Annotated in this window: 51 protein-coding genes; 30 read left to right on the top strand and 21 right to left on the bottom strand. The window is 63.6% G+C overall.

Annotated features, from left to right (window positions below):
* Positions 1-169 precede the first annotated feature (169 nt).
* The 3 genes from BMW90_RS23230 to BMW90_RS23220 are packed head-to-tail and all read left to right on the top strand — an operon-like array spanning position 170 to position 3,718.
* Complete coding sequence (locus BMW90_RS23230) at positions 170-1,804, top strand: Mu transposase C-terminal domain-containing protein (protein ID WP_054540545.1); 1,635 nt, start codon at positions 170-172, stop codon at positions 1,802-1,804.
* A gap of 1 nt (position 1,805) precedes the next feature.
* Positions 1,806-2,687 (top strand): TniB family NTP-binding protein, encoded by an 882-nt coding sequence (locus tag BMW90_RS23225; RefSeq protein ID WP_074837539.1) that lies wholly within the window; start codon positions 1,806-1,808, stop codon positions 2,685-2,687.
* Positions 2,684-3,718 carry a TniQ family protein gene (locus tag BMW90_RS23220; protein ID WP_074837538.1) on the top strand — a complete coding sequence of 345 codons (1,035 nt, stop codon included), beginning with the start codon at positions 2,684-2,686 and terminating at the stop codon, positions 3,716-3,718. The genes BMW90_RS23225 and BMW90_RS23220 overlap by 4 nt, the downstream gene beginning before the upstream one ends.
* On the opposite strand, the gene scpB is transcribed toward BMW90_RS23220, so the two are convergent.
* Positions 3,702-4,301, bottom strand: a complete 600-nt coding sequence (gene scpB / locus BMW90_RS23215; RefSeq protein WP_074837537.1) for an SMC-Scp complex subunit ScpB — start codon at positions 4,299-4,301, stop codon at positions 3,702-3,704. The two genes, BMW90_RS23220 and scpB, sit on opposite strands and share 17 nt — an antisense overlap.
* 2 nt (positions 4,302-4,303) lie before the next feature.
* A complete protein-coding gene (locus BMW90_RS23210; protein WP_074837536.1) occupies positions 4,304-5,194 on the bottom strand; it encodes a DUF1403 family protein in 891 nt (296 codons plus the stop codon).
* A 224-nt stretch (positions 5,195-5,418) separates the two neighbouring features.
* Here BMW90_RS23210 and BMW90_RS23205 point away from each other — a divergent pair, with 224 nt between their 5' ends.
* The 3 genes from BMW90_RS23205 to BMW90_RS23195 all read left to right on the top strand — a co-directional run bounded on the left by BMW90_RS23205 (position 5,419) and on the right by BMW90_RS23195 (position 8,983).
* Positions 5,419-6,291 carry a tyrosine-type recombinase/integrase gene (locus BMW90_RS23205; RefSeq protein WP_074837535.1) on the top strand — a complete coding sequence of 291 codons (873 nt, stop codon included), beginning with the start codon at positions 5,419-5,421 and terminating at the stop codon, positions 6,289-6,291.
* Positions 6,292-6,304: 13 nt separating this feature from the next.
* On the top strand, positions 6,305-7,507 hold the full coding sequence (locus BMW90_RS23200) for an IS91 family transposase (RefSeq protein WP_074837534.1): 1,203 nt from the start codon (positions 6,305-6,307) through the stop codon (positions 7,505-7,507).
* A 336-nt stretch (positions 7,508-7,843) separates the two neighbouring features.
* Positions 7,844-8,983: a tyrosine-type recombinase/integrase gene (locus BMW90_RS23195; RefSeq protein ID WP_054540615.1), complete on the top strand. Its 1,140-nt coding sequence runs from the start codon at positions 7,844-7,846 to the stop codon at positions 8,981-8,983.
* Positions 8,984-8,986: 3 nt separating this feature from the next.
* Here BMW90_RS23195 and BMW90_RS26900 read toward each other — a convergent pair whose 3' ends face one another.
* Positions 8,987-9,166: a hypothetical protein gene (locus tag BMW90_RS26900; RefSeq protein ID WP_211569021.1), complete on the bottom strand. Its 180-nt coding sequence runs from the start codon at positions 9,164-9,166 to the stop codon at positions 8,987-8,989.
* 112 nt (positions 9,167-9,278) lie between these two features.
* Between BMW90_RS26900 and BMW90_RS27105 the strand changes: the two genes are divergently transcribed.
* The 4 genes from BMW90_RS27105 to repC all read left to right on the top strand — a co-directional run bounded on the left by BMW90_RS27105 (position 9,279) and on the right by repC (position 13,271).
* Positions 9,279-9,407 (top strand): hypothetical protein, encoded by a 129-nt coding sequence (locus BMW90_RS27105; RefSeq protein ID WP_409359788.1) that lies wholly within the window; start codon positions 9,279-9,281, stop codon positions 9,405-9,407.
* Between the two features lie 385 nt (positions 9,408-9,792).
* Positions 9,793-10,995: a plasmid partitioning protein RepA gene (repA, locus tag BMW90_RS23190; protein WP_048534232.1), complete on the top strand. Its 1,203-nt coding sequence runs from the start codon at positions 9,793-9,795 to the stop codon at positions 10,993-10,995.
* Complete coding sequence (gene repB / locus BMW90_RS23185) at positions 10,995-11,960, top strand: plasmid partitioning protein RepB (protein WP_074839759.1); 966 nt, start codon at positions 10,995-10,997, stop codon at positions 11,958-11,960. The genes repA and repB overlap by 1 nt, the downstream gene beginning before the upstream one ends.
* Before the next feature lie 231 nt (positions 11,961-12,191).
* Positions 12,192-13,271, top strand: coding sequence for a plasmid replication protein RepC (gene repC, locus BMW90_RS23180; protein WP_074839757.1), 1,080 nt, complete (start codon positions 12,192-12,194; stop codon positions 13,269-13,271).
* 938 nt (positions 13,272-14,209) lie between these two features.
* Here repC and BMW90_RS23170 read toward each other — a convergent pair.
* From BMW90_RS23170 to BMW90_RS23155, 4 genes are read right to left on the bottom strand one after another with little or no spacing between them, the layout of a single operon-like run.
* Positions 14,210-15,637 carry a sulfatase family protein gene (locus BMW90_RS23170; RefSeq protein ID WP_074839747.1) on the bottom strand — a complete coding sequence of 476 codons (1,428 nt, stop codon included), beginning with the start codon at positions 15,635-15,637 and terminating at the stop codon, positions 14,210-14,212.
* The gene (locus tag BMW90_RS23165) at positions 15,634-16,503 is read right to left on the bottom strand and encodes a DMT family transporter (RefSeq protein ID WP_083416177.1); all 870 of its coding nucleotides are present in this window, start codon (positions 16,501-16,503) and stop codon (positions 15,634-15,636) included. The genes BMW90_RS23170 and BMW90_RS23165 overlap by 4 nt, the downstream gene beginning before the upstream one ends.
* The gene (locus BMW90_RS23160) at positions 16,500-16,871 is read right to left on the bottom strand and encodes a VOC family protein (RefSeq protein WP_074839741.1); all 372 of its coding nucleotides are present in this window, start codon (positions 16,869-16,871) and stop codon (positions 16,500-16,502) included. Before BMW90_RS23160 ends, BMW90_RS23165 begins: the two co-directional genes overlap by 4 nt.
* A complete protein-coding gene (locus tag BMW90_RS23155) occupies positions 16,868-17,776 on the bottom strand; it encodes a 2-dehydro-3-deoxygalactonokinase (protein ID WP_074839738.1) in 909 nt (302 codons plus the stop codon). Before BMW90_RS23155 ends, BMW90_RS23160 begins: the two co-directional genes overlap by 4 nt.
* Before the next feature lie 101 nt (positions 17,777-17,877).
* On the opposite strand from BMW90_RS23155, the gene BMW90_RS23150 reads away from it, so the two are divergent.
* The 9 genes from BMW90_RS23150 (at position 17,878) to BMW90_RS23110 (ending at position 27,780) form a co-directional block, all read left to right on the top strand.
* The gene (locus tag BMW90_RS23150) at positions 17,878-18,783 is read left to right on the top strand and encodes a dihydrodipicolinate synthase family protein (protein WP_074839736.1); all 906 of its coding nucleotides are present in this window, start codon (positions 17,878-17,880) and stop codon (positions 18,781-18,783) included.
* On the top strand, positions 18,776-19,948 hold the full coding sequence (locus BMW90_RS23145; protein ID WP_074839733.1) for a mandelate racemase/muconate lactonizing enzyme family protein: 1,173 nt from the start codon (positions 18,776-18,778) through the stop codon (positions 19,946-19,948). The genes BMW90_RS23150 and BMW90_RS23145 overlap by 8 nt, the downstream gene beginning before the upstream one ends.
* Before the next feature lie 27 nt (positions 19,949-19,975).
* Positions 19,976-21,238, top strand: a complete 1,263-nt coding sequence (locus BMW90_RS23140) for an ABC transporter substrate-binding protein (RefSeq protein WP_074839729.1) — start codon at positions 19,976-19,978, stop codon at positions 21,236-21,238.
* A gap of 60 nt (positions 21,239-21,298) precedes the next feature.
* The gene (locus tag BMW90_RS23135; RefSeq protein WP_244526597.1) at positions 21,299-22,246 is read left to right on the top strand and encodes a carbohydrate ABC transporter permease; all 948 of its coding nucleotides are present in this window, start codon (positions 21,299-21,301) and stop codon (positions 22,244-22,246) included.
* 10 nt (positions 22,247-22,256) lie between these two features.
* Complete coding sequence (locus BMW90_RS23130) at positions 22,257-23,090, top strand: carbohydrate ABC transporter permease (protein WP_048534253.1); 834 nt, start codon at positions 22,257-22,259, stop codon at positions 23,088-23,090.
* 13 nt (positions 23,091-23,103) lie between these two features.
* Positions 23,104-24,228 carry an ABC transporter ATP-binding protein gene (locus BMW90_RS23125; protein ID WP_074839726.1) on the top strand — a complete coding sequence of 375 codons (1,125 nt, stop codon included), beginning with the start codon at positions 23,104-23,106 and terminating at the stop codon, positions 24,226-24,228.
* A 4-nt stretch (positions 24,229-24,232) separates the two neighbouring features.
* A complete protein-coding gene (locus BMW90_RS23120; protein WP_158499055.1) occupies positions 24,233-25,906 on the top strand; it encodes an SMP-30/gluconolactonase/LRE family protein in 1,674 nt (557 codons plus the stop codon).
* The gene (locus BMW90_RS23115; RefSeq protein ID WP_074839724.1) at positions 25,903-26,646 is read left to right on the top strand and encodes an SDR family NAD(P)-dependent oxidoreductase; all 744 of its coding nucleotides are present in this window, start codon (positions 25,903-25,905) and stop codon (positions 26,644-26,646) included. The genes BMW90_RS23120 and BMW90_RS23115 overlap by 4 nt, the downstream gene beginning before the upstream one ends.
* 189 nt (positions 26,647-26,835) lie before the next feature.
* A complete protein-coding gene (locus BMW90_RS23110; protein ID WP_074839720.1) occupies positions 26,836-27,780 on the top strand; it encodes a formylglycine-generating enzyme family protein in 945 nt (314 codons plus the stop codon).
* A 48-nt stretch (positions 27,781-27,828) separates the two neighbouring features.
* Here the strand turns inward: BMW90_RS23110 and BMW90_RS23105 are convergent, their stop codons facing one another.
* From BMW90_RS23105 to BMW90_RS23080, 6 genes are all read right to left on the bottom strand, one after another.
* Positions 27,829-28,515, bottom strand: coding sequence for a D-lyxose/D-mannose family sugar isomerase (locus BMW90_RS23105; RefSeq protein WP_074839717.1), 687 nt, complete (start codon positions 28,513-28,515; stop codon positions 27,829-27,831).
* Positions 28,512-29,792, bottom strand: coding sequence for an amylo-alpha-1,6-glucosidase (locus tag BMW90_RS23100; RefSeq protein WP_074839714.1), 1,281 nt, complete (start codon positions 29,790-29,792; stop codon positions 28,512-28,514). The genes BMW90_RS23105 and BMW90_RS23100 overlap by 4 nt, the downstream gene beginning before the upstream one ends.
* 9 nt (positions 29,793-29,801) lie before the next feature.
* Positions 29,802-30,845 (bottom strand): ABC transporter ATP-binding protein, encoded by a 1,044-nt coding sequence (locus tag BMW90_RS23095; RefSeq protein WP_048534264.1) that lies wholly within the window; start codon positions 30,843-30,845, stop codon positions 29,802-29,804.
* Between the two features lie 26 nt (positions 30,846-30,871).
* Positions 30,872-31,717: a carbohydrate ABC transporter permease gene (locus tag BMW90_RS23090; RefSeq protein ID WP_048534265.1), complete on the bottom strand. Its 846-nt coding sequence runs from the start codon at positions 31,715-31,717 to the stop codon at positions 30,872-30,874.
* Positions 31,714-32,559, bottom strand: a complete 846-nt coding sequence (locus BMW90_RS23085) for a carbohydrate ABC transporter permease (protein ID WP_048534266.1) — start codon at positions 32,557-32,559, stop codon at positions 31,714-31,716. The genes BMW90_RS23090 and BMW90_RS23085 overlap by 4 nt, the downstream gene beginning before the upstream one ends.
* Before the next feature lie 112 nt (positions 32,560-32,671).
* On the bottom strand, positions 32,672-33,940 hold the full coding sequence (locus BMW90_RS23080) for an ABC transporter substrate-binding protein (protein ID WP_074839711.1): 1,269 nt from the start codon (positions 33,938-33,940) through the stop codon (positions 32,672-32,674).
* 294 nt (positions 33,941-34,234) lie between these two features.
* Here BMW90_RS23080 and BMW90_RS23075 point away from each other — a divergent pair, with 294 nt between their 5' ends.
* The 3 genes from BMW90_RS23075 to BMW90_RS23065 all read left to right on the top strand — a co-directional run bounded on the left by BMW90_RS23075 (position 34,235) and on the right by BMW90_RS23065 (position 37,329).
* A complete protein-coding gene (locus BMW90_RS23075) occupies positions 34,235-35,275 on the top strand; it encodes a LacI family DNA-binding transcriptional regulator (RefSeq protein WP_074839709.1) in 1,041 nt (346 codons plus the stop codon).
* Positions 35,276-35,390: 115 nt separating this feature from the next.
* Positions 35,391-36,395 (top strand): zinc-binding alcohol dehydrogenase family protein, encoded by a 1,005-nt coding sequence (locus BMW90_RS23070; RefSeq protein WP_074839706.1) that lies wholly within the window; start codon positions 35,391-35,393, stop codon positions 36,393-36,395.
* Between the two features lie 127 nt (positions 36,396-36,522).
* Entirely contained in the window at positions 36,523-37,329 is an 807-nt protein-coding gene (locus tag BMW90_RS23065) for an SDR family NAD(P)-dependent oxidoreductase (protein WP_074839703.1), read from the top strand.
* A gap of 19 nt (positions 37,330-37,348) precedes the next feature.
* Here BMW90_RS23065 and BMW90_RS23060 read toward each other — a convergent pair whose 3' ends face one another.
* Positions 37,349-37,870 carry a CBS domain-containing protein gene (locus BMW90_RS23060; RefSeq protein ID WP_048534273.1) on the bottom strand — a complete coding sequence of 174 codons (522 nt, stop codon included), beginning with the start codon at positions 37,868-37,870 and terminating at the stop codon, positions 37,349-37,351.
* 86 nt (positions 37,871-37,956) lie between these two features.
* Here BMW90_RS23060 and BMW90_RS23055 point away from each other — a divergent pair, with 86 nt between their 5' ends.
* Positions 37,957-38,136 carry a hypothetical protein gene (locus tag BMW90_RS23055; RefSeq protein ID WP_074839701.1) on the top strand — a complete coding sequence of 60 codons (180 nt, stop codon included), beginning with the start codon at positions 37,957-37,959 and terminating at the stop codon, positions 38,134-38,136.
* Positions 38,137-38,144: 8 nt separating this feature from the next.
* On the opposite strand, the gene nqrM is transcribed toward BMW90_RS23055, so the two are convergent.
* A complete protein-coding gene (gene nqrM / locus BMW90_RS23050; RefSeq protein ID WP_074839698.1) occupies positions 38,145-38,393 on the bottom strand; it encodes a (Na+)-NQR maturation NqrM in 249 nt (82 codons plus the stop codon).
* A gap of 9 nt (positions 38,394-38,402) precedes the next feature.
* Positions 38,403-39,422, bottom strand: coding sequence for an FAD:protein FMN transferase (locus tag BMW90_RS23045; protein ID WP_074839695.1), 1,020 nt, complete (start codon positions 39,420-39,422; stop codon positions 38,403-38,405).
* 165 nt (positions 39,423-39,587) lie between these two features.
* Between BMW90_RS23045 and BMW90_RS23040 the strand changes: the two genes are divergently transcribed.
* Genes BMW90_RS23040 through nqrF form a run of 6 tightly spaced genes read left to right on the top strand, consistent with a single transcriptional unit; the run spans position 39,588 to position 45,454 of the window.
* Entirely contained in the window at positions 39,588-40,931 is a 1,344-nt protein-coding gene (locus BMW90_RS23040; protein ID WP_074839693.1) for a Na(+)-translocating NADH-quinone reductase subunit A, read from the top strand.
* A 3-nt stretch (positions 40,932-40,934) separates the two neighbouring features.
* Entirely contained in the window at positions 40,935-42,134 is a 1,200-nt protein-coding gene (locus tag BMW90_RS23035) for an NADH:ubiquinone reductase (Na(+)-transporting) subunit B (protein WP_074839691.1), read from the top strand.
* Positions 42,135-42,141: 7 nt separating this feature from the next.
* The gene (locus tag BMW90_RS23030) at positions 42,142-42,954 is read left to right on the top strand and encodes a Na(+)-translocating NADH-quinone reductase subunit C (RefSeq protein ID WP_048534534.1); all 813 of its coding nucleotides are present in this window, start codon (positions 42,142-42,144) and stop codon (positions 42,952-42,954) included.
* On the top strand, positions 42,954-43,607 hold the full coding sequence (locus BMW90_RS23025) for an NADH:ubiquinone reductase (Na(+)-transporting) subunit D (RefSeq protein WP_048534282.1): 654 nt from the start codon (positions 42,954-42,956) through the stop codon (positions 43,605-43,607). Before BMW90_RS23030 ends, BMW90_RS23025 begins: the two co-directional genes overlap by 1 nt.
* Complete coding sequence (gene nqrE, locus BMW90_RS23020; RefSeq protein WP_074839689.1) at positions 43,607-44,215, top strand: NADH:ubiquinone reductase (Na(+)-transporting) subunit E; 609 nt, start codon at positions 43,607-43,609, stop codon at positions 44,213-44,215. The genes BMW90_RS23025 and nqrE overlap by 1 nt, the downstream gene beginning before the upstream one ends.
* 15 nt (positions 44,216-44,230) lie before the next feature.
* Positions 44,231-45,454 (top strand): NADH:ubiquinone reductase (Na(+)-transporting) subunit F, encoded by a 1,224-nt coding sequence (gene nqrF, locus BMW90_RS23015; protein WP_074839686.1) that lies wholly within the window; start codon positions 44,231-44,233, stop codon positions 45,452-45,454.
* 135 nt (positions 45,455-45,589) lie between these two features.
* On the opposite strand, the gene BMW90_RS23010 is transcribed toward nqrF, so the two are convergent.
* The 5 genes from BMW90_RS23010 to BMW90_RS22990 all read right to left on the bottom strand — a co-directional run bounded on the left by BMW90_RS23010 (position 45,590) and on the right by BMW90_RS22990 (position 52,688).
* Positions 45,590-47,920 carry a DUF4962 domain-containing protein gene (locus tag BMW90_RS23010; protein ID WP_074836623.1) on the bottom strand — a complete coding sequence of 777 codons (2,331 nt, stop codon included), beginning with the start codon at positions 47,918-47,920 and terminating at the stop codon, positions 45,590-45,592.
* A gap of 85 nt (positions 47,921-48,005) precedes the next feature.
* Complete coding sequence (locus tag BMW90_RS23005; protein ID WP_244526490.1) at positions 48,006-49,577, bottom strand: extracellular solute-binding protein; 1,572 nt, start codon at positions 49,575-49,577, stop codon at positions 48,006-48,008.
* A gap of 111 nt (positions 49,578-49,688) precedes the next feature.
* Positions 49,689-50,570 carry a carbohydrate ABC transporter permease gene (locus tag BMW90_RS23000; RefSeq protein ID WP_048532123.1) on the bottom strand — a complete coding sequence of 294 codons (882 nt, stop codon included), beginning with the start codon at positions 50,568-50,570 and terminating at the stop codon, positions 49,689-49,691.
* Positions 50,571-50,583: 13 nt separating this feature from the next.
* Positions 50,584-51,588, bottom strand: coding sequence for an ABC transporter permease (locus BMW90_RS22995; RefSeq protein ID WP_082154489.1), 1,005 nt, complete (start codon positions 51,586-51,588; stop codon positions 50,584-50,586).
* A complete protein-coding gene (locus BMW90_RS22990) occupies positions 51,585-52,688 on the bottom strand; it encodes an ABC transporter ATP-binding protein (RefSeq protein ID WP_048532124.1) in 1,104 nt (367 codons plus the stop codon). The genes BMW90_RS22995 and BMW90_RS22990 overlap by 4 nt, the downstream gene beginning before the upstream one ends.
* 251 nt (positions 52,689-52,939) lie before the next feature.
* On the opposite strand from BMW90_RS22990, the gene BMW90_RS22985 reads away from it, so the two are divergent.
* A complete protein-coding gene (locus BMW90_RS22985; protein ID WP_074836622.1) occupies positions 52,940-53,635 on the top strand; it encodes a GntR family transcriptional regulator in 696 nt (231 codons plus the stop codon).
* Positions 53,636-53,640 lie beyond the last annotated feature (5 nt).

The following is a 53,640-nucleotide window of genomic DNA, read 5'->3' as shown; positions in this document are numbered from 1 at the left end:
TGTCGCAATTGCTTTGCCGTTTCATCAAAAAGTTCTTACAGGATTCCAGTAGGATGAAGCGTAATCCGACGTGGTATTTTACGTTTCGATTTCAATTTTTAGCTCGCGTTTCAACAAGCGAGAACATGGGGCAGAAGATGGGGTTTAGAAACCGTGGAGCGGCGGGTTCATGACGCTGCGCGAAAACGAAGCGTCTGACGAGGCTTGGGCCAAGGCAACGCGTATCGCGCGAGAGCTGGATCGCATTTTGGACGGGCAAGAGCCTATGCGCACCGCAGTTTCTCGGGCCGCATCCGAATTGCGTCTCTCGACGCGCCAAGTCTACAACCACCTGCGCCGATATCGTACCGAACATCGGGTGTCTTCGCTGTTGCCAAAGACAGGTGGAGCTAGGCGCGCGAGGATCAGCCCGGCTGTTGAGGAAATCATTTTGGCAACCCTTCGGGAGATGTGGCTTCAGCCCGAGCAACCGGACCTTGCGCCGATTGTCGATGAAATCCGCACCCGTTGTGACAGCGAGGGTCTTGATCCGCCTGCCTATGTCACCGTTTCCAAGCGTATCCCACGACTGTTCACGCCCGAGGAGATTGCACGACGGCGACATTCAGGAGGAAAAAACCTACGGCGCCTGAAACCCCGCCCAGGTTATATCCGGGCCAACCACGCACTCGATGTCGTCCAGATAGACCATACCCCCGCCGACATCCAGTTTGTGGAAGTCATCGATGGTCAGGGCATCTATGTTGGACGCCCCTATCTCACCATCGCAGCTGATGTTGCAACAAGCGCGATTATCGGCTTCTGCCTGACCCTTGAGCAGCCCTCACGCTTGTCGGTCGCCCTCTGTCTGGCGCAGGCGATGTGCCGCAAGGAGGACTGGCTGGCAGCGCGCGACATCAATCATTCCTGGCCGATGTTTGGCCGCCCGAAGATGGTCGTCGTGGATTCCGCCATGGAATTCAGAAGCACCAGTTTCATCCTGGGTTGTGCCGAGTACGGGATTGCAATTCAAAGCCGGAACAAGGGGACCGTCCATCGTGGCGGGGTTGTCGAACGACTTCTAGGCAAGGTGAATACGGTGCTGCGCTCCCTGCCTGGCAAGACCGGGCGTTCCATCGCGGATCGGGGTGAGTATCTGTCCGAAGACCGTGCGAGGCTCAACTTTGCAGACCTCGAACGCTGTATCGCGCTGGCGATTATCGATCACAATCTTAGCCAGAATGAACGCAAGCTGACAGTCCCGACCAATGAATGGGAACGAAAATGCCGTCAGCCGGACGGCCCGGAAGACAACCCTTTCGACGTTCTGCTCAGCTTTCTCCCGAACAAGACACGCAGGATTTCACCTCAAGGTGTCAGCCTGTTTGCCAACGACTATTTCGATCCATGGTTGGGCCCGTTGGTCGCCCGCCGTGATCGATTGGGTGCTCTCGATGTTCGTTATGATCCTCGGGACATTAGTCACATCTACATCAAGGATCCCGATACAGGAGCCTGGCGCCCTGTGGAGCGGCGGGATGGACTGCTTGAGGCGGTCACCCTCTGGCAGCACAGGGCCGAGAGAAGCCGAGCGCGCGAAACCGGCCGACGCCCGATCGAGGAGAAGACCGCGATCCGCCGCGAAATCGCGGCGACGGTAGATGCCTCGGCATCGAAGAAGCAAAGGCTGAAGGAAGTCGCACGGGCCAGGCATGCGGCTCATGCGCCGAAACCCTACCAGAGCCTCACTTCTTCCCCGACACCAATCCGCGAAACACCTGACCCTGAGCGCCCGCGCCGCGTCTTTCCGGTTGAGGATTGGTGAAATGATTGATCACCTCCTAGACTCCGCCGCATCACTTCTCGATGCTGGTGACGCGTGCCGCATCGCCCATATCCGGTCGGCCCGTTGGATCAGCCATCCGGTTGCAAGTCGCGCCCATAACGCCATGAGTCTGCTGCTTGATCGGCCAGTAACCTTGCGTCCCAGAGGGCTCTTGCTGACAGGCCCCTATCACAATGGCAAGACGATGATCGCCGAACGCTTTGCGATTGAACATTTGCGGCAGTCAGAACGTCAAAGGATCTGGGTGATCCAGACCCGAGAAGGTGCCGGACTGTCTCACTTCTATGCCAGCATTCTTGCCGGGTTGCGCGCGCCTCAGGCATCTGGTTGGCGGAGCCTGTCGCGCGCGGGCGAGCAGGTGGATCATTTGCTGGACAGCTTGAAACCCCGCCTGCTCATCTTCGATGAGTTTCACAGCGCCCTTCGAGGGCGCCGACAGGACGTGAAATCTATCTTTTCGTTCCTGCGCCGTATCGCACGTGTCCACGACATTTCGCCCGTACTGGTTGGCGAGGTTGCGGTCTATGACGCGGTACACGACACCGAGGAAATGGGATCGCGGTTCGATACGATCCCTATTCCCAGATGGGCGTATGACGAGGATTTCGCGACGCTCCTCGATAGTCTTGAAACCAGCATCCCTCTCGCCCGCGCCTCGAACCTGTCGCGACCGTCACTGGCTGAGATCATCCATGAATTGTCAGAGGGCTTGATCGGAGAGGTCGTCGATATCGTGAGCAGCGCGGCCATCAAGGCGATAAGGAACGGCGAGGAACACATTTCTGAGGCGACCATTACCTCGCTTGGTTACACGCCCCTGTCGAAACGCCGAAATGCGCCTTTGCGCCGCGAAATGATGTGAACCAGTCTGCGTCCGAGATCACGGTCACACCTGCGCGCGACTACGGCAACGAGGTGGGGCAAGGCTGGCCCGTCGTTGTTGCACCGGTACCCGGAGAGCTGCTGTCGAGCTGGTTGCATCGGCTGGCCATGGCCAATGGAATTCCACCTCAATATTTTGGGCGGGTTCTGGATGTCGCAGTTGGAGATTGGTCTGCGAAGCTTGACCGAGACCTTCCCGGGCGAATCCTCAATTTGCTGGTCGAGCGAACGCGGTTACCTACCGAGGATATTGATGGCTTGGCTTTGAACCGCGACCCGCTAGCCCGGTTGCGTTTGCGGCACAACAGTGGATCTGGAGATCCTGGCACATCGACCGCTCAGTTCAATCGCCTGCAATACTGTCCAGTGTGCCTGAAAGAGGATCTCGCACCGTACTTCCGACGCGGCTGGACTTTGGCAACGCGCGTTTCCTGCTTTCGGCATGGATGCCGCTTGCGCGACCACTGCCCTACCTGCCGTGGCGGCATCGCGCCTGTTCGACAAAACCGGCTTCTGCCGCAACATTTCTGTGTCTGGTGCGACGCAGATCTCCGAAAACCCACGCTGCCCGCCGAGTATAATGTGCATCGTCTCGAGCGGCTGCTCGACGATCTGCTTCGAATGCATGTTGCGGGACATGGACTGCACGGGAGGACCTCCCTGCCCGCCATGCTTGGGACCGTTTGCTTCACGTTCGATGGGGAACCCAAATCGATTTCACGTCTTCCAATTCGCGACCGATATCTTTTCTTCCGCCAGTTGACCGAAGGAATGATGCCCCTCCAAAAATATTCCGAGCATCCCGCAATTGAGCTCTGGACCCGCATTGCACTGGCAGCGTCCAAGCATTCCGACCTGGTGGCGTCATTGAGTGCAGAGATATTGTCACAGATAACACCGGGAACAAAGAAACGCTCCGGACATCCTGATTTGACAGCCTTACAGCGAGCCATCATCCGCCTTCATTCAAACCGTCGAACATCATTGGCAACGACTACGCCTGGGAATTGATGACACCTGCATCCTCCATCTGCTCCCGATCGGGCAGGTCCTGCAGCGACTCCAGATCGAACGCGACCAGGAACTGCTCCGTCGTCACATAGGTATAGGGTGCCCCGCGCCGCGGCGACCGTGGGCCGGTGCCGATCAGGCCACGGGCATGTAGCCGACCGATCAGATCTCGGCTGATCTCCTTGCCGAAGATGTCCTTCAGCCCGTCTCTTGTGATCGGCTGGTGGTAGGCGATGGCGGCCAGGACCGCGACATCGTATTCGCGCAGATCGAGATCCTGATCGCCGACATCCGCGGCCGTCCTGATCGCCGCCGCATAGGCCGGTCTCGTCCGCAGCATCCAGCCGCCGGCCACCTGCGCCACTTCGAAGGATCGTCCTTCGAGATCGGCGGCCAGGTCTTCGACCAACAGATCGACCGAAGCCCCCTGCCCCACCACGCGCGCGAGGTCCTCGCGCGGCACCGGCGATGCGCTGGCGAAGAGAACGGCTTCAATCCGCCGCCTCCATTCTCGCCAGCGCAATTCGGTTGGCAGATCGTCCAATTCCCGGTCGAGGTCGGTTTCGGCGTGATCTTTGACCATGCCTAGACCCCGTAAAGGCGGAACGTGTCACGCCCGGTGAGCTCTCGGGCGACCCCTAACGCCACCAGCCGGTCGCAAAAGCGGCGCGCTGCCCGGTCGGACCGCAGTGAGGTAAGCGCGGTAGGGGCGATGGCATCCCGGGCCAGAAAGTCGGCCACTGCCTTGTCAGAACCCCTGGCTCGCAGTTTCGGCGCGGCCTCTTTGAGCCGGGCTGCGCGTCGTGTCAGATCGATGGCCTGGTGCGTTGTCTCAACTGCTGCCGTCCCAATTGCCTGATGACAGATCAGCCGCAACTCCTCGCCGGTTTTTCGAAGATCACCGCGCTTGAGGCCGAGTGCCAGAAGCGGCAGGACATGGCTCCACCCGAGCGCCTGCGCCAAAGTTGCATCCGCGAGAATCAGTGCGGAGGTGAGGTCGCGGGGTCGATCTCCAAGAACGGCCTCCAGGACGGTGGCCGCTTGAGTCACCGGAGCCGCCTTCACTACTTCGAGCCAGGTTGCGATCTGTTCCGGTTCCAAAGTCGGCAGCGCCCGGTTCAATGCCTTGGCCGCCACCGGTCGTTCCACCGCGCGCCGCCAAGAAAGATAACTCTCGCCCGCTGGCCCCGGGCTGTCACCCGGCTGCAGAAACGCCAACGCGTCCCGCAAGTCTGCCGCCCTTTCCGGCCGCCCCGAATGTACCACACAAGCCTCCGCCGCGCGCAGCGCCAAACTTTCCCGCAACAAGGCTTGGGGAACGTCATCGCGCCCGACCACCAGATGCAGATGCGCCAGCGCCGCGCCCGACAAAAACGCCATATCTTCATGGGTTTCGGGGCGTGCGGAAGTGACCCAGGGCGGCATCCGAGGTAGGGTATCAGGGTCGTCAATGAAGGTCGCTCGAGCATATGCCATGCCACAACACTATCCGATGGCGGCGCTTTGTTCTACCACATACTGGGAAAACCGCCCCGCTTTGCCGTATCCGTTTATGTCCAATAAGCTTGCCTTGGACGAAACCGCTCACGCGGTATTGGCGCTCGTTACCGCCGAACTACGCCGGGTCGACTGTGGTCTTTGCGGATAGGTGTGACCGTCGTTTGATTGGGACCTTCTCAATCGAACGACAGGAGGTTCCTTTGTCCAGCGAACATGTTCCAGCCCTACGGCAACGGTTTTTAGACGACATGCGCATCAAGGGCCTGCGGCCAATCACCCAGAAGATGTATTTGCGGTCAGTGCGCGAGTTTGCCAGATTTCTGGGGCGGTCGCCCGATTTGGCCACGCCCGAGGACTTGCGCGCGTTTCAGCTCGATATGACGAACAAGGGCACCGGCGCGCCGACCTTCAACCACCGGCTGACTGCGCTCAGCTTTTTCTTTTCGGTGACCTGCGACCGGTCCGAAATGAAACGTTACCTTCGTTACCAGCGGATCGCCAAGCAGATCCCGGTCGTACTGAGCGCCGCAGAAGTCGCGCGAATTCTGGCCGCGGCGCCGGGTCCGGGCTTGAAGTATGGGGCCGCTCTCAGTGTCGCGTATGGTTGCGGATTGCGGGCGAATGAAGTCACGCATCTGAAAGTGTCCGATATCGACAGCGATCGCATGCTGATCCGCGTCGAGCAAGGCAAGGGCCGCAAGGATCGGCAGGTGATGTTGTCGCCCACCCTTCTCGAGCTTTTGCGCGCCTACTATCGGGAAACGCGTCCTGCGGGCTGGCTATTCCCCGGCCGCGACCCGGCCAACCCGATTTCAAACCGCCAGCTGAGCCGCGCGTTCCACGCCGCGTGCGACTTTGCAGATATCAAGAAAAACGTCTCGCCCCACACGTTGAGGCACTGTTTCGCCACGCACCTGCTGGAAAACGGAACAGACATCCGAGTGATCCAGGTGCTGCTTGGTCACACGACGCTGGAGACCACGACCGTCTACACAAAGGTTGCAATCAAGATGATCCGGGACGTGACGAGCCCTCTGGATCTGCTGAACCTCGAGAAAGGCGGAAGCGGCTGACGGCGGGTCCCCAATGTCCCGACCAGCACTCGAAGTCGCGGACATCTTCCGAGCCCACGGACCTGCCTGGCGTCGTGCCAATGCTGGTCACCTGAGCCAGGCGCAACTCAAGGTCATGTCGGCAATTGAAACCTGCCGGACGGCTGTTCTGGGCGGACACGTCGCGGCTTGCACCAAATGCGGACACCAGCACGTCTCCTACAATTCATGCCGCAACCGGCATTGCCCGAAATGCCAGGGGGCCACCGCCCACCACTGGATGCAGGCCCGGGTCTCCGACCTCTTGCCAGTGGAATATTTCCACGTTGTCTTCACCCTGCCCGCAACGATCGCCAAGATCGCCTTGCAGAACAAGGCGGCTGTCTACGATCTTCTGTTCAAGGCGTCTTCAAGAACGCTTCTGACGATTGCCGCCGATCCCAAGCATCTGGGCGCGACGATTGGAATGACGAGTGTGCTGCACTCCTGGGGATCGGCGCTGACGCATCACCCGCATGTGCACATCATCGTGCCTGGCGGCGGCTTGTCGCCCTGCGGCAAGCACTGGATTGCTTGCCGTCCGGGGTTCTTCCTGCCCGTGAGGGTCGTGTCCCGTCTGTTCCGGCGTTTGTTCCTGGAAGGACTGATGGCTCTTCATCGGTCCGGAAATCTGGCCTTCTCCGGGCAATTGGCGCATCTGACGAGCCCGGACATCTTCAAGACCCACCTCGCACCGCTCAGAAAGACCGCATGGGTGGTATACGCCAAACCGCCCTTCGGAGGACCCGGGGCAGTTCTCGCCTATCTCAGCCGGTACACGCACAGGGTGGCGATTCCGAATTCGCGCCTCGTCAGCGCCGATGCCGAGACGGTTGCGTTCCGATGGAAGGACTACAGGATTAGAAACCGCAATCGCCAGAAGGTCATGCGTCTCGAAACGGGGGAGTTCATTCGCCGGTTCCTGACCCACGTTCTGCCTCCGGGGTTTCACCGGATCCGCCATACCGGTTTCCTTGCCAACGGCATCCGCCGCGCAAGGCTTGAAACCATCAGATTACTGTTGGCCGCAGAGGCGCAAGACGACCAGGAAGCATCAGACGACAAGACCGGCCCTCCGGACGAACAGTCCTCGAGTCTGACGTGCCCGGAATGCGGCGGCAGCATGGTCGTCATCGATGCATTCGAGCGCGGCAAGACCCCGAAATCTCGCTCGCCACCTTGGAGAACCGCCGCATGAAACAAGGGCAGAACCTTTGTCTTGACCTGCGGCGCCCCGGCACCGCACGGGTCCGTGTGGCTCAAATTCGAAAGCACGACAAATGCTCAGGAACCGCGCGCGCAAAGGCCCTCGTTTTGCAAGAACGACAGGTGTTTCTTGTCGAACTCGGCATCCACCCCACCCCAAAATCTGCAACACAGACAGCCACCGAGCTCAGTCGTTCAGAGCAATTCCCATAGGCCCAAATTCTGCCCGCGCTTTCGTCCAAGGCAGATTTATCGCCGCTGGATAACGCGCATCCAGCGGCCACAAACCTTTTTCATTATCGGACGGAAAAATGATATGCTCGGAAACATGAGCAGTATCACGAATAGCGGCACCAAAATCGAGGATTCTGACGCGTCTGACGCAGAGATTTCGAGCTCAGCACCCCATACCGCGCCGAACAGTGACGAGCGCGACGAGAGAACCTCTCGGGACGGAGCCTCAATCGCTCTGCCCGCCCATGTGGCCGGCTCCGGCGCGCTCGACCGGCTGATCGATACCGCCCGGGACTATGCCGAGGCCTCGACGGCTGGGAACACGAACAAGGCCTACGCCGCCGACTGGAAACACTTCACCCGCTGGTGCCGGTTGAAAGGCACGGAGCCTCTGCCCCCCTCGCCGGAGATGGTTGGACTTTATCTGGCTGATCTGGCCGCCGCGACCGGGAAGGCCCCTGCTCTCTCGGTCTCCACCATTGAGCGGCGCCTCTCCGGCATCGCTTGGAATTACAGGCAGCGAGGGTTCACTCTTGATCGCAAGGACCGCCATGTCGCCACCGTTCTGGCCGGGATTAGGCGCAAACACGCGCGTCCGCCGGTTCAGAAGGAAGCGATCCTGCCCGAGGACATCCAGGCCATGGTGGGCACCCTTCCCTATGATCTCCGCGGGCTTCGAGACCGGGCGATCTTACTTCTGGGCTATGCTGGAGGTCTCCGTCGCTCCGAGATCGTGAGCCTTGACGTGCACAAGGATGATACACCGGGCTCCGGCGGTTGGATCGAGATTTTCGAAGATGGCGCTCTGCTGACACTGAACGCCAAGACCGGGTGGCGCGAGGTCGAGGTTGGGCGCGGCTCAAGCGACCAGACCTGTCCTGTCCACGCACTTGAGCAATGGCTACACTTTGCGAAGATCGACTTTGGGCCGGTCTTCGTGCGCACCTCGCGGGACGGCAAACGTGCCCTCGAGGCCCGCCTCTCCGACAAGCACGTCGCTCGGCTGATCAAGGCAACCGTTCTGAAGAGCGGCGTCAGATCCGATCTGCCGGAAGCCAAAAGGCTGGCAATGTTCTCTGGACATTCCTTGCGCGCCGGGCTCGCCTCGTCGGCAGAGGTTGATGAGCGCTATGTTCAAAAGCACCTGGGACATGCGTCGGCCGAGATGACCCGGCGTTACCAGCGCAGGCGCGACAGGTTCAGGGTGAACCTGACCAAAGCCGCAGGGCTGTGAAGCTCAGGAATCTTGACGCGTTGGTGAAGCGCTAAGATGAAATTCCAGCGCTTCAGTTTCAGCTTTCTGCTTCAATTGAAATCGGGAATTAAACGCGACATCTTCTGAAGTCTCCTCATCCTCTTCGGTGGTGGTGAGAGGATCGTCGGAAAGGTCATTAAAGGTAGATTCTTGCGGTTTCATATGTGCAAAATACGTGACTTTTGCACATTACCCAAGCGGTTCTGCGTCCATGCCCCCTGCCCCGGGATCAACACGGGATGCAAAGCCCCCGCTACGCGCCGTGAAAGCCTGTGTGCGTGACGATCGCCTGCCCGCCAATGTCGCCGCGATCAAGGACGCGGACGCGGGCATTCCGTTGCAGGCAATCTGCGGCCGGCCGGAGGCGAGGCACGAATTCACGCTGCATTGCCACACCCGTTGACAGTCGTCCTCGGTCGGAATGTTGCTGGCGCGGGCCAAGCGCCTTGGGCCTATCTGAGCGGGCCCCAGATTGCCGTCATGCGTTTCGTAAGTGCCACGATTCGCAGACAAAGCTTGCCGTGTCCCCCGGGGGCAGGCAAAGGCAACACGGCAACTTATTCGCGAACAGCCCCTTCTCGCAGAGGTTATCATTATTTTCCAAATACTTACGCCATACCACCATACTGCACCCCCAACCGCTATCGGAATTCCGCCATCCACCAGCTTAAAAAAATTGTTGTCTGGGGATAAGTTGCGTGCGATGAGTGCTCTAGTCGCAAGAACGCGAAAATCACGCACTTTAGCGACGAAACATAATCGACCCACCAAGAGGTCACGAGGGCAGCATGAACAGCAAGGCGGATTTCCCCGGCACAAAGTCTATTGCAGGATCCATTTCCACGGATGCGGCGCGACTTTCGGAAGCCCTGAACCACCATATGCGCAACAGCTTTCAACCGGAAAGCAGAAAGACCCTGCGCAAATTCCACCCTGCCGAAGTTTCCGAGTTGACAGGCATCAGTATGTCGAACCTCCGAACGCGCCACCAGGAGGGTGACTTTCCCGACGTCGAGACGGATTCCCGAGGCCGACGCCTCTATACTGCGGAAGAAATCGACCAGATCCGCAAGGTGATGGCAAAAACCGGTCGCAACGGCGACGCCTACTTGCCAGGTCGGCGGGACGGTGACGCGCTTCAGATCCTCTCCATCGTGAATTTCAAGGGCGGGTCCAGCAAGACGACAACCGCGATCCACCTGGCCCAGCGATACGCCCTCAGGGGCTATCGCGTGCTGGCCGTGGACATGGACCCCCAGGCCAGTCTGACGACGATGTTCGGCTATCGCCCGGAAATCGAGTTTGCCGAGAGCGGAACCATATACGATGCGCTGAAGTACGAAGACCCTGTGCCGTTGAGCCAGGTGGTGCGCAAGACTTACTTTCACAACCTCGACCTGGCACCTGCCGGGCTGTTGCTGTCCGAGTATGAAACCGAAACCGCCTATGCACTTCAGCACAAGGTCGACCCGCCCTTTACGCAAAGACTGGCCATCGCACTCGATGAAATCGAAGCCAATTACGATCTGGTGATTATCGATTGTCCGCCTCAGCTGGGCTTCACGACAATGACTGCCTTGCTGGCGTCCACAGGTCTCTTGATCACCGTCGTACCCAGCATGCTCGATGTTGCTTCGATGGCGCAATTCCTTGAGATGGCCGGAGAGACTGTTCGCACCCTTGAGGAAGCGACGGGGCCGATCGACTGGTCGTTCCTCAAATACCTCGTTGCGAGGTTCGAGCCGACCGACGTGCCGCAATCGCAGATGGCGGGTTTCCTCAGGTCCATTCTGCTCGACCAGGTGCTTGCCACGCCGATGCTGAAATCCACCGCGATTTCCGACGCCGGGATGACGCAGCAGACAATCTATGAGCTGGAACCGAGCCAGGTGGTCAAGAAGACCCTGGACAGGATCATGGAAAGTGTGAACGGCGTCGCGGACGAATTCGAGAAAACAATCCAACAATCCTGGGGGAGGACCGTCGACTGATGGCACGTAGAAACCTGTTCCAGCCCCCGCCCCCGCCGGATGCCGCCGCTGCTGTTTCCTCCGAGGATTCGAAGCCCCGCTTCCCGAACACGGGCGCGATGAGCGGCGTAAAATCGACGCTCAAGGATCTCTCCAGCAATGCGGTCCGGGAAATTCCCGTCGACCTGATCGAGGAAGACGGGCCAAAGGACCGCCTTGCCTTTTCCGACGCCGACGTGGTCACGCTTGCGGCAAGCATCAAGGAACACGGCCAGCAGGTGCCGATCATGGTGCGTCCGCTTGCGGAAAAGCCCGGGCGCTACAAGATCGTTTACGGTCGTCGCCGGTTGCGGGCACTGCAATCGATCGGACTGGCGGCCAGAGCCCTGGTGCGCACGCTTTCCGACGAAGAGGCGATCCTGGCGCAAGGCCAGGAAAACTCACATCGGCTGGACCCGAGTTTTATCGAAAAGGCTCTTTTCGCGGCACAGCTCAGCGACACGGGCTATGAACAGCCCGTGATCCTCGACGCCCTGGCCATCGACAAACCGATGCTGTCGCGCATGACCAAGGTGGCGCGATCGATCCCCGAACCGGTGATCGAGATGATCGGCTCGGCGCATGGTGTCGGTCGCCGCCGGTGGGAAGACCTCGCCGACAAGGTGAAGGGCAGCAATTCTGACCTTATTCAAGTGGCCTCGGACTTGGCACTCGACAAGATCCCTGCCTCGGACGACCGCTTTGCGCGTGTCAGCGACGCTGTATCCAATAGCGCCAAGGCCGCCAAAGCCACAAAACCCGCGGCACAAAAGGTCATGGCGAACGACGGCAAAACATTGGCTGAGATCAAGGACAGCCCACGCGCACTGACCGTGAAGATGTCCAAGGTCGACGCCCCGGAATTCACTCAATGGATGCGGGACAATGCCGAAATTGAGCTGAAGCGTCTCTATGAGGCGTGGAAGTCGGACAGGCAATCCGACTGATACACAGGCGAGCAGAGCAACAAAAACCACAAGGAGCACGACACACAGCCAAAAAAAGAAAGAGCCCCCAAGGTCACCCCTGGAGAGCCCAATCTGTTCTTAGCACCCTCAGATTTACCAGCTTCTCCGTAACAGTCAACAACAACCGATTCGGTTGAACGGTTTTTTGTTGCCTTTTCTCAAGAAAACGGGGGGCTGGGCCCTTTCCCGACCGGTTGTCGTGAAAAATTCATGGCATTTACGCAAGCATCCGCCTCCGTAGGAGAGCGGAACCGGGAACTGTTGTCCGCGGACAACGCCCGCCCCGAACGGCACATCGTCATCGACACACTGCGCCAGGCAGCCCATTTGATGGGGCTGAAAGCGTCAGTCATTGCGACGCTCGACGCGATGCTGTCATGTCTTCCCCCGAAGCGGCGCCACAACACCGTTTTCGCATCGAATGCCACGCTTGCCTTCCGCCGAAACGGTATCTCTGACCGGACCATTCGGCGCCATGCCGCCATCCTTCAGGAGTGCGGCCTTCTCGTCCGGCGGGACAGTTCCAACCGGAAACGGTTCTGCCGCCAGAACAGGACGGAGGGAACCGCACTTCGGTTCGGGTTCGACCTGTCGCCGTTGTTCCAGCGCTTTCGCGAGCTTGTTGACCTTGCTGCCGAGGCCGTTCGCAAGAACGATCAGATCGCCTATCTCAAAACCAAGATACGCGCCGCCGCAAATGAAATCCTACGAACCGATCCCGACAACAGTGATGCCACAATGGCTATCCGCGCCCTTCGTAGAAATCTTTCACTGGAGGACTGCCAAAACCTGTTGGCCAGCCTCGACATCGAAGCCAGGGACATCGAACAACCGTACGAATGCACCGACGCCAGAGAAGAAAAAATGTCCGACAGCCACGGCCAAATTGTCCGGCACCATCATAACTCAAGTAAAGAAAATATTGATATTAAAGACCCGAGCCAATCCAAAATGCCTCCATCACGGTCCGAAGCGCCAAAGATCACCATTCAGGAAATCCTGAGCGCCTGCCCCGAAGCTGCGCAATTTTCACTGTCGCCAGTGAAGACCATGTCCGACGTGGTTTCCCATGCCCGAACTCTTGCCCCAATGCTCGGGATCGATTCACGAAACTACCAAGATGCACAGGAGCGACTGGGCATAGAAGGCGCGGCACTGACTGTCTGGGCCGTCATGCAATTCCATGAGAAAATCCAGAAGGTCGGCGCCTACTTTCGCTCGATAACGTCAGGAAAGAACAGCGCTGGCTTTGTCCCGGAACAACTTGTGCGTCGATTGTCTCGGACATGACCTGGGCAATCTTGCGCCATCGACCCCGCCGGTTTCTCTCGGGTTTTCGCAATGATTGCGCGATGGAGCCCAACCGTTGTCCGCGGACAATTTTGTCCGAAGTCACGGGCCGTCCGCTCCATGACCAGCTCATTGACGCCAATCCGCAAAACGAGGCTCTGGGCTGGGGCATTGCAGCACGCAACGCGGCTCAGAGTTCAGGTCGCTGAATGTCACGCTCTCGATCCGCTTATCGTGCTTGCGACGCTCCGGTTGGTTGAGCCGTTCCAAGACTTGTCGCGCTGGCCCCTACCCTTCCCAATCTTGCCGCTGAGGATGCGGCGACGCTGGAGCGGCTTGGGTTGTATTGCCAAACCGGCGGGCAATGGTGCGGGAATGCATGCGCTTTCCCCGATCAAGCCCGTAAGAACCCGCTTGCCGGCCTTGGCGCGGCGGTGCCTCTGGAACAGGATGCCGAGGACATTCCCCTCGACATCGCCAGCGCTCGAGAGCTGTTCCCCGTTTATCGCGGTGACGACCTCCTCGACACGCCAATTGTCCGCGAACCGGCGGTCGGCCCAGACAGTATCGACAAAGTTTTCTCCGAGAAACCGAAAGCCTTTTGCGCCCACCAGCACCTTGGCTGGGGCGGCATGGGGGGCGCTTGCCGGGCCAGGACAATTGCATTTCGAAGGTAGTTTCCATGGCCGGCTGAGCCGGCAGGCAGCACGACAGCCCACCATCTGTCACTTCAGAGTTATCGGACGTAGCTGGAGCAGGTAGATAGGGGCGGTTATGTGGCAAATACCAGCCAGAAAGCGCCCCCGCCCGGCGGCCGTCGATCCCGGTATCAGCCGGACTCAACCCAAGCGCCAAGTACTGAAATTCTAGCGCAACCTGCCGCCGCGGTCATCACCTGACATCATGAAATCCGCAATATCGCGAGAAATTTGTTCCCGTCATCCGGCGGGCGCAGGGTAGGGGCGGTGCCAGAACCGGTCGTGAAAGGCGCCTTCGGGTGGCGATTTGGCCGCTGCCACCGTCTTGTCCGCATGGCCGGCGGTCATCCCGCGCAACATTTCGGCGGTGAGCAGGGCGTCGAGCCGGGCGCGGATGTCGGGGCGCGCCGCGATCAGGTTCTCCTGCTCGCCGGGATCGGCGCCCAGGTCAAACAGCGCTTCGCTTCCGGCGTGATAGCGGGCCAGTTTCCAGCGTCCCTGCCGCAGCATCACACCGCGCGAGGTGACGCCAAAGATCGCGCGGTCGGGCGTCGCGGTGCCAAGCACAGCGCCGCGCGATTGCGGGGCCGGCGGCAGACCCGCCCAGGTCAGGAAACTCGGGAAGAGATCGACCAGCGTCACCGGCGCGGTTTCGACCTTCGCCTCGGGCTGGCGGAAATCGGCCACGATCAGCGGCACGCGGATTGAAGGCTCGTGAAAGAAGCCTTTGCCCATCAGGCCGAAATCCCCGAGGTAATCGCCGTGGTCAGAGGAGAAGACGACAATGGTATTGTCGAGCTTGCCGGTCTCTCGCAGGGCCTCGATCAGCAGCGCCACATCCTCATCCAGCCGTTCGACCGACACGGCGTAATGGTGGCGGATGGTGCGGATCTGCGCCTCGGTCAGTTCGGAATAATCCAGTTCGGCCCAGTCGCGGCGATAGCCGGCCACCAGTTCGGGCAACAGGACCGCGCTTTCCTCAGTGCGGGGCAGGGCGGGCGGCAGGCCGGCGGGATCAACCCGGTCCAGCGCCGTGGCGGGCGGGTCATAGGGGCAATGCGGACCGGGAAAGCCTACCATCATGGCAAAGGGCTGGTCGCCGGTCATGCCGCGCAGATGCGCGGCCGCGCGTCGGGCCACCCAGCGGTCGGGTTGCAGATGATCGGGCAGGGGGTTGATCGCCGCGCCCTTGGTCTCGACATAGCCGGCCATCTGATGGCCGTGCAGCTTGCCATGGCCCTCGGCGGTCAGCGCGTGGTGGTAATCGTCGCGCACATGGATATGGCGCTTGTCCTCGGAAATCACCCGGTGCTGAAACCCCTCGGCGCGGTCCCAGGGATAGAAATGCATCTTGCCGATGGCGGCGGTGTGATAGCCGGCCCCGGCCAGCAACTCGGGCCAGGTGGCAATGCCCATGGCGCGGCGGTCGGGGCGCAGCCAGCAGAGATTGTGCAGGATGCCGGTCTCATGCGCCGGCTGGCCGGTCAGCATCGAGGCGCGCGCCGGCACACAGATCGGCGCCGGCGAGATTGCGGTTTCATACCGGGTGCCGGCGGCAGCCAGACTGTCGAGCGCCGGGGTGCGCAGGAAACCGGCGCCATAGCAGCCCAGGAAGTCGTGGCGGAGCTGATCGGGCAGCAAAAAGAGGATGTTGGGTTTGCGGGTCATGGCAGGTCCTTGTGAAACGTCGGGCGGCCGGCGCGGATCTGCACCGCCCCGGCCAGCAGGATGAGGCCGATGCCGGTCCAGCCGGCGAGATCGGGCAGGTAGCCCCAGAGCAGGGCGTCGAACCCCAGCGACCAGAGCACGCTGGAATAGCGCAGCGGGGCGATCTGGCTGAGTGCGGTGCGCCGCAGGGCAGCGATGATCAATACATTGGCGCCGATGAACCCGGCCGCCGCGGCCGCGATCAGGCTGAGGTCCCGCGCCGGCGGCATCACCCACCCGGCCTGTCCCGGCAGGAGCGCGGCCAGGCTTCCGGCCAGCGCCAGCGAGACCAGCGCGATGCGAATTGTATCGGTCCTGGGTGGCAGCAGCCGGGTAACGATATCGCGCAGCGCATAGGCCAAGGTCGAAATCAGGGCCAGCCCGATGCCCAGCGGCGAAAACGCCAGGCCGGGTTGCAGGATCAGCAGCGTTCCGGCGCAGGCCAGGGCAAGCGCCAGCCAGTTGAGCGCGCGCAACCGCTCTTTCAGCAGAACGCCCGAAAGGATCACCGAGACAATCGGCAGGGTGGCGTGGATCGCGGCAAGCAGCGCCAGCGGAATCTCGAAGATCGCCAGCGAAAAGCACAGTGCCGCCACCGCGTCGAGCACGGCCCGCAGCCCGCCGCGCGGGCCGATCAGCCGCGCTTCGCCGCGTCGCCGCGCCAGCACCACCAGCGCCAGCACCGCAAAGGCCATGGCCGAGCGCAGCGCGATGGCCTCGCCCGGCGGCGTGGCGCCGATCGCCTTGAGCACCACGCCCGAGGCGACGCCGCTGAACAGCGCCACCAGGGCCAGCAATTGGCCCGAGGCTGTGGGGCCCGGTTTCATGCGCGCGGGCAGGGGGCGGTAAGCTCGACCCGGTTGCCGGCGGGATCGGCAAAGAAGGTCCAGATCACGCCCGAGGCGCCCTGACGCGGCGGATGCAGTGGCGCAATGCCCTGGGCGGCAAGGTGCTCGAGCATTGGGGCGATCTCGGCGGTGTGCAGGCCGAAATGGCCCGGCGCGACTCCCTCGGTATCGGCCAAAAGCTCGATAAAGCCGCCGGCCCGGTGCATCTGGAGCAGCGCGATCCGGCCGGCGGCGTCATGGCGGGTGAACCCCCAGACAAAGCCGAACGCCTGGTAAAAGCCGGCGCTGGCTTCGGGATCGGGCGCGGCGAGGGCGACATGATTGAGGGCGACGGCGGGCGTGCTCATGCGGCCACCCGTCTCGGCCAGAGATCCTGCGCCACCCGGGTCAGCCCGGCGAGGCTGGCGGCATCGGCGTCCACCGGCAGATGGACACGGCCGAAATGATCGAGCGCGCGGGCATAGCGGTCGGCCAGCACACCGCTGGCCAGAAGCAGAACCGGGCTGTCATCGGCGGGTTGGGCGGCGCATTCCGCCCCGATCAGCACGCCCGAGAGAAAGGCCGCAACCTCGGTGCCGGGCATCTGCCCGGTCAGCACCGAGGCGCGACCGGCAAAGACCGCATGTGAGAGCGGCAGCGCCGCGCCACGGTCGAGCCCGCGCCCAAAAGCCGCCTCCTGCATCTCGTCGCCCTCGGCCAGCGCGCCGACAAGGCTGGAGTTCAACAAGAGCTGGAACAGCTCGCCGGTGACAAAGGTCTGAAATCCGCTCAGCGTGCCGGCCGCGAGCCGGGCCCATTTGCTGTGGGTGCCGGGGATGCAGATGACCGCCTCGTCGCGCCCAGTAAGTATGGCGGCACCGAGGATCTGCACCTCTTCGCCGCGCATGACGTCGCCGCCGGTGTCGGTCTTCATGCAGGCGCCGGGCAGAATCACCACCGGATGCGCCCCGATGTGAAACCGGCCGGCATTGGCGGCAAGATCGGCAAACCGCACCGGGCAGGCGGCATAAGGCGCCTCCTGCCAGCCGCCGCGCGCGCCCACCATGCCCTGCGTCAGCACCGGCAGGGTCGGATCGGCCTCGAGCCAGTCGCCGCAATGGCGGCGGATCACCGCCTCGAAATCCCTGTCTTTCACGGACTTGAGCCCGTCCGGCCCGCTGCGCGCGGCGATCACCTCGCCGGCTGTGCTGACGGCCCAAGCGCGAAAGGACGAACTGCCCCAATCGACCGCGATGAAGGATGGCTGCGCCATGGTGAATGCTCCTCGTGCTGCAAAAACGCATTGACAGGTTACGATGGGCCTCGGTAAGTTTCAACTATGAAACGGCAATTGCAAATAGTGAGACTCACAAGATGAAAGCTGCGCTGAAGGGTGTCCTGCCCATCGTCCCGACCCCCTTTGCCAAAAGCGGCGAGGTCGACGAGGTCTCGCTCAGGAAAGTCGCGGCTCATGCGATCGAGGCGGGCGCGGCGGCACTGGTCTTTCCCGGCGTCGCCAGCGAAGATCTTTACCTCAGCGCCGAAGAGCGCCGCCGCGCGCTGGGCCTCGTGGCCGATGTGGCCCGGGGCCGGCTGCCGGTCATCGCCGGTGTCAATTCTTCCGATCCGGCCGAGATGGTCGAGATCACCCGCATGGCGGTCGAGGCCGGCGCCGATGGCATCATGGCGATGGCCGTACCCGGCATGGAGGGCGATTGCGGCACATGGTTCGGCCGCATTGCCGCCGCGCTTGGCGAGGGCCGGCCGATCATCCTGCAAAACCTGTTCAAGCCGCGCGGCGCCGATCTGAGTGCCGACGAGATGCTGGCGCTGGCCGCCGAGGTGCCGGCCATTCGCTACGTCAAGGAAGAAGGCATCCCCTCGGGACCCAAGGTTTCGCGGCTGGTCGCCGGGTGCGGCCCGGATCTCGACGGGGTGATCGGCGGCGGCGGCGCGCGCTACCTGCTGGAAGAGCTCGACCGGGGGGCGATGGCCACCATGCCGGCGATCGAACTGCTCGATCTGCATGTCGCGCTCTACCGCGCCTATGCGGCGCATGACCGGGCCGAGGCGCTGCGCCTTTACGAACGCAGCCTGCCGCTCTTGCTGATCCAGGCACCGTACCGGATGCGGCTGACCAAGCTGATCCTCAAGCATCGCGGCCTGATCGAATGCGACGACGTGCGCGAACCGCTGCCCGAAATGGATGGCGAGCTGACAGAACTGGTGCTGGAGCTTTATGAACGCGCCAGCCTGACGCGGGAGCTGGCCGATGCATAAGCAGATCGAACGCATCGACGTCTTTGTCTTCGAGCGCGACCGCAAGGCGGCCTATCTCGGCGATCTGGGAGACGGCGAATTTGCCCTCGGCGACAGCCACATCGTGCGGCGCTTCAATGGCACGGTCTATCCGCGCTTCGACCGTTCGGTGGTGGTGCGGCTGACCGATGCCGATGGCGCCATCGGCTGGGGCGAGACCTATGGGCTGGTGGCGCCCAAGGCGGTGGCGGCACTGATCGAGGATCTGCTCGGCCCCTATCTGATGATGCTGGATCCGGCTCGCCCGGATGCCACCTGGGATGCGCTCTACGAATTGCAGCGGGTGCGGGGCTATTGGGGCGGCTATCTGGCCGACACGCTGGCGGCGCTGGATATCGCGCTCTGGGATCTCTATGCGCGCAGCCGGGGAGAGAGCCTGCAAGCGGCGCTTGGCCGGCCCGGCGCCGGCGAACTTCCGGCCTATGTCTCGGGGCTGCCGGAGGCGACCAGGGCGGCGCGGCTGGAACTGGCGCAGAGCTGGCAGGCGCGCGGCTTCGACAAGGTGAAAATCCCGGTGAGCCACAGCGACGATGGCGACATCGCCGGCGAATTCGACAGCCTGCGCAGCGGGCTGGGCGCCGATCAGAAGATCGCGGTCGATGTGCATTGGACCTGCACCGCAGATCAGGCCATCGCCATGGCAGAGAGCTTGCGCCCCTTCGATCCCTGGTTCTTCGAGGCGCCGGTCGCCTCCGAGGACATCGCGGCGCAGCATGCGGTGGGCAAGTCCATCGCCTGCCCGCTGGCGCTTGGCGAGGAATGGCGCAGCGAATGGGATTATCGTCCGCGCGCCGGCGCCGCAGCGATCGTGCAGCCCGAGATGGGCCACACCGGCGTGACCCAGTTTGCCCGCATCGCCGCGCGCGCACGCAAGGACGGCGCGCAGGTCATTCCGCATGCCACCATCGGGCTGGGGCTCTTTGCCAATGCCAGCCTGCGCGCCGGTCTGGCCACCGGCGCCGAGGCGCATGAGTTCCAGCACACCATCTATCCGGCGAATGCCGCTCTGCTCGACGGCGCGGCAGATTGCGAAAACGGGGCGTTCAGAATCCCGGACAGCGCCGGCCACGGCACCATCCCCAACGCGGCGGGGATGGCGCATCTGAAACCCCTACTGAGCCTTTAGAACAGACCAACGAGGAGGAGACCCGTTATGACAACCCTGAGAAAAACCGCCATCGGCGCGCTGCTGGCCGCCAGCACCATGCTGACCGCGCTGCCCGCCAGCGCCGAAACGCTGACCTTTGTCAGCTGGATGAAGGACGAGCCGGGATATGGCGACTGGTGGAATGAGATCATTGCCGAGTTCGAAGAGACCCATCCCGGCACCACCATCAACATGAGCCGCGTGTCGCGGGCGGAATATGCCGACACGATGTTCACCATGTTCGCCGGTGGCAACCCGCCCGACATCGTGCATCTTGCCGCCTTCGAATTTCAGCCTTTCGCCAACGAGGGCTGGATGGAGCCGCTGGACGCGCGCATTGCCGAGGAAGGCATCGACCTGAGCAATTGGGCCGGGCAGACGACCTGCGAATGGGAAGGCGAAACGGTCTGCATCATGCTGCTCTACACCGGTTTCGTGCTGGCCTATAACGAAAAGATCTTTGCCGATGCCGGCATTCCGGTGCCGACCGACTGGGACAGTTATCTGCATGCCGCACGCGAACTGCGCCAGGACACCGATGGCGACGGCATCCTCGATCAATACGGCATCGCGCTGCCGTTCGACGATCCGGCCAGCGTCATGCAGGAGGCGCAGAACTTCGTGCTCGACACCGGCGGCGCCTGGACCCTGGACGGCGAGCCCGCCTTCGACCGGCCCGAGGTGGTCGAGGGGCTGGCGCGCTACAAGCAGCTCTTTACCGAAAACCTGACGCCGAAAGAGCTGTCTTCGGCCGATGTCCGGCAATTGCTGCTGGAAGGGCGGCTGGCGATGACGGTGGATGGCGGCTGGATCAACAACACCTTCCGCAGTGCCGCGCCCGAGGTGCAGCAGCACCTGAAGATCACGCAGTCGCCGTTCTCGCCGCCGTTGGGGGGCACTTCGAACGTGCTGGGCATGCCGTCGGATATCTCGGAAGAGAAAAAGGAGCTGGTGTGGGATTTCATCGCCCTGACCGCATCCGAGAAATACCAGCAGCGATTTGCCGAATGGGCCAAGACGCCGGCACCGCGCCCGGGCCTCGATTACTCCGAGCTGATGGCCGAAAACCCGTCTTTCGAGGTGCTGGCCAAGGCGGCCGCGGATGCGGCGGCAGCCAATGTCGACCGTTTGCCCAAGGGCCTGGAGCTCGAGAACAACGAGGTCGTCAAGGTGTTCTACAAGGTTGCCCAGCAGATGATCTTGCAGGATCTTGATCCGGCCGAGGCCGCCAAGCGCCTGCAAGAGCAGGTCTCGCGCATCAAGGACTGACCTTTCAGCCAACTGGCCGGCGCCCCGCCCGGGGCCCGGCCGCACAAGGGCAAGACATTCATGACCGACACAACCACACATCATCGCGGCAGAACCGGAGGCTGGATGATCCCGACCATCGATTTCAGCGCCCCGCGCCACCGCGCCAAGTTCGGCTATCTACTGCTGGCGCCTGCCGTGCTGTTGATGGCCGTGATCATCGTCTATCCGATCCTGCTGTCCGTCAGCATCAGCATGCAGGATGTGCGCATCGCGCGCATCGGCGACAGCGGCGAACCCTGGACGTTGGAGAATTATCAATGGCTGTTCGGCTCGGGCGAAACCTGGCACGCGCTCTGGGTCACGTTCAAGCTTGTGGCCGTGGTGGGCGGTCTCTCGGTCATCATCGGCTTTGCTACGGCGATGCTGGTGAACCAGAAGTTCCGCGGCCGGGCGGCGGCGCGCCTCTTTGTGGCGCTGCCCTGGGCGGTGCCCGAGGTGGTGGCCACGGTGATCTGGGCCTGGATGCTGGACAGCTCTTTCGGCCTGGTGAACTGGGTCCTGCTGACCTCGGGCCTGGTGAGCGAGCCGATCGCCTTCGGCTCGAACCCGACCGCCGCCTTTGCCGCCGTCTGTTTCGTGATGATCTGGAAAGGCTATCCGTTGATGTCGATCATGCTTCTGGCCGGCCTGCAATCGATCCCGGAAGAGCAATACCAGGCGGCCAAGGTCGATGGCGCCGGAGTCTGGCAACGGTTCTGGTACATCACCTTGCCGAACATGCTGCCGGTGGTCGGTGTCACCATGGTGATGACCACGCTCTGGGTGTTCCGCGACTTTGCCATCATCCACGTGCTGACCCAGGGCGGTCCGCTGGGCGCGACGACGACCCTGTCGATCCTGACCTTCGAACAGAGCTTTGAATTCTTCCGCATGGGGCAGGGGGCCGCCGTCGGCGTGCTGACCATGGTGCTCTGCGCAATCATCAGCCGGGCGCTTGTCGGGCGCATGGCGAAATCGGTGCACTGAGGGGGATACGATGCAACAGAGACATCCGCTGAACACCATTGCCCTCTATCTCACGGTCCTCGTGACCTGCGGGCTGCTGCTCTTTCCGATCTACTGGATGGTGGTGACGGCGCTGCAACCCGCGTCGAACCTGCGGGCCTATCCGCCGCAGTTCTGGCCCGCCGATCCGCAATGGAACGTCTTTGCCGACCTGCTGGCAAAACACCCCTTCATGCTGTGGTTCTCGAACACCATCCTGATCGCCTTTGCCACGATGACCATCTCGCTGGCGGTCTCGATCCTGGCGGCCTATGCGCTCTCGCGCTTCCGGCTGCGCGGCGGGCAGGGCCTGGGCCTGTTCATCCTGACCTCCAAGATGCTGCCGGCGACGCTGCTGATCATCCCGCTCTTTGCGATCTTCCGCTCGACCGGCCTGGTGGGGTCGCTGTGGTCGGTGGTGATCGCCCAGGCGACGCTGATCGTGCCGTTCTGTACCTGGATGCTGAAAGGCTATTTCGACACCATGCCGCCCGAACTCGAGCAGGCGGCGCTGGTCGATGGCTGTTCGCCGCTGGGCACGATCTTTCGCATCGTGTTGCCGGTGGCGGCCCCGGGGCTGGCGGCGACGGCGCTTTACGCCTTTGTCGTCAGCTGGTCGGATTTCCTCTTTGGTCGCACTTTCCTGACCACCAATGATGAAAGCTGGACGCTGCAAATGGGCATCGCCTCGCTCAAGGGCGAGTTCGTGACTGAATGGAATGTCATCATGGCGGGGTCGATCATGGCCTCGATCCCGATCATCATCGTCTATCTTTTCCTTGAACGTTTCCTCGTCGGTGGCCTGGCCGCCGGATCCGAGAAGTAACGGAACAAAACCAATGGCAACCGTACAATTCGATCAGATCACCAAGAGCTATGGCGCCGTCGAGGCGATCCGCGATTTCAACCTCGATATCGAAGACGGCGAATTCTGCGTCTTCGTCGGCCCCTCGGGCTGCGGCAAATCCACCGCGCTCAAGATGTTGGCCGGGCTCGAGGCCACGTCGGGCGGCACCATCAGCATCGGCGGTCGCGACGTGACCGAGCTTGGCCCCGGCAAGCGCGACATCGCCATGGTGTTCCAGAACTACGCGCTTTATCCGCATATGTCGGTGCGCAAGAACATCGGTTTCGGCCTCAAGATGCAGGGCCTGCCGGCGAACGACATCAACGCCAAGGTCGAAGAGGCCGCGCGGGTTCTGGAGCTGACCCCCTATCTCGATCGCAAGCCCCGCGCGCTCTCTGGCGGACAGCGCCAGCGGGTGGCGCTGGGCCGGGCCATCGTGCGCGAACCGGCGGCCTTTCTGATGGACGAGCCGCTGTCGAACCTCGATGCCAAGTTGCGGGTGCAGACCCGCTCCGAGATCGTCAAGCTGCAAAGACGGCTGGGGGTGACGACGATCTATGTCACCCATGACCAGACCGAGGCGCTGACCATGGCCGACAAGATCGTGGTGATGAAGGGCGGCGAGATCCAGCAGGTGGGTAGCGCCGAACAGCTGTTTCACGCCCCGGTCAATGTCTTTGTCGCAGGCTTCATCGGCTCGCCCGGCATGAATTTCTTTCACGGCAAGGTCGAAAGCGGCCCGCAGGGCCCGGTGACCCGGTTCGGCGGTCACGACATCCCATTGCCGGCAAAATGCGCCGGCATGTCGGGGCGCGACATGATCTTCGGCATCCGTCCCGAGCATATCCGGGTGGGCGAAGACGGCCCCGGCGTGGCACTGTCGCTGGTCGAGAACCTCGGCACCGAAAAGATCCTGCATTTCCACACGCCGGGCGAAAACGTGCTCGAGCTGGACCGCGCGCAGGTCGGCGCCGATGAAGAGCGCGATGCCCAGACCATGCTGATCCGGGTGATCGACGATCGGCGTTACAGCGAAGCCGAGACCCTCGCGCTCGCTTTCCCGGTGGAGAAACTTCATGTATTCGATCCCGACACCCATGAGGCGGCGGCAGGATGAGCGCTTGAACAGGTTCGACGACATTGCAGAGCGGTTTCCCGGCGCCGGCACGCTGGTCAAGGGAATCCAGATCATCGAGATCCTCGATCAGATCGGCCGGCCGGCCACCTCGGCCGAGCTTCTGGCCCAGACCGGCCTGCCCAAGGCCACGCTCTACCGGTTGATCGGGGCGCTCACCGCCTTTGGCTACATCCGCCATGATCCCCGGCTCAAGACCTATGCGCTGGGGCATCGGCTGATCGAGCTGGCGGGCAAGTCGATGGCGTCTTTCGATCTGCGCACCGCGGCCGAGACCGAGGTGCTGCGGCTGTCGAAAGAGCTGAACGAGACGGTGAGCCTGGCGGTGCTGGAAGGCGAGCGCACGATCTATGTCGACGTACGCCGGCCCTCCAACCCGCTGGCCATCGGTGTCGAGATCGGCCGCGAGCTGCCGGCGCTGGAAAGCGCCTCGGGCCATGCCATTCTCTCGGCGCAGCCGCCGCACCGGGTCAACGGCATCATCGGCGCGCTGCCGGCAGAGGAGCAATCCGCCCTGCTGGCCGATTTCGCCATCGCCCGCGCGCGCGGCTATTCGATCGCCAATTCGCGCACCCTTGAAGGCGTGGTGGTAATCGCCGTGCCGGTCAACGGCCCGCCCGGCATGGGCCATGGTGCCATCGTCGTCACCGCGCTTGCCAGCCGGTTGAGTTATGAACGCCGCCATGTGATCGGACGCGACCTGATGGAAGCCGCGCGCCGGGTCATGGGCAATATCGGGAGCGCCCCTGTGAGCATCACCGCCAATCCGCGCCGCACCGCCCATGTCGAGGAAGGGCTCGAATGCCTCGCCGCGACCGGGGCCATCGTCGGCGAAGGCCCGGTCTGGGACGCCCGCGAAGGGGTGTTGCACTGGGTCGATGTCGCCGCGCCCGCCTTTCACGTCTACGATCCCAGACGCGGCGAAAACCGCATGTCGCAGGCGCCTTACATCGTGTCGGCAGTTCTGCCGGCCGAGGGCGGCGGTATGCTGGCGCTCACCCAGAACGGGCTCGAACGCTATGATCCGGTGACCCAGGCGCTCGAGACGATCCACAACCCCGAGGCGCATCTGCCCTCGAACCGCTTCAACGATGCCAAGACCGATCCGCAGGGCCGGGTCTGGAGCGGCTCGATGAGCCTCGACGCCTCGATGCCCTCGGGATCGCTCTACCGTTTCGACCGGCCGGGCGAGGCGCGGGCGGTCGACGGCGGCTTTCAGGTGTCGAACGGTCTCGACTGGAGCCCGGACGGCCGCACCTTCTATTTTACCGATACCGCGCTCGGCATCGTCTTTGCCTATGATTACGAGGCCGCCGGCGGCACCCTGTCGAACCGGCGCAGCTTTCTCACCTTCGATCCGGCCGAGGGCAAGCCCGACGGACTCTGCACCGACAGCGAGGGCAATCTCTGGATCGCCATCTGGGATGGCTGGCGGGTGGCCTGCTACGGCCCCGACGGCAGGCTCAAACGCGAGATCGACATGCCGGTGCCGCGCCCGACAAGCTGCTGTTTCGGCGGCGACGACATGAAACGACTGTTCATCACCAGTGCCTCGATCCGCCTGCCGGCCAGCGTGCTGGACGAGGCGCCCCTGTCCGGCGCGCTGTTCGCCATCGATGTGGATGTGCCGGGCAAGCCGGCCACGGAGGCCCGGGCATGAGCGCCACCCATGCGGAATTTGCCGGCCGCCACGTGATGGTCACCGGTGCGGCGGCGGGCATCGGCCGGGCGACGGCGCTGGCCTTTGCCGCCCAGGGCGCGCGGGTGACGGCTGTCGATCTCAACGCCGAGGGGCTGGCCGAGACGGCGGCTGCGGCCGAGGCGATCACCCCCGCCACCTGCGATCTGACCGACAGCGCGGCGCTGAATGCGCTCTGCGCCGAGGCAGAGGCGCGGCACGGCGCGATCCGGGTGCTGGTCAACAATGCCGGTGTCGACCGGCGGATCGCCTTTGCCGAGCAGACCGAAGCGGATTGGCGCTGGATGCTGGCCGCCAACCTCGACCATCACGCCCTGCTGGCGGCGCAGGTTGCGCCGGGTATGGCGGCGGCGGGCGGCGGGGCCATCGTCAACCTTTCGTCCACCGCCTGGATGAAGCTGGCCGGCAATCTGACCGCCTATCACACCGCCAAGGCCGGGATTCTCGGACTGACCCGCGGCCTGGCGCGCGATCTCGGCGGCCAGGGCATCCGCGCCAATGCCATCGCCCCGGGCCGCGTGGTGACCGAGCGGGTGGCGGGACAGGTGAGCGCCGATTGGGTGGCCGAGACACACGCGCTGCAATGTATCCCCGAGCTGATCCAGCCGTCGGACATCGCCGATTGTGTCCTGTGGCTGGCCTCGGACGCCGCGCGGATGATCACCGGGCAATGTATTGTCGTCGATGGCGGCGTGGTCTGACCGGCGCGGGCCGCTGATCGGTGGCCCTTTCCGGGCCGGATCACCCGCCTTATGCTGCCTGTGCCCGGCAATCGCCATGGAACTTGGCGCAAGTTTGCGGCAGAAAGGCGCGCAGGAGGGTTTCTTGACCATGCCAGTGTTTCGTTCCGTGCCACCGATCCCCGCGCCCTGCCGTCCGGGAGGCCGGTGATGTCCGATACCATTGCCAAGAGCTGCTGCGCCCCCGCCCGAAGCGGCGACAGCGCCAGACCGCAAGCCCAAGACCCGATGGCGCGCGAGAGCGATCCGCCCGAACGGGTGCAGATCCCCGGCGGCCGCGGGCTGATCGGGACCGACCGGCCGGAATTGCCGATCGATGGCGAAGCGCCGCTTCGCCAGACCCGGATCAAGCCCTTCGCGATGGACGCGACCACCGTCACCAACGCCCGGTTCCGCCGTTTCATCGCGGCGACAGGCTATGTCACCGACGCCGAGCGGCTGGGCAATTCCTTTGTCTTCGCCAATCTGCTGCCGCCGGATTTCCCGCCGACCCAGGCGGTTGCGGCAGTGCCCTGGTGGCGGGTGGTCGATGGTGCCTCCTGGGCCGAGCCGCTGGGGCCGGGCTCGGGCGGGGCCTGTCTCGACGAATATCCGGTGGTGCATGTGAGCTGGAACGACGCCCAGGTCTTTGCCCGCTGGGCCGAGGGGCGGCTGCCGACCGAGGCGGAATACGAACATGCGGCGCGCGGCGGGCAAGGTGATGTGCGCTTTCCCTGGGGCGACGCAGAGCCGAACGACAGCGATCACTTTCCCTGCAATATCTGGCAGGGTCAGTTCCCCCGGCACGATCTCGGGCTCGACGGGCACCGGGGCGCCGCGCCGGCGCGCTCTTTTGCACCCAATGCCTATGGGCTTTATCATATGGTGGGCAATATCTGGCAGTACACCGCCCAGCCCTTCAAGGTGAAATCACTGAAGAAATCGGTGCAGCGGGCCCATGCCGACAAGGTCGGCTACAAGCTGGCCAAGGGCGGGTCATTCCTTTGCCACGCCAGCTATTGCTACCGTTACCGGATCGCCGCCCGCACCGGCTCCACCCCCGACAGCACCACGTCGCACCAGGGGTTTCGCCTGGTCTATGACGTCAAGGGCTGAAGGGGCGATCGCGGGCCACCACCGCGCGGCGGTGGCCCGGCGCAGGTCTCAGGCCAGCCAGGACCTGTAGTCGCTGACCAGCAGATGCGTGGGATCGGTGTCTTCCTCGATTTCGGCGAAGCGGCCGATCGGCTCGCGGAAGATATTGTCGGTCTCGTCGTCGTTCACCGTCGACACCTCGCCAATCAGCACATCGCCGCCCTCACCCCAGAAGGCATGCCAGTCGCCGGGCATCAGGGTGACGCTCTCGCCCGGGGCGAATTTCAACTTTTCGCCGGGGGCAAAGTCGCGGCGGATGCCGTCACACCAGACGGTGCCGCCCTTGTCCTCGGAGAAATTGCCCTGATCGTCAGAGCCGTAGAGCTCGATCACCATGGTGGCGCCGCCGCGATTGATGATGTCCTCGGCCTTGATCACATGGGTGTGCATCGGCGAAAGCTGATCCTGCCGCGAAATCAGCAGCTTTTCCGCGTAACACATGCCGCCGCCCCGTTGCAGATCGGCCAGCCGGCCATTGCGCAGGGTAAAGAGAAACAGCCCCATCTCGTCGAACCGGCCATCACCGTAATCGGTGATGTCCCAGCCACAGCGTGCCTCGATCACCGCGCGGGCGTCGTCCTTGCGGGATTTGAATTCGTCGGGTGTCCAATAGGCAAAGGGGGGCAGGGCAAAGCCATGGCTGCGGATCATATCGTCCGCCTGTGCCATGATGTCGTTGATGCGGGATCGTTTCATGCGGCAACCTCGAAGGTGTGAAGAATCTCGATGATCATTGCAGCGGTCCAGGTGAAATGCGCGCCGCCGCAAGGTTCGGCTGTAACGGGGTCGTGATATTCCGCAAATCCGCTGGTTTCAATCAGTCGCAGGCAATCACCCATGATCCGGTCGATGATTTCGCGTTCTCCGGCGCGTTGCAGCCCGTCGGCGACCATGAAATTGACGATCAGCCAGACCGGACCGCGCCAGTACCGCAGCCCGTCGAATTCGGGCGCGCGGGGGTCATGGCTGGGGATCAGGTAGTTGCAGACCTCGCCCAGCTCTTCGATCCGCCGCACCAGTGCCGTGATGCGGTGTTTCGGGATCGGGGCAAAGGCCGCCAGGACGCCGCCGATCGAGGCGCTGGGGATCAGCTTGCCTTCGGCCCGGTCGTAACACAGGTACTGGCCCAGTTCGTCGCTCCACAGGCTTTCCATCGCCGCGACGCCCTTGTCGGCCATGGCACGGGATTCTTTGGCGATCTCCTCCATCCCCAGACGCGCGGCGAGATCGGCCACATCCTCGCAGGCGCGGATCAGGATGGCGTTGAAGCCCGGATCGACCACCTTGAAGGGTGAGGCATCGTGCAGCTTGGTGTTGTCCCAGCCGAGGCTTTTGAACTTCTGCACCAGCCAGATGTAGCGCTTGTACTGGCCGTCGGTCGGCCGGTGCGCCGGGTTGGCGTGGGCGGTGTCGCGCCGGGTGAATTCGCCGACGCCGTCGATCGGCACCCGGTCAAAGGCATCATCCCAGTCGACGGAATTGTCGCGGCCGGATTCCCAGGGATGCAGCAGCGCGACCAGCCCGGTGCCCTCTGGGTCGCGGCAGCGGTAGAACCATTGGTGCCAGGCGTGGATCTTGGGCAGCAGCGCGCGCGCCTGTCTGCCGGCCAGCGCGCTGTCGCGGGCCCGGTCATGGATGCGGCGCACGGCAAAGCCCGCAACCGGCGGCTGGGTGATGCCGGTGGTCGGCACGGCGCGGCCGGTGCCCCAGACCTCGGGGCCGGGAAAATAGCCATCGTCGGGTGCGTGAAAGATGATATGCGGCACCATCCCGTCATCCCATTGATGATCGAGCAGGGTTTCGATCTCGGTCCAGGCGCGCGGCTCGTCGTAATGGGCAAAGCCCAGCGCGCTGAGTGCGGAATCCCAGTTCCACTGGAACGGATAGAGCCCGTGGGTCGGCACCGTATAGGCGCCACGGTCATTGTCGCTCAGGACTTGCCGGGCGTGCCGGATCATTTCGTCATGGTTCATTGGTCTGCCTCACGCCACGGCCAGGGTTGTTTCGGGATCGAACCAGCGCACCCGGTCCGTTTGCGGGGCCAGCGTCAGCATGTCGCCGCGCTTGACCTCCATGTCGCTGTCGAGCACCGCGCGGAACAACGTGCCGTTGACCTCGCAGGTCACCAGGAGATGCGCGCCCAGCGGTTCGACGATCTTCACCTTTGCCTCAAGCCCGTCGCCGGCCGGCTGCATGTCTTCCGGGCGGATGGCGAATTGCAGCGGCGACTTGCCATAGCGCGGCCCGTCGATCACGTTGCCAGCCACACTCCATTTGCCGTCGCCCGCCGCCTCGGCGCGCAGGAAGTTCATCGGCGGGTTGCCGATGAAACTGGCGACGAATTCGGCCGCCGGGTTGCGATAGACCTCGATCGGCGAGGCGGCCTGCACGATCTCGCCCTGGTGCATGACGCTGATGCGGTCGGCCATCGACATGGCTTCGACCTGATCATGGGTCACATAGACAGCGGTGGTCTTGCTCTCTGCCAGCACGCCTTTCAGTTCGGCCCGCATCTCCATCCGCAAGAGCGCGTCTAGGTTCGAAAGCGGTTCGTCCATCAGGATCACATCGGGCTCCATTGCCAGCGCCCGGGCCACGGCAACCCGCTGGCGCTGGCCGCCGGAAAGCTCGCCGGAATAGCGTTTGAGCAGCATCTCGATATGCATCAGCGAGGCCACCCGTTCGACCCGGCGCCTGACCTCGTCATCGGGCAGCTTCTGCATCCGCAGGCCAAAGCCGATGTTCTCGAACACCGTCAGATGCGGAAAGACGGCGTAGTTCTGAAACACCATGGCGATGCCGCGATCCTTGGGAGCGAGGTGGTCGACCCGGCGCCCGCCGATCCAGACTTCGCCCTCGGTCGCGGTTTCCAGGCCGCAGATGATCCTGAGCAGCGTGGTCTTGCCGCAGCCCGAGGCGCCGAGCAGGACCATGAATTCCTGGTCGGCGATGGTCAGGTTGATGTCGTGCAGCGCCTGATAGGCACCGAATTTCTTGGCGACGTTCTTGATCTGAATTTCAGCCATTTTTCTGGTTCCTTTCATGAACCGCCTCAGCGGTTGGCGATGCCCCACATGGCGAAGAGGTATTTGCGCACCGCGAAGATAAAGATCAGCGCGGGCACGACGAGGATGAAGCCGCCGGCGAACTTCAGGTGCAGCGGCGAGGTGTCGAGGTTTTGCAGCAGAAAGGCGGTCAGCGTCCGGTTCTCGATGGTCAGCACGGCGGCCGCGAAGACCTCGTTCCAGGAGATCACGAAGGCAAAGATCGCCGACGCCGTGATGCCAGGTAGGATCAGCGGCAGAACCACCTTGGTAAAGGCGGTGAGCCTTGTGCAGCCCAGCGTCCAGGCGGCCTCTTCCAGTTCGAGCGGGATGCCGGAGAAGAGCGAGAAGGTGATCAGCACCGCAAAGGGGATGGCCAGCGTGGTGTGCACCAGCGCGAGGCCGAAGGTGGTGTCGTCAAGCCCGGTCTGGATGAACATCACCGCCAGCGGCAGCGCCAGCAGCGGCAGCGGAAAGGCGCGGGTGAGCAGGATCAGCAGGCGGAACAGCTCCTTGCCGCGGAAATCGAAGCGCGACAGGGCATAGCCCGCCGGCGCGCCTATCAGGATCGACATGATCATCGTCATCCCCGCCGTCAGCACCGAGTTCTTGAGCGCCGTCAGCATCCCTGCGAACTGCGCGAAAAAGGCCAGCGAGCCGAAGTCGAATTCGGGGAAGAGCGGCTTGGGAAAGCTGTTGACGGTATCCGGCGAGGACAGGGTGTTCACCAGCAGGAAGTAGATCGGCACCAGCACCCAGGCGCAGAGCAGGACCACGCCGGAGATGTAGAGGAAGCGGCCGGCGCTGCGGGTCGAGGGCGCGGCGGGGGCTTCGGCAACGGTTGCATCGGTCATATCGTTGCTCCTTTCGGGACGCGCAGGGCGCGCAGGATGACAAGCGTCGCGGCGATCGAGATGGCGAGGATGACCAGCGCCATGGCCGCCGCGGCGCCGCTGTTGAGAAGGTCGAATTGATAGGCATAGGTCTCGCCCATCAGCACCGGGAAGAGCGTGCCGCCAAGCGCGGCCACCACGGCAAAGACCTCGAAGGCCATGATTACCCGCAGCACCAGCGCGGTCTGCAAGCTGGGCCGCAGCATCGGCAGGGTGATGCGGACGAAACGTTTCCAGGGGCTGGCGCCAAAGACTTCGGCCGCCTCGTAATATTCCTTGGGGATCAGGCCGATGCCGGCGACTAGGATCACCAGCATGATCGCCGTCGCGCGCCAGATCTCGGCCAGGGCGATGGCCACGAAGACCAGCCCGGGGTTCTGGAAGGTCAGCAGGTTGGCCGGTTTGTCGACGATACCCATGCCGTGCATCATCGAATTGAGAAAGCCCGACTGCTCGAAGATCGCCAGCCAGATCAGCCCCGCCGCCAGATCCGAGATGCCCAGCGGAATGGTCCAGACATAGAGCACGAGGTCGCGGCCCTTTTCCATCCGGGTCACCATGGTGGCCATCAGCAGCGACAGCGCCAGCTGGATCGGCACCACGGCGGCGGCCAGCAGCAGCGTGTTTTTCAGCGAGATCGGGAATTTCCAGTAGCTGACCACCTCGCGAAAGTTGTCGAGGGTAAAGCCGGCGCCGGTGGTGAAGGCCTGTTTCGCGACCAGCACGAAGGGGTAGAGGAAGAACAGGCACAGAAACAGCGTCACCGGCAGGATCAGCATATAAGGCAATAGTCGAGCGTTCATGGAATCGCTCCTTGTTCCGGCGCGTCGCGCGCGCTCTGGGTGGGATCTGGGGGCAAGGGGGATGTCCGGGCCCGAAGGCCCGGACGGGGAGGGGCGCTTTGACCCCGGCGGATCATTCCACCGGGCAGGCGCCGTCCGAGGGGGCGTCCGGGGCCCAGCAGGGCGCGCCGGTTTCGTTCATGATGGCCTCGAGCCGGCCTTTCTGATCTTGCAGCACCGCTTCGATCGGCTGACCGGCCAGCACGATTCGTTCGAAGCTGTCGACAAAGACCCGGTTGAAATCGCCGCCCTTGTCGCCGAGCCCGGCGGGCAGAAGCCCCGGGTTGGCATCGGCCGAGCCCGACATCTTGGCCACGGCGTCACCGGCGGCCTTGACCGAAGGCGGCAGATCATCGGGCAGGTCGACATCGACCACCGGGAAGAAATTGGTCGCCTTGAGCGTGGCGATCTGGGTCTCCGGCTGCATCAGATAGTCGATCAGCGCCTTGGCCGTGTCTTTGTCAGGCGCGGTTTCCGGGATGGCGATGCCGGCCAGGACCGGCATGAAGCCACGGCCCTCGGGGCCGGCCGGCGCCGGGAAAGCGACAAAATCGTCGGGCCGCTCGTTGAAGGCATTGGCCAGGCGCGAGGTGTGGTCGAACACGATCCAGGCGTCACCCGACAAAAGCTGCTCTTGCATGAAGGAGAAATTGGTCGAGCCGGGGTTGGTGTGGGCCCAGAGCTCCTTGAACTTTTCCCAGGCGGTCACCGCCTTGTCCGAGGCGAAGGTGCGAACCACGCCATCGGTGTAGGAGGGATAGAGATATCCCTGAAAGAACCGGTGCTTCAGGCCCTTGGGGCCGGCCGGAAAGCCGAACTTGGGTTCGCCCTCGGCCGCGTGCACATTGGCCGTCCAAGCGATCAGCTGGTCGTAGGTCAGCGCATCGATGTCGGCGCCTTCGGGCAGGTATTGCAGCGCCTCGCGGTTGGCCGCCATGATATAGCTGGCCTGCATCCAGGGCATGTACTGCATGCTGTCGGTGCCAAGCTTGGCAAGGCTGTTGAAGGTGTCGGAAGCGGACATCGTGCCGGTGTCACCCAGATCGACCAGCGTGCCGGGGTCCATCGCCGAGAAATCGCCGTGCAGCGCGCCCAGCAGACCGATGGTGCCGGTGCCGGACTGGATTTCCGCGCTCAGCCGCGTCAGCCAGGGGCCGGCGTCGTTGGGTTGATAGTCGACGGCATCTTCGAAGCCGGCAAGCACCTGTTCGCGCATGGCCTGCGCCTCTTCGACCGGCTTGGCCTGGGTCGACCAGAACAGGATTTCGGCCTGGGCCACGCCCGCCGACAGGGCCAGCGCGATACCGGACACGGCGCCGGCGAGTTTGAAGTGAAGTGACATAAGTTCCTCCCGAATTGAAACACGGACGCAAAGCCTCTCGGCCTGCCCCGCCCGGTCACAGCCTGCCCGGGCCTCCTGACCCTGTGACAGCCTGCCGTCGCGCTGTTGGCGGGATCATGCGGCGCACGACTCGCCTTGGCGATGGCAGTACCATGATGTAACGATATATCACCTGTCAAATCCTTTTTACGCGTCGCTTTCGCCTAAATCGGCGGTTCTGTTGAATATGCTTGATCTTTTCGCGCGGCTGCTTTCTATATTTCGGCTAATCGTTATATCTTCGATGTGAGGAGCATGGCCGGAAAACCCACCCTGAGGAGTGTCGCGCAGGAAGCCGGGGTCTCGATTCCCACGGTCAGCCAGGTCATGCGCGGCACCGGCCGCATTTCCGAACAGACCCGCGAAAAGGTGCTCGAGGCGGCGCGCAAGCTGCACTATGTGCCCGACAGCCGGGCGGCGGCGATGCGGTCTGGCGAGAACCGGGAAATCGGGTTTGTCATCAACCAGTTCGCCAACCCGTTCAACGCCGAGGTCGTGTCTGGCGCGGTCGATCTGCTCGATGGCGAAGGCTACCTGGTGTCGATCCTCGACACCCGCGACGATGCCGCCCGACAGAGCCGCCAGCTCGAGGCGTTCATCCGCAACGGGCGCGGCGGGCTGATGTGGGTGCCGGCGCTCGACACCCCGGAAGAGACCGTCGCGCTGCTGAGGGCGCAGGGCATTCCGACGGTGACGTTCCTGCGGCCGGCCGGCGATGATTTCGACCATGTCGGCGTGCGCAATGCCGTTGCCACCGATGCTGCGACCCGTCATCTCGTCGATCTTGGCCACCGGCATATCGCTTATCTCGGCGGGACCGGGATGACCGCGGTGCGCCGCCGCCGCATCGCCGGCTATGAGCGGGCCCTGGCGGCGCAGGATCTCGGACCGGCGATCGTCTGGCCATCGATCGATACCAAGCGCGCCGGGATGGAGGCGATGCTGGAGCTTTACCGGACACATCCGAAGGTGACGGCGGTGGTCTGCAACGGCGACATGGTGGCGCTTGGCGCCTGTCTCGGGCTGGTCAAGGCCGGGTTGCAGCCCGGCAAGGACGTCTCGGTCATCGGCTTCGACGACATCGAGGATGCCAGCGTGGCGACGCCGCCGCTTACGACCATGGCGGTTTCGCCGCAAAAGCTGGGGCGCAAGCTGGCGCAGGTGCTGCTCAACCGCATCCGCGAGCCGGAAATGCCGGTGAGCCTCTCTGAGGTTTTTGCCGAACTGGTGATTCGCGAAACCACCGGGCCGGCGCCCCAGTCCTCCGATGCGGCGGCCTCGACCCGGGCACGCTGAACACACCTGCGATTATCCTGCGAATCGGAATAATGAAATCCGAAATCTCCGGTTTATTCGGATATGCGCCAAGGTTACCTCTGGTCGCAACACAGCGCTTGGATTGGAGCAAGAGATGAAAGCGATTGGCTACGAGACGGCAGGACCGGTGGATGCGCCCGATGCGCTCCGGGCATTTGACGCACCCCGGCCCGAGATCGGGCCGCAGGATCTCCTCGTCGATGTGCGCGGCGTGTCGGTCAACCCGGTCGACGTCAAACTGCGCCAGAATGCGCAGCCCGAGGGTGGGCCGCGGGTGCTGGGCTTTGACGCGGCGGGGGTGGTTGTCGAGGCCGGCGCCGAGGTCAGCGATTTCATCATCGGCGACGAGGTGTTTTATGCGGGTGACGTCACCCGCGCCGGCAGCAACGCCGAGCTTCAGGCGGTTGATGCGCGGCTTGTCGGGCGCAAACCCTCGCGGCTCGATTTCACCGAGGCCGCCGGCCTTCCGCTGACCACGATCACCGCCTGGGAAATGCTGTTCGATTCCTTCCGTCTGACGGAAGGCGGCGGCGCGGGCCAGAGCCTTCTGGTGATCGGCGGGGCCGGCGGCGTCGGCTCGATCTTGATCCAGCTTGCCAAGACGCTCACCGGCCTGACGGTGATCGCCACCGCGTCGCGCGAGGAAACCCGGGACTGGGTGCGCGACATGGGCGCCGATCACGTGGTCGACCATCGTGGCAACCTGGTCGAACAGGTCGCGGCGCTCGGTCAGGCGCCGGCCTATGTCGCGGCGCTCACCGCCACCGATCAGCACTGGCCCGCCATCCTCGAGCTGATCGCGCCGCGTGGGCAGATCGCGCTGATCGACGATCCCGCCGCGCTTGATATCAAGCCCGCCAAGCCCAAGGCGCTCAGCATTCACTGGGAATTCATGTTTTCGCGCCCGATGTTCGCGACCGAGGACATTGCCGCGCAGCGCGACCTGCTGAACCGCGTGTCGCAGATGATCGACACCGGCACGCTGCGTTCGACCGTCACCGAACGCGCCGGGGCCCTGAGCGTCGAGACGCTGCGCGCCGCCCATGCCCGCCAGGAAAGCGGCAAGGTGATCGGCAAGCAGGTGCTTTCGGGGTTCTGATCCGAAATTGCCGTGGCACCGGGCCGGTTGCGCACTATCTGCACCGGCCTGGCGCCCCCGCGCCTTTGACCACGCCGACCGCTTTGTCACCAAAGCACCTTTTCGACCCCGAATTGCGAGACCTGTCATGACCAAGACCATCCTGATCACCGGCGCCACAGACGGCCTCGGACATGCCACTGCCACCCATCTGGCGAAACAAGGCCATGCCCTTCTGCTGCATGGGCGCAACGTCAAGAAACTTGCCATCACCGCCGAAGAGCTGCGCGCCCTGCCGGGTGTCGGGGTGATCGGAACGGTGCGGGGCGATCTCTCGGACCTCGACGATGTGGCAAAGATGGCCGAGGGGCTGCTGGCCGAGCAGGGCGGGATCGACGTGCTGATCAACAATGCCGGCGTTCTCAAGGCAGACCCGGCCACCACCGCCCGCGGCGAGGATCTCCGCTTTGTCGTCAACACCTTCGCACCCGCGCTGCTGAGCCGGCTGCTGCTGCCGGCGATCCCGGCGGAGGGGCGGCTGGTGCATCTGTCCTCGGCCGCCCAGGCGCCCGTGGACCTGGCGGCCATGGCCGGCGAGCGTCCGCTCGAGGCGATGGAGGCCTATGCCCAGAGCAAGCTGGCGCTGACCATGTGGAGCGCGGCACTGGCCCGGGAACTGGGGCCGGACGGGCCGGTCACGGTTGCGGTCAACCCCGGCTCGCTGCTGGCGACCAAGATGGTCAAACAGGGTTTTGGCGTCGCCGGAAATGATATCGGCATCGGCGCGGAAATTCTGAGCCGGGCCGCGCTCTCGGCGGATTTTGCGGAGGCTTCCGGCCTCTATTTCGACAATGACAGCGGGCGGTTCGCGGCGCCGCATTCCGCAGCGGCGGACAAGACGAAGGCCGCGGCAGTGGTCGCGGCCATCGAAAAGCGTATCGCGGAATACCTCTGACGCGGGCCGTTGGCGTCACCTAGCCGACGATCAGCTGCTTGAGTTGCAAGGCCTCGTATTCCAGCGCCGTCAGGCGATAGTTCACCACGTCGCCGATCGAGATCAGGCCGACAAGCTGGCCCTCCTGCATCACCGGCATGTGGCGGAAACGGCCATCGGTCATCCGGCGCAGTACCGTAACCAGGGATTCGTCGGGCGTAGTGGTCTTGACCTCGGTCGACATCAGGTCGGCCACCTTCTGCGGCAGGGTATGGCCGGGGGTGTCGGCCAGCCGGCGCACCACGTCCCGCTCGGACAGGATGCCCACCAGCTCGCCCTGGGGATTCTTGACCATCAGCGCGCCGATCTTCTTGTCGCGCAGCACTTCGACGGCATGGCCGACGGTATCCTCGGGCGCGATCCAGAACATGTCGTCGCTCTTGCTTTCCAGCACATGCGCCACGGTGGCCTGCGCGGCCGACATGTTGGTCTGGATCGACTGGCTCGACGTCTTTTCGTGCGTTGCCGAGTCGCGGGTCTTGGGCTGGTACGACGCCACCATGGTGTATTCTCCCTGTTTCACACTATACGCTATAGGAATTCGTGCCTGTGTAAATGGGTTCCAACACACGCAGAGAGGAGCCTCGCTTGCCTGATGTCACGCTCACCCCCGTCACCGCGACGGCGCTCTTTGTCGTCGCCTGCCTCGCCGGCATGCGCTACCGGAATATCTGGAAGGCGGAAGGGCCCCGCAGCCGGCTCTGGCTTTACGGGGTGATCGCCGCGGTGGCGCTTCTGGTGCTGGGATTCGTGCCGATGCGTGGCTGATCCGGGGGTCAGCCCGCCGGCCGTTCCTCGGCCTGCATCTGATCGAGCATCTTGCGTGCGCGCGGGCATTGCAGCCGTTCGCGCAGGGGGCTGTCGGGGTCGATGTCCTTCTTGCAGACCAGGCATTGATCCGCGTCGGAAATCGCATTCAACCCGCCGCAGCTGCCCTTGATCGTGCGGCCGTTCAGGATGACGCCAAGCGCCATCCCCAACATGACCAGCAAGAGCAGTCCGAATGCGAGCAGAAAGGTCGACATGGCGTCCTCTTAGGCGGTGGCCGTCGCAAAGCGCTTGGAGGCGGTGGTGACAAAGCCGTCGGCGCCGCGATCGATGAACAGCGCGGCGATGCCTTTGCGTTCGGCGATCTCCAGCCCGCGTTCGCGGCCCAGCACCAGCAGGGCGGTGGCCCAGGCGTCGGCCAGCATGGCGGTGTCGGTCAGCACGGTGACCGAGGCGGTGTCATGGGTCACCGGCCGGCCGGAGGTGGCGTCGATGATATGCGAGAAGCGCTGGCCATCGACGTCGAAATAATTGCGGTAATCGCCCGAGGTCGCCATGCCCATGCCGGAGAGGCCGACAACCTGGCTGATGCCGCGGTCATAGGCCTGCGGCGTCTCGATGCCGATCTGCCAGGGCTGGCCGTCGGGGTTGCGGCCGGAAGCATAGAGATCGCCGCCGATCTCGACCATGTAATCGGTGATGCCGAATCCGGCCATTGCCTTGGCCACCTGGTCGACGCCAAAGCCCTTGCCGATCGACGAAAGGTAGACCTCGGCGCCCGGGGTGAGCTTGGTGAGCTGGCTGCCTTGCAGGTCGACCGAACGCGCCTGGCCGCAGCAGGCCATGGCTTCGGCAATCTCGGATTCGGCGGGCATGTCGCGACGGGACTGGCCGGCGCCGAAGCCCCAGAGATCGATCAGCGCGCCGACGGTCACGTCGAAGCCGCCTTCGCTGGCGGCATGGACGTCCTGTGCCGCCTGCATCACCTGCGCCAGCTCTGGCGAGACATTCAGGCTTTCGCCCTGTGCCGCTGCATTGAAGCGCGAGATCTCGGAGCCGGCGTCCCAGTTCGACATCTGCACGTTGACCCGGTCCAGAGCGGCATCGACGGCGGTCTGAAGTTCGGCCTGGTCGACATTGCGGCTGTGATCGACGGCGATGATGGAATAGCCGGTGCCCATGGTCAGCCCGGTCAGCTCCAGCACCGACCAGCCTTTCTTGCACGCCATGAGAAACAGCGGCATCGCAAAGACGCTACGGCGGGTAAGAAGAAGAGGGTCTGACATGGGACGGCTCCGCTGGCTGCAATCTGGTCCGGTGATCGTTTGATGAGCTTCTGTGACAGATCGAGACTGGGTTCAACTGGGAATCGCGAAAACGCGCCTAAACCGGCTTTAAAACCCAGCCGCAGTGTCGCATAAGGCGGCGGGACAGAAGACAGGACGAAAGACGTGCAGCAATTTCCGTTGAAAAAAGGTCTGGACGTGCCGGTGTTGGGCGCACCGGACATGACGATCCATGACGCCGCCCCCGTCCGAACCGCAGCAATTCTTGGCCAGGATTACATCGGCCTGAAGCCTCGACTCGCGGTTCAGGAAGGCGATGTTATCGCCGCTGGCGCGCCGATTCTGGCGCATAAGGATACGCCTCGAGTGCTGGTCACGGCACCAGTTTCGGGCCGAATCAAGGCAATCAACCGCGGTGCGCGACGGGTCCTGGTCAGCGTCGAGATCGAGGTCGATCACGCGGCTGCCGAACCGGTGGATTTCTCGCAGGTGGGCGATGTCAGCACCCCCGAAGGTGTGACAGAACGTCTCTGCGCGGCCGGGCTCTGGCCGGCGTTCCGCACCCGTCCCTATTCCAAGGTGCCCGATCCCGACAGCAAACCGGCGGCGATCTATGTCACCGCGATGGACAGCGAGCCGTTGTCGCCCGATGCCGCCGTCATCATCAACGACGACGCCGAGGCCTTTGCCCGCGGCCTGGCCGCCGTGGCGCTGCTGACCGAGGGCAATACCTATCTCTGCCAGGAGATCGGCGCCGAGATTCCCGGGGCCGATGTGGCGGGCGTGACCCCGGCGGGCTTCTCGGGCCCGCACCCCGCCGGTCTGGCCGGGACGCACATGCATTTCCTCGAGCCGCCCCGCGAGGACAAGATGGTCTGGACCATCGGCTATCACGACGTGATCGCCATCGGCCGCCTTTTGCGCGACGGCCGCATCAGCGCCGACCGCATTGTCGCGCTGACCGGCCCGATGTGCCGCAATCCGCGTCTGGTGCGCACGATCGATGGCGCTTCGATGCTCGAGCTCTGCGAGGCGGATTTGCAGACCGACACCCCGGTTCGGGTGATTTCCGGTTCGATCCTCAGCGGACGCGCCGGCGCCGGGCCGACCGCCTATCTCGGCCGCTATGCCCGCCAGGTCACCCTGATCGAGGAAGACCGCGAGCAGATCCCGCTGGGCTGGATTCGCCCGATGCCGTCGAAATACGCCTTTCAGCCGGTGCTGGGATCGGCGCTGAGCAAGAAACTCTACAACCTGACCTCCAACCTCAACGGCGGTCGCCGCGCCATGGTGCCGATCGGCACCTTTGAACAGCTGATGCCGCAGGATTTCCTGCCGACGCAACTGTTGCGCGCGCTGCTGGTGATGGACACCGACAGCGCCCAGGCGCTTGGCGTTCTGGAACTGGATGAGGAAGACGTCGCGCTCTGCGGCTTTGCCTGCCCCGCCAAGTATGAATATGGCATCGCGCTTCGCGACAGCCTCACCAAGATCGAGAAGGAAGGGTAGGCCATGGGTCTTCGCGCATTCTTCGACCGGATAGAGCCGAGCTTCGTCAAGGGCGGCAAGTACGAAAAGTACTTCCCGCTCTACGAGATGGTCGAGAGCTTTATCTATACCCCGCGCACGGTGACCACCGTCGCCCCGCATGCCCGCTCCTACATCGACATGAAGCGGATCATGACCTATGTGGTTCTGGCGACGATCCCGACGTTGCTCTTCGGGCTCTACAACACCGGCTTGCAGACCAACATGGCGATCGCCGAATTCGGCCCTTCGGGCTGGCGCGCGGCGATCATCGAGACGCTGGGCATCGGCTTCAACTTCAACAACCCGCTGGCCAACATGGCCCACGGGCTGCTGTATTTCCTGCCGATCTATATCGTCACCCTGGTCGCGGGCGGCATCTTCGAGGTGATCTTTGCGGTGGTCCGCAAGCATGAGGTCAATGAGGGCTTTCTTGTCACCTCGATGCTCTACACCCTGATCCTGCCGGCTTCGACGCCGCTCTGGCAGGTGGCGCTCGGCATCATCTTTGGTGTGGTGATCGGCAAGGAGGTCTTTGGCGGAACCGGCAAGAACTTCCTCAACCCGGCGCTGGTCGGCCGCGCCTTTCTCTATTTCGCCTATCCCGCCTATATGTCCGGTGACAGCATCTGGACCCCGGTCGACGGCTTTTCCGGCGCCACCGCGCTGGCGATTTCGGCCGCCGACGGCCATCAGGTCCTGCCCGAGAACGGCATTACCTGGATGGATGCCTTTGTCGGTACGATCCAGGGCTCTTTCGGCGAGACCTCGACGCTGATGATTTTGGTCGGGCTGGGCTTTCTGCTGTTCACCAAGATCGCGAACTGGCGGCTGATCGTCGGCTGTCTGGGGGGCATGATCGCCTTTTCGACCCTGCTGAACGTGATCGGTTCCGACACCAACCCGTTGTTTGCCATGCCCTGGCACTGGCATCTGGTGGTGGGCGGCTATGCCTTCGGCCTGGTCTTCATGGTGACCGAGCCGGTCTCGGCCAGCCACACTAACCTGGGTCGCTACATCTACGGCGCGCTCATCGGCTTCATGGTGGTGATGATCCGGGTGATCAATCCGGCCTTCCCCGAAGGCATGATGCTTGCCATCCTGTTCGGCAACGTCTTTGCGCCGCTGATCGATTATTTCGTCATCCAGGCCAATATCAAACGGAGGGCAAAGCGCCATGCCTGAGGACAACATGCCTGACGAAAACGGGCGCAAGGGCCCGATCCGCCGCTTTCTCGATGCGCCGCCCGACAGCGTGGGCAAGACGGTCTTTGTCGCCGTGGCGCTCTGTCTGGTCGCCTCGATGGTGGTTTCGGCCGCCGCCGTGGCCCTGCGCCCGGTGCAGGAAGCCAACCGCCTGGTCGACAAGCGGGTCAACATCCTTCAGGTCGCCGGCGTCTATGACGAGACCGTGCCGGTGAACGAGGCTTTCGCAGCCTTCGAGCCGCATGTGCTCGAGCTCGACAGCGGCACCTATGCCGATCAGTTCGACATCGAGACCTTCGACGACCTGGCCGCCGCCGACGACCCGGCGATCGTGCGCGCGCTGGACGAAGACCCGGCCGGTCTGGGCGGCCAGATGGACGCCTTTCGGATGATCTATCTGCTGCGTGACGAGGCCGGGGCGCTCGACAAGGTGATCCTGCCGATCGAAGGCTATGGTCTGTGGTCGACGCTCTACGGCTTCATCGCGCTGGAAGAGAACGGCAACGACATCTATGGCCTGCAATTCTATCAGCACGGCGAAACCCCCGGCCTGGGTGCCGAGGTGGACAACCCGCGCTGGAAAGCGCTGTGGAACGGCAAGAAGCTCTTTGCCGAGGATGGCGACCTGGCGATCACCGTCGCCAAGGCCCCGCCGCCCGAGGGCGCGGAACATTTCGTGGATGCACTGGCCGGGGCGACGCTGACCTCGGTGGGCGTGGACAACCTGGTGCGTTTCTGGATGGGCGAGGCCGGTTACGGCACCTTCCTTGAACGGCTGAAAGCAGGAGAGGTTGGCTGATGGCACAGACCTATCGTTCGCAACTCGTCGACCCGCTGGTCGACAACAACCCGATCACCCTTCAGGTGCTGGGCATCTGCTCGGCGCTGGCGGTGACCTCTTCGATGCAGGTGGCCTTCGTGATGTCGCTGGCGGTGATCGCGGTGACGGGCTTCTCGTCGCTGTTCATCTCGATGCTGCGCAACCAGATCCCCAATTCGATTCGGATCATCGTGCAGATGGTGATCATCGCCTCGCTGGTGATCCTCGTCGATCAGGTGCTCAAGGCCTATGCCTACGAGATCTCCAAGACGCTGTCGGTCTTTGTCGGCCTGATCATCACCAACTGCATCGTCATGGGCCGGGCCGAGGCCTTTGCGATGAAGAACCCGCCGGTGGCGAGCTTCATCGACGGTGTCGGCAACGGCCTGGGCTACGGGCTGCTGCTGATGGTGGTATCCTTCTTCCGCGAACTGTTTGGCTCGGGCTCGCTGTTCGGCGTCACCATCCTCGAGACGGTGAACAATGGCGGCTGGTATGTGCCCAACGGCCTTCTGCTGCTGCCGCCCTCGGCGTTTTTCGTGATCGGTCTGCTGATCTGGGCGGTCCGCACCTGGAAACCGGGGCAGGTCGAAGAGCGGGAATACCGCATTCAAGCGGTGGAGGCACACTGATGGAAGGTCTCGTATCCCTCGCGGTCAAGGCGATCTTTGTCGAGAACCTGGCCCTGGCATTCTTTCTCGGCATGTGCACCTTTCTCGCCGTGTCGAAAAAGATCTCGACGGCCATCGGCCTCGGCATCTCGGTCATGGTGGTGCAGTCGATCACCGTGCCGGCCAACAATCTGATCCTGACCTACCTGCTCGCCCCCGGCGCACTGTCCTGGGCCGGCTTCCCCGACATCGACCTGACCTTCCTCGGGCTGATCTCCTATATCGGCGTCATCGCGGCGCTGGTGCAGATCCTCGAGATGGTGCTCGATAAGTACTTCCCGCCGCTCTACAACGCGCTCGGGGTCTTCCTGCCGCTGATCACGGTGAACTGCGCCATCCTCGGCGGCTCGCTCTTCATGGTCGAACGCAGCTACGATTTCCCCGAAGCGCTGACCTATGGCGCCTCGTCGGGCTTCGGCTGGGCGCTGGCCATCACCGCCATGGCGGGGGTGCGCGAAAAGCTCAAGTATTCCGATATTCCCGACGGACTTCAGGGCCTCGGCATCACATTCATCTCTGCCGGACTGATGGCCATGGCCTTCATGTCCTTCAGCGGCGTCAAACTGTAAGGAGAGGCCCGGACCATGGAAACCTTCGGACTTGGCGTCCTTCTCTTTACCCTGATCGTCACCGCGCTGGTGATGATCATCATGGCGGCGCGGTCAAAGCTCGTCAGCTCGGGCGACGTCAACATCACCATCAACGGCGAAAAGACCATTTCGGTGCCGGCCGGGGGCAAGCTGCTCCAGACCCTGGCGGCGGAAAAACTTTTTGTCCCCTCGGCCTGCGGCGGCGGCGGCACCTGTGCGCAATGCCGGGTCCGCATCCACTCCGGCGGCGGCTCGATCCTGCCGACCGAGGAATCGCATATCACCAAGCGCGAGGCATCCTGCGGTGACCGCCTGTCCTGCCAGGTGGCGGTCAAGCAGGACATGGAAATCGAGGTTCCGGAAGAGGTCTTCGGCGTGAAGAAGTGGGAATGCACCGTGCGTTCCAACGAAAACGTCGCGACCTTCATCAAGAATCTGGTGCTGGAACTGCCCGAGGGCGAGGACGTGAACTTCCGCGCCGGCGGCTACATCCAGATCGAAGCCCCGGCGCACAAGCTGTCCTACAAGGAATTCGACGTCGAGGAAGAATATCGGCCGGATTGGGACAAGTTCGATCTCTGGCAATATGACTCCCACGTCGAAGAGCCGATCGAACGGGCCTATTCCATGGCCAATTACCCCGACGAAAAGGGGCTGATCATGCTCAACGTCCGGGTGGCCTCGCCGCCGCCGGGCTCCGAGGGCATTCCGCCGGGCCAGATGTCGTCCTACATCTTCAACCTGAAGCCCGGTGACAAGGTCACCATCTCCGGTCCGTTCGGCGAGTTCTTTGCCCGTGATACCCAGAAAGAGATGGTCTTCATCGGCGGTGGTGCCGGCATGGCGCCGATGCGCAGCCATATCTTCGACCAGCTCAAGCGCCTCGAGAACCGCGACCGCAAGATAACCTTCTGGTATGGGGCTCGCTCCAAGCGCGAGATGTTCTTCGTCGAGGATTTCGACCAGTTGGCCGAGGAATTTTCCAACTTCGAATGGCATGTCGCGCTGTCGGATGCGCTGCCCGAGGACGACTGGAAGGGCTACACCGGCTTCATCCACAACGTGCTTTACGAGGAATACCTCAAGGATCACCCGGCGCCGGAAGACTGCGAATACTACATGTGCGGTCCGCCGATCATGAACCAGTCGGTGATCAACATGCTCCTCGATCTGGGCGTCGACCGCGAAGACATCATGCTCGACGATTTCGGCGGCTGAGCGCTGGCGCGGCCCCATGGGGCGGGCCGTCCCGGCCCAGCATACCGACAGAAAAGCGAAAAGCCGCGGGCATCCCCCGCGGCTTTTTACTGTCTCGTCCGGGTGCCTCGTTTGGGGCCCCGGCGACCCCTCGGCTCATGATTTTGCGAGTTTTTTGAGGGTAATTTTGAATGTGTTTTCGTCCGGGTCGGTGAAGTAGAGGTCGGCGTCGTAGCCCTGGTCGTCCATGAAGTTGAAGATGCGTTTGGGTTCGGAGCGCCGGTAGGGCACCAGCAGGGTGGCGATGCGGTGGCGTCTGGCGGCGGGGTATGTCGCGTGCAGGCAGGTGCTTTCGGGCAGGCCGGCGTAATCGGCCGGGTCGACGCCGGGGAAGCCGGTGACCTGGCTGAGTTCGGGCTTGCCGGCCTCGGACCAGACCACCTGGCCGTAGAAGCCCGCCGTCTCGCCGGTCATGCGGAAGGAGGTCCGGCCGAGGTCGTAGGGCTGGTTGGCATGCAGCAGCCAGTCGATGGTGACGGCTGCGTCGGCATCGACGCTGTCGACGATGACGAAGTAGCTGCCGTTCACGAAGTAGACTTCGCGGCCGGCGCGGGTGACCTCGGGCGAGAGGCTCTGATAGGCGGCGGTGGCGTCGCCGTGGATGTAGATGTGGTCGTCGCGCTGCTCGGCGGCGAGGATCGTGCCGGTTGCGGCCATGGCGCGGGCCTTGTCCTTGTCGGCATATTGGCCCTTGCCATTGATCAGGATGGCGTTTTTCGACCGGGTCTGGCGCCGCCAGTTGCGGTGCATCGATGAGTTGAAGGCGACGTAATAGCCCGATTGCACCGCCAGGTCCTCGCCGAAGGCGGCCAGGCAGAAGGCGTTCTGGTCGCCGTGGCTGTGGCTGATCGAGCCGAACGTGCTGCTTTTGAACACGAACTGGATATGGCGGTCGGGGTCGGCCATCTCGTGCTGGATGCCGACCCAGCCGATGCCCTTGAAGTGGCGCATGCCCGAGGGCGGATCCGTAGCTTCGACCAGGGGGAAGTCGGTGAGATAGGTCAGCTCGTCAAAATGGGTGTCCCACCAGCCCCAGTTGTAGAAGGCGCCCTCGGTGCCGGGGTTCAGCCGGGCCAGCTCCTCATGGTACCATTGATAGGCGCCATTGCCGGTGACGCCGGCGTATTGCCGCAGGTTGATGCCGGTCTTGATGCAGGGCAGATCGCCCTGGGTGCTGTCGTCGCCGAAGGTGGCGCGGCGGGTGTTCGGCGCCTTGCAATAGAGCGGGAAGTCGCCGGTGTTGCGGAAGAAGGGGCGCTGGTAGAGGTCGATGCCGGCAAAGCTCTTCAGCCGGTTGGCGGCCTCGATCAGATAGGCCATGCCCATCATCCAGTAGTTGGTGCCCTCGGCCCAGCCGCCATCGGCATCGCCCCAGGGCGAATAGACCGTGGCGAGGAACTCGATGCAGTAGTTCAGCCAGTCGCGGGCCTCGCCGCTGCCGTTCTCGCCCTCGTCCTCGCCCAAGAGCGCGATACAGGCCGGCACCAGGGTCAGCGAGACCGAGCGCACCGCATGGCTGTCATAGGGAAAGAGGTGGATCTTGGCGTTGAGGATGGCGTGTTCGGCAATGTCGCGGGTGCGTTCGTGCAGCGCGTCGCGCACCAGCCTGCGCTCGTCGTCGGAGAGCTGGTCGTAAAGCCAGTCGTAGCCCCAGGCCAGGGCATTGGTGACGCGGTAGGCCCATTCGTCGGTATAGGCACGGCTGGTCACCCCCATCGGATCCCAGGAAGCCACCTCCAGCAGCCAGTCCCTGGCGCGGTCGAGCATCGCCTGGTCGCCGGTCACCTGGCCGCCGATGGCGAGGTGACGGATGGCATAGATCACCTCCTGCAACTCGATGTAGGTCTGGCGCCAGACCGGCGCGGTGCGCTGGTGGCCGGGATAGCCCGCCGGCTCGCGGGTGATCTCGCGGTCCATCCAGGGCAGGACGGATTTCTCGTAGAAGCGCGCCCAGGTGCAATGGTCGGGATCGGCCTTCACCGCCTTGCGGAAGGTCTCGAGCCGGGCGGCGTCGAGCCAGAGCCGCGGGTGGCTTTCGGGGGCCTCGGCAAAGCGGCTGGCGCGGCCGGGCAGCGGGGTTTCCGGCAAGCCCTCGGCCAGGGTGAACTGCCGGGTGGCGCTCCAGCCGGTGACCGGCTGGCCCTCGGCGTCGCAGACCGCATAGGCCCAGTGCCAGGTGCCGGGCTCGAGCACCCGGTCGGGGGTGAAGAAGTTGAGCGGCACCGGCCCGTGGGTTCGGGTCTCGGCGGCGGGAAAGGCCGGGTCCTGCGACAGGCGCAGCAGATAGAGCGCCTCGTCTTCGATCACCGGCAGCCAGGTGAAGCGCGGCGGGTTCTCGACGATCGGGGTCTCCGCGTCGGGCGCATACTGGATCGTCAGGCGGCCGGTTCTGGGTTCGTCGAGCGTGGGGGCGGTGGCGCCGGGCATCGGGATATCCTGTTGCTTGCGGGGAAGATTCGGGGAGCCTGCGGCCGGCGACGGCCGCAGGCGGGTCTGTCCGGGGGGCTCTGGCCTAGCCGCCGTACTGGCGCTCGTAGGCCGAGTTCATCACCTCGAGCACCTCCTCGTAACCCATCTTGTTCAGGGTCTCGATGTAGCTGTCCCAGTCCTCCTGGATGTCGCCGGAGCCGAGAATCCAGGCCTGCTGGCGCTCCAGCATGTAGGTCTGGATCGAGGGGAAGTACCGGTCGTAGACCTCCTGCTCCTCCTTGTTGAAGGCGACGCCCAGGAACTGCTCGATCAGCAGGTCCTCGGTGTCATAGAGCTCGATGCCCTTGCGCGCGCTGTCGCGGGTCCATTGCCATTCGTAGCGGTAGTCCTGCGGGTAGCCGCGATAGACCTGCGCGCCCTCGAGATACATCTGGCTGTTGACCGGCTGGCCCGAGCTCAGCACCTCGTCCTTGTAGACCGGCGCGCCGTCGATCATGTCCCAGGTCTTGCCCTCGACGCCGAAGTTGGCGAGCAGCGCCCCTTCTTCCGAGAACCAGTAGTCGAAGTACTTGATGGTCTCGACCGGATGGTCGTTGGAATAGGAGATCGCCCAGCCGTCGGGCTTCATCGGGATGCGGCGGTTTTCCTCGATGCGCACGCCCGAGACCGATTTCGGCGGCAGGAAGGGGATGAAGTTGAAGCCTTCGACCTTGTCTTCCAGCGCCACGTTGTAACCCGAGGTGGAAGCGAACCAGTCGTGCGTCATGCCGCCCAGGTTCTCGCCCAGCAGATAGTCGCGCGCCGAGGAGCCGCGGGTGAAGACCTCGGGGTCGATCAGGCCTTCCTCGTACCATTGCGCGATATTGGCCAGACCGTCGCGATAGGCCTCCTGGGCGTAAGGATGCACCACGCGGCCGTCCTTGACGTAGAACTGGTGATAGACATCCGCCCCGGTCGAACGCGCATCCCAGAGCGTCAGCAGCCGCAGCACCTCTTCCCAGTCGCGCACGAAGAAGGGGATCTCGTCCTGCACGCCGTTGCCGTTGGGGTCCTGATCGCGGAAGGCCACCAGCACGTCGTAGAGTTCTTCCACGTTGTCGGGCGCCTCCAGCCCCAGCGCGTCGAGCCAGTCCTGGCGGACGAACCAGGCGCGGGCGTATTTGCCGTCCGGCAGATAGGGGATGTAATAGACATTGCCGTCATAGGCCTTGATCGCATCCCAGATCTCGGGATGGTCGTCGAACCAGGCCTTGATGTTGGGCGCATGGTCCTCGACCAGATCGTTGAGCGGCACGAAGGCGCCCTCGGGGCCGTACTGGTTGACCGGCTGCTTGATCAGGTTGCCGCCGACGATGTCGGGCAGATCGCCGGTGGCGAGCAGCAGGTTCATCGCCTCGTTGTTGTCCTTGGTGTTGCGGCCCGAGGTCTGGTCGATCAGGTGGATATTGGTTTTCTCGCGGGCCACTTCCTCGACCGGGTAGAGCTTCGAGGTGTCGCCGCCGGGGCCATAGCCCTGGGCGCGCGGCCAATGCATGTGGATCGTCAGCTCGAGCGGCTCCTCGGTGATCGGCAGATGGCTTTCGGCAGACGCCGGCACGGCGATGGCCGCCGTCAAGGCCGTCGTCGCCAGCATGGTCAGTGACAGGTTTCGCATGGTGTCCTCCCTTTATGCGAATTCATTCGGTCTTCGGTTGCCAGGCCCTCGGGAGGGCCTCGGGCGTTCGCGCCCGGACAGGGCTCCGCCGGAGCCCTGTCCGGGCGCCGCTCACTCCTTCACCCCGCCGAGCAGGATGCCCTTGGAGAAGTATTTCTGCAGGAAGGGGTAGATCATCAGGATCGGGATGATCGAACAGACGATGATCGCCGCGGTCACGGTCTCGACCGAATAGGCCGCGGTCAGCAGCGAGGTGGCGAACTCCTCGTCGTCCGAGAGCTCGACGATCACCTTGCGCAGATAGACCTGGAGCGGGATCTTGTCCTCGTCCTGGAGCAGCACCATGGCCCAGAAGAAGCCGTTCCAGCGCGACACGATGCAGAACAGCGCCACGGTGGCGATCGCCGGCTTGGAAAGCGGCACATAGACCTTCCACAGCACCTGGAACTCGTTGGCGCCGTCCATCCGCGCGGCCTCTTCGAAGCTCCGCGGAATGCCCTCGAAGAAGTTGCGCAGCAGGATGATGTTGAAGCCGTTGACCGCAAAGCCGATGATGATGCCGAAGTAGCTGTCGAGCAGGCCCAGATCGCGCATGTTCAGGAAGAACGGAATGAGGCCGGCGTTGAACCACATGGTGAAGGCCACCACCAGGTTCCAGAACCGCCGGCCGTAGAGCTGCGGCTTGGACAGCGCATAGGCGCCGGGGATGATGAAGGCCAGGCTCATCAGCGTGCCGCCGATGGTGTAGATGAAGGTGTTGGCGTAAGACGACCAGAACAGCGGCTCGGAGAGCACCTGCTTGTAGGCCTCCAGCGTGAAGCCCACCGGGGTCAGGATGACATTGCCGGCGCGGGCCTCGAAGCCGGTGCTCATCGACATCGAGGCGATGTAGATGAAGGGATAGAGCGTCGAGATGGTGAACAGGCCGATCAGCACCATGTTGACGATGACAAAGAGCCTGTCGCCGCGCGAATAGAGGTTCATGTTGGTCATGTCCGGTCCTCCCTTACCAGAGCGAGGTGCGCGAATAGCGCTTGGAGATCGTGTTCGCCGTCATCACCAGCACGAAGGCCACCACCGCGTTGAACAGGCCCGCGGCCGCCGCCAGATCGTATTGCCCGCCCTGGATGCCCTGGCGGTAGATGAAGGTATTGACCACATCCGCCGTCTCGTAGGTCGCCGGCTGATAGAGCAGGATGATCATCTCGAAGCTGATCTCGAGCATGTTGCCGATGCGGATGATCAGCATGATGATGATCGTCGGCAGGATCGAGGGAATGGTGATCTTCCACATCATCTGCCAGCGGCTGGCACCATCGACCACGGCCGATTCATACAGCGTCGGCGAGACCCCGGCGATGGCCGCCAGATAGACGATCGACTGGAAGCCCGCCTCCTGCCAGATGCCGGTGCCGACAAAGATCGGCCGGAACCATTCGGGCTTGGTCAGGAAGTAGATCGGCTCCACCCCGATCCAGCCGAGGAAGGTGTTGACGATGCCCGCGGAGGGGCTGAAGGCGGTGATCACGATGCCGGCGATGATCACGCTCGAGATGAAGTGCGGCAGATAGACGATGGTCTGCGCCGTCTTCTTGAAGCTCTGCTTGAGGATCTCGTTGAACATCAGCGCCAGGATGATCGGCATCGGAAAGCCGAAGAGCAGCCCGTAGAAGGAGATGATGATGGTGTTCTTCAGCGCCCGCAGGAACTGGTCGTTGCCGAACAGCGTCTGGAAGTGCTCGAAGCCGATCCAGGGGCTGGCCGCCACGCCGCGGAAGATCGAGTAATCCTTGAAGGCGATCTGAAGCCCGTACATCGGCTTGTAGAGAAAGACCGCCAGCCACAGGATGGTCGGGATCAGCATGACATAGAGCTGCCATTCCCGGCGCAGGTGGTCGCCCACCCTCTGGATGCGGCTCGGCCGGCGCGCGCGCCGCGCCTCGGAGGCGTCGAAGATCAGCTCTTCGGTCGCCGGGCCGGCGGCGCCGGTGAAGTTGGGATCGTTGCTCATTGTTCCAGCACCTGCCCGGGCAGCGTCCGGCCGGTCTCGGCGTCGAAGACCTTGATCAGATGCGGCGCGATGGTGAAGCCCGAGATGCCGTCGAGGATGTGCATCTGGCCCACCGTCTCGGTGCGGATGACAAAGGGCTCGCCCTGCAGGCTGGCATGGATCAGCGCCTCCGAGCCCAGGGTCTCGACCAGATCGACATCGAGGCCGACCCGGGTCGGGTCGGAGGCCCCGGCGACCGCGACGAACTCGGGCCGGATGCCGAGAATGACCGTCTGGCCGACCGCGTTCTGCAACGACGGGATCGGTTGCAGCTGGATGCGCTGGCCGTCGAACTCGGCCACCGGGCCGCGATCGCCGGCCACCACCTGCGCGCGGATCATGTTCATCGGCGGCGAGCCGAGAAAGCCCGCGACAAAGGTGTTGGCCGGGTTCAGGAAGAGCTCCATCGGGCTGCCGATCTGCTCGATCCGCCCGTCGTGCATGACCACGATGCGATCGGCCAGGGTCATCGCCTCGACCTGGTCGTGGGTGACATAGATCGAGGTCGCGCCGAGCCGCTTGTGCAGCCGCTTGATCTCGGCCCGCATCTGGGTGCGCAGCTTGGCGTCGAGGTTCGACAGCGGCTCGTCGAACAGGAAGACCTTGGGCCGGCGCACGATGGCACGGCCCATGGCGACCCGCTGGCGCTGGCCGCCCGAGAGATCCGCCGGCCGCCGCTCGAGATAGGGCGTGAGCCCGAGGATGCCGCCGACCTCATCGACCGAGGCGGCGATGTGGTCCTTGCTTTCCTTGCGGATGCGCAGCCCGAAGGCGATGTTGTCGGCGACGTTGAGATGCGGGTAGAGCGCGTAGTTCTGGAACACCATCGCCACGTCGCGATCCTTCGGCGCCACCCGGTTCACATGCCGGCCGTCGATCGTCAGATCGCCGTCGCTGATCTCTTCCAGCCCGGCGATCATCCGCAGCGTCGTCGACTTGCCGCAGCCCGAGGGCCCGACCAGCACGACAAACTCCTTCTCCGCCACCTCGAGGTCGATGCCATGCACCACCTGCACCGCGCCATAGGCCTTGACGATGCCCTCCAAACGAACTCCCGACATGTCCTCTCCTCCGTTAAAGTTGCCGGCGCCCGGCCCCCGCCGGTCCCGCCTGTGCGGATGCCGCCCCCAATCAGTTGCATGGCGGTGCGATTCGGGGCTAACTTAAGACTGGTATACTAGTAACAAATCTGGAATACTAGTATGAAGTTCGGCAGGGCGCCCGCCAGACCCCCCAAGGGGCCCGGCGCGCCGGCGCCGCAGCCACAGCCATCAGGGGGCAGCCGCCGGCCCCGCACAGGGAGACCCGAGGGATGCCACACAGCCTGTCCAGCGACCGGCGCACCGCCGTCGACGAGATCTTCGACCACCTGCGCGCCGAGATCGACGCCCTGCGCCTGCGCCCCGGCGACCGCATCTCCGAGGCCGAGATCGCCGCCCGCTTCGGCGTCTCGCGCCAGCCGGTGCGCGATGCCTTCACCCGGCTGGCCAATCTCGACCTGCTGCTGATCCGGCCGCAGCGCGCCACCGAGGTGAAGCGGTTCTCGGCCCGCGAGATCGAGAAGTCGCGCTTTGTCCGCGCCGCCGTCGAGGCCGAGGTGCTGCGCCGCGCCGCCCTGGCCGCCGCCGAGACCCAGGCCGCCGCCCGCCAGGCCCTGACCCAGGAACTCTCCCGCCAGCGCGCCGCCCTCGCCGCCGGCGACGCCCATGGCTTCAGCGCCCTCGACTACGCCTTCCACCGCGCCCTCTGCACCATCGCCGGCGCCGCCTTCGCCTTCGAGGTGATCGCCGCCGAAAAGGCCAAGGTCGACCGCCTCTGCCTGCTCGGCCTCGCCAAACAGGACCGCATGCCCCAGCTCCTCGCCGACCACGAAGCCATCGCAACCGCCATCCTCCAAGGAGACCCCGAAACCGCCGTCGCCAACGGAATGAAACACCTCAAAAGACTCGACTCCACCCTCGAAAAAATAACCAAAGACAACGCTTCATACTTCGAAAATGAAAAGTGACAGGG

Source organism: Marinovum algicola, from assembly GCF_900109145.1.
Classification (GTDB): Bacteria; Pseudomonadota; Alphaproteobacteria; order Rhodobacterales; family Rhodobacteraceae; genus Marinovum; species Marinovum algicola.
The sequence above is the reverse complement of the archived record's forward strand: the minus strand, read 5'-3'. Positions and strand labels throughout refer to the sequence as shown.

Bases quoted from the DNA above. Each gene is read 5' to 3' on its own strand.
- BMW90_RS23230 (WP_054540545.1), top strand. From the start codon at position 170: ATGACGCTGCGCGAAAACGAAGCGTCTGACGAGGCTTGGGCCAAGGCA.
- BMW90_RS23225 (WP_074837539.1), top strand. From the start codon at position 1,806: ATGATTGATCACCTCCTAGACTCCGCCGCATCACTTCTCGATGCTGGT.
- scpB (WP_074837537.1), bottom strand. From the start codon at position 4,301: ATGGTCAAAGATCACGCCGAAACCGACCTCGACCGGGAATTGGACGAT.
- BMW90_RS23210 (WP_074837536.1), bottom strand. From the start codon at position 5,194: ATGGCATATGCTCGAGCGACCTTCATTGACGACCCTGATACCCTACCT.
- BMW90_RS23200 (WP_074837534.1), top strand. From the start codon at position 6,305: ATGTCCCGACCAGCACTCGAAGTCGCGGACATCTTCCGAGCCCACGGA.
- BMW90_RS23195 (WP_054540615.1), top strand. From the start codon at position 7,844: ATGAGCAGTATCACGAATAGCGGCACCAAAATCGAGGATTCTGACGCG.
- BMW90_RS26900 (WP_211569021.1), bottom strand. From the start codon at position 9,166: ATGAAACCGCAAGAATCTACCTTTAATGACCTTTCCGACGATCCTCTC.
- repA (WP_048534232.1), top strand. From the start codon at position 9,793: ATGAACAGCAAGGCGGATTTCCCCGGCACAAAGTCTATTGCAGGATCC.
- repB (WP_074839759.1), top strand. From the start codon at position 10,995: ATGGCACGTAGAAACCTGTTCCAGCCCCCGCCCCCGCCGGATGCCGCC.
- repC (WP_074839757.1), top strand. From the start codon at position 12,192: ATGGCATTTACGCAAGCATCCGCCTCCGTAGGAGAGCGGAACCGGGAA.
- BMW90_RS23170 (WP_074839747.1), bottom strand. From the start codon at position 15,637: ATGACCCGCAAACCCAACATCCTCTTTTTGCTGCCCGATCAGCTCCGC.
- BMW90_RS23165 (WP_083416177.1), bottom strand. From the start codon at position 16,503: ATGAAACCGGGCCCCACAGCCTCGGGCCAATTGCTGGCCCTGGTGGCG.
- BMW90_RS23160 (WP_074839741.1), bottom strand. From the start codon at position 16,871: ATGAGCACGCCCGCCGTCGCCCTCAATCATGTCGCCCTCGCCGCGCCC.
- BMW90_RS23155 (WP_074839738.1), bottom strand. From the start codon at position 17,776: ATGGCGCAGCCATCCTTCATCGCGGTCGATTGGGGCAGTTCGTCCTTT.
- BMW90_RS23150 (WP_074839736.1), top strand. From the start codon at position 17,878: ATGAAAGCTGCGCTGAAGGGTGTCCTGCCCATCGTCCCGACCCCCTTT.
- BMW90_RS23145 (WP_074839733.1), top strand. From the start codon at position 18,776: ATGCATAAGCAGATCGAACGCATCGACGTCTTTGTCTTCGAGCGCGAC.
- BMW90_RS23140 (WP_074839729.1), top strand. From the start codon at position 19,976: ATGACAACCCTGAGAAAAACCGCCATCGGCGCGCTGCTGGCCGCCAGC.
- BMW90_RS23135 (WP_244526597.1), top strand. From the start codon at position 21,299: ATGACCGACACAACCACACATCATCGCGGCAGAACCGGAGGCTGGATG.
- BMW90_RS23130 (WP_048534253.1), top strand. From the start codon at position 22,257: ATGCAACAGAGACATCCGCTGAACACCATTGCCCTCTATCTCACGGTC.
- BMW90_RS23125 (WP_074839726.1), top strand. From the start codon at position 23,104: ATGGCAACCGTACAATTCGATCAGATCACCAAGAGCTATGGCGCCGTC.
- BMW90_RS23115 (WP_074839724.1), top strand. From the start codon at position 25,903: ATGAGCGCCACCCATGCGGAATTTGCCGGCCGCCACGTGATGGTCACC.
- BMW90_RS23110 (WP_074839720.1), top strand. From the start codon at position 26,836: ATGTCCGATACCATTGCCAAGAGCTGCTGCGCCCCCGCCCGAAGCGGC.
- BMW90_RS23105 (WP_074839717.1), bottom strand. From the start codon at position 28,515: ATGAAACGATCCCGCATCAACGACATCATGGCACAGGCGGACGATATG.
- BMW90_RS23100 (WP_074839714.1), bottom strand. From the start codon at position 29,792: ATGAACCATGACGAAATGATCCGGCACGCCCGGCAAGTCCTGAGCGAC.
- BMW90_RS23095 (WP_048534264.1), bottom strand. From the start codon at position 30,845: ATGGCTGAAATTCAGATCAAGAACGTCGCCAAGAAATTCGGTGCCTAT.
- BMW90_RS23090 (WP_048534265.1), bottom strand. From the start codon at position 31,717: ATGACCGATGCAACCGTTGCCGAAGCCCCCGCCGCGCCCTCGACCCGC.
- BMW90_RS23085 (WP_048534266.1), bottom strand. From the start codon at position 32,559: ATGAACGCTCGACTATTGCCTTATATGCTGATCCTGCCGGTGACGCTG.
- BMW90_RS23080 (WP_074839711.1), bottom strand. From the start codon at position 33,940: ATGTCACTTCACTTCAAACTCGCCGGCGCCGTGTCCGGTATCGCGCTG.
- BMW90_RS23075 (WP_074839709.1), top strand. From the start codon at position 34,235: ATGGCCGGAAAACCCACCCTGAGGAGTGTCGCGCAGGAAGCCGGGGTC.
- BMW90_RS23070 (WP_074839706.1), top strand. From the start codon at position 35,391: ATGAAAGCGATTGGCTACGAGACGGCAGGACCGGTGGATGCGCCCGAT.
- BMW90_RS23065 (WP_074839703.1), top strand. From the start codon at position 36,523: ATGACCAAGACCATCCTGATCACCGGCGCCACAGACGGCCTCGGACAT.
- BMW90_RS23060 (WP_048534273.1), bottom strand. From the start codon at position 37,870: ATGGTGGCGTCGTACCAGCCCAAGACCCGCGACTCGGCAACGCACGAA.
- nqrM (WP_074839698.1), bottom strand. From the start codon at position 38,393: ATGTCGACCTTTCTGCTCGCATTCGGACTGCTCTTGCTGGTCATGTTG.
- BMW90_RS23045 (WP_074839695.1), bottom strand. From the start codon at position 39,422: ATGTCAGACCCTCTTCTTCTTACCCGCCGTAGCGTCTTTGCGATGCCG.
- BMW90_RS23035 (WP_074839691.1), top strand. From the start codon at position 40,935: ATGGGTCTTCGCGCATTCTTCGACCGGATAGAGCCGAGCTTCGTCAAG.
- BMW90_RS23030 (WP_048534534.1), top strand. From the start codon at position 42,142: ATGCCTGACGAAAACGGGCGCAAGGGCCCGATCCGCCGCTTTCTCGAT.
- BMW90_RS23025 (WP_048534282.1), top strand. From the start codon at position 42,954: ATGGCACAGACCTATCGTTCGCAACTCGTCGACCCGCTGGTCGACAAC.
- nqrE (WP_074839689.1), top strand. From the start codon at position 43,607: ATGGAAGGTCTCGTATCCCTCGCGGTCAAGGCGATCTTTGTCGAGAAC.
- nqrF (WP_074839686.1), top strand. From the start codon at position 44,231: ATGGAAACCTTCGGACTTGGCGTCCTTCTCTTTACCCTGATCGTCACC.
- BMW90_RS23010 (WP_074836623.1), bottom strand. From the start codon at position 47,920: ATGCCCGGCGCCACCGCCCCCACGCTCGACGAACCCAGAACCGGCCGC.
- BMW90_RS23005 (WP_244526490.1), bottom strand. From the start codon at position 49,577: ATGCGAAACCTGTCACTGACCATGCTGGCGACGACGGCCTTGACGGCG.
- BMW90_RS23000 (WP_048532123.1), bottom strand. From the start codon at position 50,570: ATGACCAACATGAACCTCTATTCGCGCGGCGACAGGCTCTTTGTCATC.
- BMW90_RS22995 (WP_082154489.1), bottom strand. From the start codon at position 51,588: ATGAGCAACGATCCCAACTTCACCGGCGCCGCCGGCCCGGCGACCGAA.
- BMW90_RS22990 (WP_048532124.1), bottom strand. From the start codon at position 52,688: ATGTCGGGAGTTCGTTTGGAGGGCATCGTCAAGGCCTATGGCGCGGTG.
- BMW90_RS22985 (WP_074836622.1), top strand. From the start codon at position 52,940: ATGCCACACAGCCTGTCCAGCGACCGGCGCACCGCCGTCGACGAGATC.